Raw genomic sequence first — 53,797 nt, 5'->3', positions numbered from 1 at the left:
TTTTAAAGGAGAGATGAAAGTGAAATCATTAGAGTGTTCATCCAAAGGAGATAAGAGATTTTCCGCTTTGTTTGCAAAGGTAGAAGTCTATGGGAAATTCGATAGTATTGAAAACCATTACCAATTGAGTAAACGTATGAAACTGGAAAATGGAGAACTATTTGTCCCGAAGGATTGGAAAGAATTAAAGGGTAAAAAAGTAGATTGCTTTGAAGTGAATGGAATTGTCTTTCCAGAAGAGTATCTAACTCAATACTACAAATTGCTTTGGGTAAAATACTTAGATGCAAATCCATCGTTAGTAGCCTTCGCTTCTGGATTTGATGAATTTACAGACATGTTTAAAGGAAATAACAGTGTAAATTGTCAAGCGGATGTCATTAAACAATACGTGAAAGAAGGTAGAGCTTCTATCATGAAAGAATGTCAGCCACTTATTCAGGTTTTAAAACGTGGTGGTTTTGTCATTCAAGTAACTGGTGATTTATTGAAATCAAAAGAACATATCATTGGACATCAAACAAACTGTTTGGGAATTATGGGCGGTGGTATTGCACGTTTGATAAAAGAACTTTATCCTGAAATCTTTAAACCTTATCAAGATTTGTGTTTTGCTCATAAGAAGAGTAGAAGTCTGTTAGGAGAGTGTCAATTAGTTCAAACGAATACAGAAGGTAAATATGTAGCCAATTTATTTGGTCAACATGAGATATCACGTACTAACCAAGAGACAGAATATGATGAACTCGAAAAAGCTCTTTTCAAGTTAAAAGAAGTCGCAAAAGAAAAGAAACTTTCAGTTGGTCTACCTTGGCAGTTAGGTTCTGGTTTGGGTGGTGGAGACTGGAATGAAGTGAAAAGTCGAATTGAAAAAGTCTTTATTGATTATCCAGCAACCATTTATAAACTACCAGGAGCTAAATAAGGGAGGAAAATGAATATGGGTGAATTTCAAATTGGCATGAAAGTGAAACCACTAACAGGTTTTTGGAAAGGCTTTGAAGGAATTATTATTGCTATTTATCCTAACAATGATTATCCAATTGAAGTTGAATTTGAAGAAAACGAAACCAATTGTTATTATGAAGAACAATTAGAAATCGTTGCATAAAAAGAGAAGGGTATTATACCCTTCTTTTTTTTTCACCATATATATAGTATAAACTCAAACTTCTTTCGACCATTGATTCGTTATGTTTATTAAATGGTTTCACTATCATATAAAAACGAAAAAATGAGGAGGAAGATGTATGTCTGAACAAAAGAAATTACGTGTAGAGTTGGATAAATCCCATGTTGGATACACCGTTGCAGAAAACATTTATAAAGAAAAAGAAATAAAACTACTTAGTGAGGGTATGGTTTTAACTGAACGATTTTATGAACTATTAAAGGTGCATGAAATCAAAAACATTTACGTATATGAAAAAACTGAAGAACCAGAACCAGAAGAAGTATAGAAAATAGAGAGGCTTAAATAGCCTCTTTTTTGTTATAAAAAAGACTACTTATTATGAAACCATTAACCCTTTTATATAATAAAAGGATTTTAATAGAAAGTAAGGAGGAAAATGTATGAAAAAGAAAAACAAGGTTTTATTGATTGTTTTGGCTGTTGTTTCAAGTGTGTTCTTGGGATTAACGGCATTTGGTAGCATCAAAGAAGGAAATGCTTTTGAATTTTTTGGGAAGCTGATACAAGGAGATGGCTACCGATATGATTTAGGGGTAACATATGCTGACTTCAAAAAAGAGTATAACCGTTCGCTTATTGACTTAGAACAAAAGTATGGTCTGAATAATGTGAAAAAGACAATGGATGAAGAAACTGGTTTGACAGCATACGAAGACACACATATCACTGTGTTAGTAGATAAGAAAGACAAGGTTATTGGTGTAGGAGTTTATGATGAAATTAAAAATGAAAAAGAACTACATCGTGTGATTGAAACGATTTTAGATGAATTAAAACCAAATGACAAAGAAATGGTTGTTAAAATGTTTTATGATTCCTTAGAATCAAAAGATACTGAAAAAATCATGGAACAAGATAAATATGGATACCGTTTTACTCATAATGAAGAATACACTGGTTTTGCCATTGGGAGTAAATAGAAAAAGTGATTTGACTTATTTTATATGAAAATTTTTTGTTTCTTTATTAATTATTTATTTTGTGATATAATACAAGTATTATCTTGTAAATTATTATTTACAAATGAAGAAATAAATCAAAAATGAATAAAAAGGAGAAAAAATGAATGAAAGTATTAGTCAAAAACTTTATAAATGGAATCTTAACAATTGTCCCTGTTATTCTTGTTGTATATGTCATTTATAAAGCCTTTATGTTCTTGGATGGACTTCTTGGGAATTTATTAAAGAATTATTTAGAAGATTCCTATGTACCAGGTATTGGATTATTGCTCACGTTGGTATTAATTACTCTGCTTGGATGGTTGTCAACGAAGTTTGTTACAGGTAAGCTCTATCGAATGATAGATAATTTATTAGAAAGAATCCCATTAGTAAAAACACTGTACTCTGTCACAAAGGATACAATCAATTCTTTCCTTGGAGATAAAAAGTCATTTTCAACAGTAGTGTTAATATCTCAACCAAATTCAAATATGAAGAGTATTGGATTCTTAACATCAGATAGTTTAGGAGATTTTTACAAGCCTCTAAGTGATTCTGTTGCTGTTTATATTCCACAAACATTTCAAGTTGCAGGGTTTACGGTACTTGTTCCAAAGTCAAGTTTAGAAATTATCGATGTTAAACCAGAAGATGCCATGAAATTTGTATTATCGGGTGGAATGGGTATGACAAGTAAATAATGAAATGGAAGATGGGAGTTAAAACCCATCTTTTTTATTTTGTTACTCTGTTATTTAATCCATTTTTTATATTGTAAATTATACATTACAAAATAACGAAAACATGATATAATAGTTGTTAGAAAAGAGAAGAAAAGGAGCTAAAAAATTCATGAACATTCAAGAAGAAATCCTAAAAAAGTATGAAGAGTTCGCTAACTTTTTACAAAGTATTCATATAGAAGAGTTAAAAAAACAGTTTACACGAAAAGAGCTAATGGAGTTTCAAACCAAACTTGATGAAATCAAAATCCCAAGTTTCTCTTATAAAATTAGCAAACTGATTGATGAAATGAAGAAGGAAGAATTCCCTCAACTATCAGGTGTTCATCATTTTCCTTCTCTTCAAGAAATTGATTTTATGTCAGAAAAGAAAAAGATTGAGTTGGATAAATTTCTGCTTATGATTCGTAATGGAGAATACGTTTTTAACCTCTTCCGATTTACTCAAGATACAAAGAAGCTAACAGACTTCTTGATTGAAAAAGGAATCGTAGAAAAGCGATACAGCTTGGTTTGTCCACATCATTACAATGAAAAAATGAAAGTAGGCTTATCATTAGAAGAATTAAATGTAATCAAAGAGGCTATTCAAACACAAGACCATGATTTCTTAGAAGGTTTTTATGATGACCTACATTTCTGTGATAGCTGTGATGACAGAGTGGAGTATCCTGAATGGAGAGACAATCTCGTTAAAGAGGATATTGTGAAGGTAAAAGACCGAGATACTTCTTTAGATAATGTTTAATATTTATAAAAAAAGGAGCTTATATGAAAACCTATATTATCACTGGAGACCCTTCCTGCTTTGGAGAGGGAGCAATTTATGTAAACTGTCCTGAATCATTTATTTCTTCCTTTTTAGAAGAGTGTGGATATGGATGTCAGGAATGCAGAAATTATCAAGAAGTTGAATCTATGAGTAGAGAACAGGTTCATTATTTTGTAACAGAACATGGAACAGTGTTTAATAAAGCGGATTATATGGTTCTTCATAAAGAGTTAAAAGGAGAGCAAGGGACATGAAATTCACCTATTTTAATGATACTGGCAGAATTGTAACCATTCATCCTGCAACTTTTTCACATGGTTGTACAGGAGAGGATAGCCCGATTAAACCTTTGGAAGAAAGAACTTTTATTCTTCCAGAAGGGGCAGTTCCTTGGGTAAAAATGTGGGATTATTCTTCGAGAGGGGGAGACCTTCAACTTTTAGTATCCCCTCAAGCAGAGAATGAAAAAACAAGAGAACAAATTGAATTTGAACGTGATAAAAATAGAGCCTATGAATTACTGAAACAGATTTATGAAAACAACTTTATTGTAACCAACCATTTAAAAGCAGAAGTTCATATGCTGTTAAAACCAAATGAAGAAGAGTAAAAGAGGAGAGCAAATAAGTTCTCCTTCTTTGTTTAAAGGAGGATTTTAAAGTGGCAAAAGCAAAAACACAATACAAATGTAATTCTTGTCAAACAACAAAATCAAAGTGGCAGGGACATTGTGATAATTGTGGAAAATGGAATACGTTTGAAGAAGTGGCGGTAGAATCTACTTCATCAAAATCGGCTTCTGCAGTTATGGGGAGCAGAAAAGGGATGACAAGCAGTAAAAAACCTGTGAAATTAAATACTGTACAAGTCGGTAAAAACAATCGAATTGTAACCAGTAACCCTGAATTAAATCGAGTATTAGGTGGTGGAATGGTAAGGGATAGCTTAAATGTTATTACTGCCCCACCAGGAGCAGGAAAATCAACTCTCTTGATGGCAATGTCCAATGACTTAGCGACACAAGGTTATACCGTTTTATACGCTTCGGGGGAAGAATCGGATACGCAAATCAAAGGAAGAGCTGATAGAGTTTGCAATGGAAACATATCGGACAACTTATATGTAGTATCAGAAACCTCTATGAACCGAATTGAACAATACATTGAGGAAATCAATCCAACCATTGTGATTGTTGATTCCATTCAAACGGTTTACCTTGAAGATATTGCTTCAAGACCTGGTACGCCTACTCAGGTCAATGAATGTACCTTTAAATTAATGGAAATCGGTAAAAATACAGCGAAACCAAGATGTATTTGGATTGTGGGGCAAATGACCAAAGAAGATGAATTAGCAGGGTCAAGAACCTTTGAGCACTCGGTAGATACGGTATTGGTTTTAGAAGGGGAACGAAATGAACCTCTAAGAACCTTAATCAGCCAAAAGAACCGATTTGGTGACACTTCCGAAGTAGGTCTGTTCTCTATGTCAGAAGAAGGCTTGATTCCTATTGTAAACCCTTCTGAATTTTTTATTACGCAACGTGATTATCCTGTAGCTGGTACTGCTTTGACCATGACAAAAGAAGGAACACGTAATATTGTAGTGGAAATTGAAAGTTTAGTGAGTAAATCGTACTATGGATTCCCTTCACGAATGGCAAATGGGATTAAAAAAGACTTGTTGCAAATCTTGGTTGAGATTTTAGAACAAAGAGGCGGTTTATCTTGTAATGATAAGAACGTCACTGTCATGGTAGCAGGGGGATTACGCCTTACTGAACCGTCTGTCAATCTTGGGATTATCATGTCCATTGTATCTTCGATTTACAATAAAGCACTTCCAGAAGGAACAGTATTTGTAGGGGAAGTGGGATTAACAGGGGAAATCAAAAAAGTTCCAAATATCGAAGGTCGAATCAAAGACGTTGACCGTATGGGCTTTAAAAAGATTTATATTCCGAAAGGGAGCCTGAAAAATAAAGTCGATACAGAAAATGTAGAAGTAGAAGAAGTTCGTTCTCTTCATGACACGATTACTGCTGTATATGGAGTAATTGAAAAGGGAAAAGGAAAGAAGAAAGAAACGGTGGAACAATAATTAACCATAATATCATTATGTAAACTATTTAGGTAATAGAAAGGAGGTAGTTAAGATTAATATAAACAAAGAAAGTATTGTGTATCCATTGCCACTGGAAGCGGATATTGAAAAGTTAGAAAAGGCTTTTCATGTGGTGTTTCCTGAAAAATATAAAGAGTTCTTAAAAACCTACAATAGCTGTAAATTATATGATGATGATATATTAACACATATAGATAATAAATATGCAATTGAAAGGTTTTTAGGTATTATCAAAGACTACAAAGAACACGATTATGGAGAATATGACATAGGTGTAAGTGAAACAAGTCTTTCGTTGCAAGAGAGGAATATATTTGACGAAGATATATATGGCTCAGAATTGATTCCTATTGCAAAATTAGCCTATGGCGACTATTTATGTTTGAACTATCATAAGGATAAAAAGAATCCATCTGTTGATTTTTTAGATTATGAAGAATCTTATACTTGTAATCCTGTTACAACAAAAATTTCAGACAGTTTTACTGATTTTGTAAAATTAATAGAGAATTAGGGATAATCATCTCTTTTTAAAATAAATTATGTAAAGAGACCATAGAAAATTCTATGGTCTTATTTTTTTTGAAGCATCACAATACCTTTTCCTGCACTACTTTGTCGGACTTGCTAACCCTGATAATGTATAGATACACTTCTTTTTATTTTTTATACTTAATTCATAGACAATAGTCAATGAACGAAAGTTGAAAAATGAAAGGAGCGAAATACAGTGTTATATAATTTTGATAAAAATACGTTAATTAACGGTGATAATATACATGGATTAAGTTTGATTGAAGGGTTGGTGACATATGATTTTATACTAATTGACCCCCCATATCGAACTGAAAACAAAACATTTATTTACAATGACAGATTACAAAAGTTACAGTGGATTAAACATATTAAAGAACGCATGGTAAAGGCACATGGTTTATTAAAAGAAGATGGAGCAATTGCTATTCATATAGACGATAAAGAATATGCTTCCTTGCGAATGATTATGGATGAAGTCTTTGGAGAGGAAAACTATGTAAATACCTTTATTTTGAAGAGAGCAACAAAAAACTTAAACAATCAATTTAGTAAAGTAGCTTCTCTGAATCGTGCTTTTGAATTTTTAGTGGTTTACAAGAAGAGCGACCAATTTTATTACAAGAACCCTTACAAAGATTCTTCTGATAAGAGAAAAGAGGGATACTGGACTTCCTTTAAGTCCAATGCAGATAGACCTACTATGAGATACCCGATTGATGGACTGATGATACACGAAGGACAATGGAAATGGTCAAAAGAACGTGGTCTTAGAGCCTTAGAAAACTATAAAGAGTATGAATCTCAACACGAAGAATTATACAGCTTAAAAGATTATTGGGAAGCATATAAACAGGTTTACCAATCTAAGACAGGGAATGAATTAGAGTTTGTGCGAAGACATAAAAACTCTGCACAATATTGGGTAACACCTTCTGATAGAGTATTGATGGATACAAATATGATGGAATATTATATCAATGATAATTCAGGAAAAAAGAAATACGGATTTGATACAGTAAAAAACTTAGATACGATTAAGAAGATTATTTCAATCTTTACAGAGAAAGATTCTAAGATTTTAGATTTTTACGCAGGAAGCGGAACAACAGGACATGCAGTAATGGAATTAAATGCGGAAGACAGTGGGAATCGTCAATTTACGTTAATGACAAACAATGAAAACCAAATTTGCTCCAATATTTGCAAACCACGATTAGATGAAGTAGCAAAAAAACACAATGAAACATTCCAATACATTGTGATTGGGTAGTGAAAAAGAATGAAGTATAAGAAAGTTTTAACCTTTGATATTAAAAGAACAAACCATGAAGAATTTAACAGTGGAAATTATTTCAATTATATAAATTGGGAACACCATGTAGATAAAGGGAAGTATCCTTGCTACAACAAATTGGAATCAGTGATTTATTTTGATTGTAAACCTGATAGCAAAATTCGTTTAACACGTAGTATGGCAAATGAAATGTTACTTGATGAAGAAGTTCAGACTTTTTTATATCAAGAAATCTACGATTTTTTAAAAAAGGAAAAGAACGATAAGCCTTTAGGATTTGCTTATCCGTATCCAAATCATGAACAGGTAGAGCTAACCATTGAAAATTCAGTTGATGGCAATATGATACGATTTCATATTCACGCCAAACACTTTAATAATAGAGAAGAATTAATAGACGCTTATATTCAAAAGGTAAAAGAAAAAGGAATCATTCTTTCATAATAAAAAGGGGCTAAGTCTAAATAGGATTTAGCTCCTTTCTTTTTTCACTATAAGAAAAGAGAAGGAAATCAGAAAGAGGAGGATAGATAAATGTTAGACAAAAATAAAACCTATAAAGATGAAGAAGGGAACGATGTAATACTGATTGCTTCCTTTTCTAAAGAAGAAATAGAAAAACAAAACGGAAAACACAGAGAAAGAATAAAAAAAAGCATTGAATCTGCACAAAGAGTTTTAGATACCTTGAATCAAATAGAGATAGAAAGACAACGACATTGGCTGGAAGAAGAAAATAAATATAGAAACAGGAAAAACGAAAGGAACGATGGTTAAATCCTTTGATTTTGTCCTTTTTATATCTACAGATTTTATATAAGAATTTCTACGATTTTCTATTTTAGATATTTAATGGTTGAAATGAATAATATGCAAAAAATATAAAAAAAGAAAGGTGGTACAACAGTTGAAAATTGCTAATTATATATTTCAAGAAGTGAAATATTTCAATAAACCACTCCAAGTTAATTTTGTTTATGAAGTGATACGCCCCGAAGAAAATTCTAATGAAATTCATGTTACCTCTTACTCCAAGGAAATGAGAGTCAAAGAGAAAACATTTAAATTTATAACGGAAAAAACAGATGAAGAGATTAAAAGTTATTTTGATAACAAATTTAAAGAATATGAAGAAAAATTATCAAAGCAAAACTTTATAGGCTCTGGTAAAACCCTTGCAAAGTTTGGAAGAGAATTTCAACTATTTTTCAAATAAAGCAAATATCTATGAAACTATGACAAAAGAAAGAGGGGATAAAAATATGTTGAAAAAATATGTGTTTACAATGAAGCGAAATAACCAAATTATATCAGAAGATACCTTTGAAATTATTCGTTCTAAGAAAAATCGAAATAAAATCCATGTAATTGAAAAAACTACTTCCATGTCAGGTGGGAGAAAAGAAATGATTTACCAAACAGATAAGAGTGATAAAGAAATCATTGACCACTTTAATCAAAAGTACAGCGAATATGACAAGAAAATGAAGGAAACAAAATCATTTTTTAAACAAAATGCACTTCCAAAAAAATTCGATTATGAGTTTGATTTGTACTTTGGAAAACCAATAGGAGAAGATATTCACTTCGCTGGAAAGAAACGTAATAATGCAAGAGACTCTGAAGAACAATTAAGTGACAACCACTATACACCAATCCCTAAACGAAGTCCTTTTTCTAAAAGTTTATCATCATCAATAGGCTTTACTATGATGCTCTATATACTGCACTTCTTTAATGTGGAATTTGTCGAGAAGGTTTATGAACCCTTACTCTATGGATTTGTCTATTTTGTAGGAATGTTTATTGGTAGATTAATTGGCTCATGGATTTTTGGAATCAAACAAGATAAAAAAACATCATAATTAGATTAATTACCTTAACCATTGTTAAGGTTTTCTTTTTGTCCTTTCATTCTATTTTTGTATTCGATAAATTCCGTTCATAGTCCATATAATATAGAAGTTTATATAAATTGGAGTTTCTTTTGAAACAGTATTAAAGGGGGATGACAATGAAAAAATGTCATAAATGTAATGGAAGGGGTTTTCTTCTTGAAAGATTAACAACCATAAAGACTTCTGGAAAATTAGGATTTGGTCTTTATGAAAATGGTATAAAAGTACCTTGTACTAAGTGTTTTGGAAAAGGTCACAAGTAAATCTTTAAAAGAGACAGGGAGAGAACATATTATGGCAAAAGTACATCTTGAAGAAGGACAAATTGTTTATGTAACAGAAACAGGTTTTTACGAATCAAAGCCGAACCTTACAGAATATAGAGTAACAAGAGTAAATGGTTCAAGTTTCTATGCTTATCGAGCAGATTTAGAATCTAAACATGAATCACGATTTGACAGAAAAACAATGATTTGCAAAACAGGATATGGTTATACAAAGACAGCTTTCTTAACTGCACAAGAGTATTGGGATTTAGTAGCTTTAAGAAATGAAGCAAAAGAATTACGAGCAAATATTCAAGAAGCAGTAAAGATTATGGATTTGAAAACCTTGCGAAAAATCAATGAATTAATTGAAACATCAGCTTAAGCCTCAACCTTTGTTGAGGTTTTTTCTTTTGTAACTTTTATCTTACATTTAATTTTTCCAGAATAGAATAATGGGTTTTATTTTCTTAAAAATCGTCAATTATAATTTACTTTAGTCAATAAATATGATAAATTGAATATAGTATAAAACTTTTGAATAAAGGGTGATAAATGTGGCAGTCGTAAAAGTTTCTCAACAACCATTAATGAAATATGGAGAAGAATGGGTAGGAATTGTTCCGAAACCAGAAAAATACCAACGAAGAATACAAGTCATTGTTTCAGATGAAGCAGTGAAAAATAAAGAGGTACAACCAGTATTAGATGCCTATGCTGTTGCAGTTAAAAAGCCTGAATGGGTTGGAAAAGATTTAGACTGGTACAAAGAAGAAGAACAATTGCAATTAGGCTTTCATATTGTTTCTTTTGACGATGGAACACCTGTTGGTATAGAGGATAAATAAATGAAAAAGAGCGGGATTTTATTTCTTTTTATCGTAGTGTTGCTTACTGGTTGCGGTTTTCAGGATACAGAGAAAATTGCACCAGCAAAAGAACCTGTTGAAGCTGTTCAGACTTTAACAAAAGAACAACAAGAGGAACAAGAAAAGCGTTGGCAAGAAGAACAAGAAATGCAACAAAAAATGAATCAAGATGCAGTTAATACAATGACTATGATGATTCCAGCGATTATGTAAATAAAGCATATACAGACTTAGTGACAACGACAATAGTATAAAAGAAAGGTGTTGCAAGTGGAGAGGGAACTTATTCAGTATCATATTGTAAACATGGATTTAATCAAAGAACACCAAGTTCCAGCCAGTAAAATAGGGGTTCAAATCGCTCATGGAGCAACCATTATAGCGGTAGAGTTCGGGCATACACCTGTTTTTATAGAGTGGTATGGAGAAAAGGGAAATAAACAAAAAAAGATTGTTCTTCGTGGGAAAGAAAAAGAATTGAAAAAGTTAATCGAATTAGGAGCTTTCCCTGTCATAGACAATGGACATAATTACGTTCCACCAGGTTCAATGACAGAAGTTGTTTTTCCTCCTATGCTTCGAGAAGAAGCACCAAAGTTAATTAAGAGGTTGCAAGTCTATACAGGAATAGAGAATCTATCTCACACTTAATTATGTTGCTAACCAATCTCTATTTACGAAAAAAGAAGGGTGAACGATTGTGGAATATGATTTAAAAATCAGACAATCCTATCATGGTACTGGTGGCAAAGAAGGATATAAATTCAAACTATATAACAATAACGGTAAGAAATTAGGAGAACTAAAAGATGTTCCTTCTAAATGCAATGTAGGAAATACGGTTGTTATTAATGGAGAACTTTATATCATTAGTCATATATACGACTCTCCAAATCCACGACATGAACGAAGCGAAGTCATGTTTTATGAATTGAAGAAATATCAATATAAACCAGACTTTGAATTAGGAGATGTCATTTAATAAATGATACAAAATGCACCTTTTTTTATTTTAAAGGTGTGTTTTTTGTGTAAAAAATAATTTACAAATTACTATATAAATGATATAATGGATATATGAAAAGCGGTTAATCAAGTACATAAAAAGAGGGGTCTATCATGAAAATTACATACAAACAATTTCAAGATTGCGTAAAAGAGCTTCGACTTATGTTTTCAAGTCATCAAAATAGAGGCAGTGTAGAAGTAACGGAAATACAGGAAACAAAAAAAGCATTGGTGACGATTACCACAAAAGACATGCTATTGGAAACACATAAGGAAGCAAAGTATTTTCATGGAGCTATCTTAAAATGTGATAATTACAGCTTGAAAGCAGAAGAAGGAAACTTGGTAATTGTGTTCGGATTTGTTTGGGCATAATCGAAAAAAGGAGGAAAGGCAATGCGTATGCGATTTCAAAAAGAAGTATGGGGTTACTTTATTCGTTTTGTTGATGAAAAACGTGTAGTGGAATATAAAAAGCAAAAGGGTAGAGATAACGTACTTGCCTTTTACGATATGCCTGACGATAAATTTTATCGAATGTTAAATACTCTTTGTTGGATTCAAAAATTTCAAAGCTACACAACTCGTTTTAGTTTTGATATAAATTTAGAAAAACCAACAAATGAAGATATTTTAGAAGTAATGAATCATATAGAAGAAGATGCAACTGGTTTATTGGCTTATGCTAAACAATATGTAGACAAAGAAATGCGTAATTCCCTAAGAAAAAAAGCACGAAGGGAATTAGATTGTGTAGCGTATTATCGTCAATTAATAAATGAAGATTATTTTAAAGATAAAGAGTTACGTGATTGGACACCCATTGACATTGAAAATGAAGAACCTTTAGAAATACCAAAATGATAGAAATAGGAGTGAAAACAGCATGAGAACAGGAATTGTCATGTTATCAGATATTGCAAAGAATGGAATGAATTTATCAGCAAAAGATATGCTGGACTATAAAGAAAAGCAAGAAAAAACGAACAACCAAAAGAAGAAATAAAAAGATAAGGGGGAGAAATCCCCTTTATTTCATGGAGAGGAGATGGGATTTATGCCACATATGAAGTATTTTCAAGCAATAGCCGATATTGAACGTCATTATGAAGATATTCTTTACAACATTGATAACCCAAGTCCCATTTCTGGACATTTACTTTTAGAAACTTGGGATATTGACCCAAAAGATAAAGAACTACTAACAGAGGAAAAAGAAGTATTACGATATTTAATTGGTTGCCAATTAAGCATTGTTCGTGATACTAACGCTAAGAAGCCATCTCTTGATGTCGTAAAGCGTTGCTTTGAACGCCAACTACATTTCTTAGAAAAAATCCATAAATGCCATGCGTATAACGTAAATAAATTATCATATGCTCATGCTAAATTGATACAAAAACAATACAAAGCGTGTCGTCACTATTTGTTTAAATTTTCTTTACCAGCTTGGTATGAAAAGATGCCAAATGAGATTTTGACGTTTGAAAACAAACATCCTGATTTTTATAAAAAAATGCAAGAACGGAGGCAAGAACGATGAATATTACTTTTGTAAAAGATGGAAATGCAGAAGACTTCTTTAAAAGTATTGCAAGAGGAATGATTGCACAAGACACTGGTGGATATTATTATCGCTTGGATACAGGAAAGTTGGTAGAAAGCCAAGACTTGAAAAACTGGTCAGAAACCAATGAATTTGAATTTGGAACAATTAATGCAACATGGAAGATTTACAAAGTGGAAAAGGAAGCAAAAGAGCAAAAAGAAAGTCTTCGTGAACATGTATTAAAATTAGCCAATAGCTCTGTCATAAAAAGTTTCTATTCTACTGGCGTGGCAAAGCGATTAAATGTGCCTTTAGCTGAAGTAGAAAAAGAATTAAACATAATGGTTCAAGAAGGGATAATTCAAAAGAAGTTTGAATTACTATGCTCGAATGACAACTGTCTTCGTGTATTAGACACAAAATCCGATAAAAGTGAATTCAAGAATGAATATGAGTGTTCTTTCTGTGGAGAAGAAGAAATTGAAGCAGATTATATTAAAGAGACTTATACAGGAATCAATAAATAGGAGGAAGTAGAAACGTATGTTGGATAAAAAGACATTATTGCTACGAAAAGCAGAATTGGAAAAGGAATTGCAAGAAGTAGAACATAATCTATGGCTTTTAAACAATTTAGAAAAGCCTTTTGTTGCGAATGTATCTGCTTATAGTGGTCATTACTCTTCGCAGTTTAAAACAGAACAACAAGCACGTAAGAAACTAAAGGAATATGCAAGTAAAAAGTATTTTAAAAATGGATTAAATCATGGTGTGTATCTATATAAGTGGAATGAAGACGGAACAAAAGAACTATTAGAGGTTATTCCATTAGGTAGAAAGGATTTTACACCTAATCTTTAAATGTGGAGAAAGGGGAGAAAAAATTGAAAGTTTTTTTAGGCGGTACAACATCAGATAGTAAATGGAGAGAGAAATTGATTCCTTTGCTGAAAATAGACCATTTTAATCCAGTTGTAAAAAAATGGACTAAAGAAGCTAAGATAGAAGAAGAAAAACAAAAAGAAATATCCGATTATCGCCTATATGTCATAACAAGAACTTATAGTATGTACAGCATAGCGGAAGTCGTTGATGACAGCAATAAATTTCCAGAAAAGGCGATTTTATGTGTGATAAATGAACAATTATCAAATGGAAAAATGGCTTTCACAAAATCAAATCTCAATCGCTTAGAAGCAGTTGGCAATATTGTAAAAAGTAATGGTGGGAAATATTTCACATCCATAGAGGATGTAGCAAATCACTTAAACCAATCAGCTTAATAAAACGCAGGAGTTTCCTGTGTTTTTTGTTTCTTTTCTACTTGCATATGATAAAGAAATGCACAAAAAAGGAAATAGATTATTACTTATTAAAGGAGAGAATAAGGATGGATAAAAAACAACGTAATAAAGCGAAAAGAGCATTGAAAAAGGAAATTAATCGTTTAATTGGTCAAGATGTATGTGGTAGTGCTGTTTTTAAATCTGAAAGTCAATCCTGGGAAGTTTGGATGTCAGTAGATTTTGATATTCCTGTTGGATTAGACGTAGTAAAGGAAGGCATGGATATAGATATTCGACAACAAGAAGTGCTTTCACACATGAAAGAACAAGAGCAACGGATTGTGTCTCTCATGAAAGAACAGTTTTCAGCAATCTATAAACCCGAAAAGCCATTTGACTTTAATTACACTATTCCATTCCCACCAATGTTTAGTACCAAACGTGATAATGGTGTACTTAGATTGAAAACAAAAGAGGAACAAGAAAAAGCTAAGGTAGAATTCCCTTCGTTAGTAGATATGATTGAAACTGACGAAAAGCTCTTAGAAGCTGGTTTTCATGAGTTTAAAGGGGAAGAGGCTAATCCTGATTTAGAAGGCTTTGTATTAGTCAAATATGCTGGTTTACGTGCCAGATATACATTTATTCTTCCACATCAAGAAAAGGCAGAGGCGGTCTAATACAGACTGTCTTTTTCTATCTTTAATTGGAAAGTGGAGTTTCATTCAAAACTCTATTACAGATAATGAACCATATAGGAATTAATAAAAATCGAAATGAGGAAAGATAATGGCACTTTGGGTATCTGTTCAACGTATTAAACGAGAACCATTTTTAACAATTTCGGACTTTCATGTTGCGAATTATCATGAAATTAAAGAGAATTTCATCTTTGAATACAAAGGAATTGACGAGTTATCCGATTATCCTTCCATGTCAGAAGTGCGAAGATACATTGAACGTAAGGAAAACGAAAGTAAAGAAGAGTATTATGATAGAGCCATTCAAGAATTGCCTAAGTTGAAAGAAATGTATTCACGTTATTGTGATATTTTAAATATTTCAACGAAAGAGCAAGAATATCTGGAGGACTATCAACAATATGAAGAATTATTCTTCTGGAAAAGATGTTATGACCTTGCGAAACAATTGAAAGATGTGTTCAAGGATGAATTTGTTCAGTCTGATGACTACCCAATTTTATTAGATAAAGAAAAAATGGAAGAGTTTAATAGATTAACAGAACAGACTATTTGTTTTGATTCAGGATATATTTACAAACTTTCTGTAGGGTAAATCTATATTAACGGAGGGACATTTATGGAGTTATATTGCGAAAAAAACAGGAAATCAGGAGAATATCGAAACTTCTACAAAAATAAAGTGGCTGTTTCTATGTGTGGAGCAGAACGTGAAGATATTGTAAAAGTAAAGATTCAGGAAATTGAAACAGAAAATCCTACTCATTGGGGATATTTCGATATAGAGGATAAGGTCTATCATTTTATTTTTAAAACGAAGACAGCAGTTCAAATGTGTTCACCAGACTTTTTCAAAAGAGATATTGCAGAAGGAAAAGGGAGAATCGTAAAAATTCAGGTAGAAGAACTAATATAAGCCAAAACAAGAAGCAGGGGAAATCCTCTGCTTCTTTTATTCGTTAGTAGGATAAGGATAAATAACGTGGTCTTTTACTTGTTTTGTAGGGAATTTATAATACTCATAGAGTTTTCCTTCTTCTTTATTTAAATAAATAGCAAAAACCTGTTCAACTACTTCTTTATCGGTTAAACGAATCACTATCATATCGCCTCTTTGTTGTTTATATATCCCCTCAATATCTACTTCATCTTCAAATGCAGTTTCAAATACATATCCTTTTACCAATGCACCTGTTGAATAATCAAGATTTATACGCGGAACAGGTGTTCTAAGAGAATATCCACCTTCACCAGTAAACATAAAAGATGTTTCTTTATAACTTTCACCCATTAATCGAATAACTTCTTCTTTTTTCATTCCAATTTCTATCTTTTTTAGTGCTTTTATTAATGGAAGTTTTTCTTCTTTTTGATGAGTTTCTTTTGTTTTAGGATTTTCAATTGATAATTGAACTGGTTTTTCAGTTGGTGTTTTACTTTCTATACTTACCGTCTCTGCAGAACAAGCAGAAAGTAACAATAAGAGTGTGGAACAGGCAATTACTTTTGTTTTCATCAAATATAGATAATCTCCTTTCATAATGGATTTCTTTATATAGTAATTCAAAAAACCAGCATTCATTCCTGCATAATTAACTTTTAAAATTGTAAAAAATAATTTACAAAAACGTAAATAAATGCTATAATTATTATATAAACAGGGAGAGAAAATAAAGGAAAGAAGGGTTTTTGTATGAGCTATACGATTGAATATAACAAGCAAGTTTTTTACATAGAAGAAGGAAATGAAAAGCTCTATTTCTTATTTATTCGTCAGGGAGATAACAATGTAAGAGAAGCGGATACAAACCTTCGTTCAAAAGATTGGTATTTAGTTGAAAAAGGAACAGAAAAAGACCTTTGGAAATATATCGGAAAAAGAATGGGGTCAGTTGTAGGTGGAGGTATCCAAAAATCAAAGGGTTGGGAAGAAACGGAATACTTTACACCTGAAGATTATATTAAGCAATACCGTAGCAAAATCAAAAATGCAAAGCCACTGGATACAATGCTTGATAGTTTTACAATGGAAGCATACATTTATCTTCGAGATGAATTTACAAACGACAAAGATAAGAAAGTAGAAGCCACTTTACGTAAATTCATTCAGGCTTATGAAATGAGTTCTTACGGAACGTATTATTACGATAAAACAAAGATTGGATATAGTGTATCTATTAAAGATACAGAGACACTGAAAGACTTCCTAATGAATATGCCAAAAGGATGGCAAGAAGATTATCAATCAGGATTTAAGATTGAAAAACATACTACACGAAGAAGCAGAAGATGGTGGTAAAAGGGGAAGGGTACGCCTTCTCCACCACACAATTCACTAAAGGGAGAGATAAGTATGAATCCAGTAATAGAATTAGAACGGTTGGTTTATTTCTTTAAGAATAAAGAAGACAGAGACGAAAACAAGTTGTTTTTAGTACAAGAAAAAAAAGAAGGGAAAGTTTGTTGGATTCCACTTACAAAAGGTTGGGATTATCAATTGTGGTATCACATTGGAGAACGTGGTGGATTAGCAGAAGCCGAAGAGCTTTTCTTACATGAGAATGGAGAAGCGAAAAAGGTGACAATTGAGGAATATGTGAAATCATGTCGGGAAACATTGAATAAAGCTATTCCTGCTGAAACCATTTTTAATCGTTTTGATATTCAGGTTACTGCTTCGAGAAAGAAAGACCTAAAAAGAGACTATATCATTCAAACAATCGAAAAAGAATATGGCTTAGAAAAGGTAAAAGAAGACGAAGAGCGGATTTATTATGAAAAGACGATTACAACTTCAGAAGAGTTAGAAAAAATCACTATCAATTGGATAGATAAAGAACATGAAGTTTATATGAGCATTACGGAAAAGCAATAAGGAGGAATTAGAATGGATTGGAGTAAAGTAAAAAATATTCAAGAATCGCTAAATCGTTTAAAAGAATCAAATGTTACGGAAGATTCAACCGTCACAATGCTTTTAGATAAGAAAGAAGTTCATTTCCTTTCTATGGGAACATACGGAAATGGAGATGTGGTCATTCATTTAGACCAGGATGAACAGGAGAATCCTTACCTTCAAGCATTAAGAGAAATTGACACACATATACGGTCAACTAAAGACCCACTGCCTTATATTATCGAAACCTTAAAAAAGACATTGCCTGAACACAAAGAATAAGGATAAAGAAACAAAAATAGAAAAAAGGAATGAATTAGGTGAAGAGTTGGAGTTTACTCCTTCTCTTTTTTGTTTGATTCAAAACAGCATTTGATATAGGAAGAAAAAAAGAGAAATTTTTATGAAAAAACCTTAGAAAAACTCATTGACTTTAGTCTATACACTCGATATAATTGACTATGTAATAACATACAATATAAATTGCAAGACAAAATTGGTCTTAGCATACATTACTTAATTAGGAGGTTTTACATTTATGGGAATTGAATTAGGCGGTACACAGCAACCAGCAACACAATTGGGTGGAGGTATTCAACTTGGTAGACAACCACAAGCTCCTGCACCAACACCAGCACCAGCAGTAGGGGGAGGTCTTTCTCTACAAAAAGGAGCTAAAATGGATTTAACGAAAGGAAATCCTGGTCTTGATAATATTCTTGTCGCACTTGGTTGGGATGTAAATGCTTCTGGTGGTCAACAATTTGACCTTGACGTTGAAGTATTCCAGCTTGGAGCAGACGGACAGGTTATCAATAAAACGCTTGAAAATGTAATTTTCTACAATAACCCAATTTCTAAAGATGGGGCTATTAAGCACAATGGAGATAACCGAACTGGTCAAGGCGAAGGTGACGATGAAACTATTTCTATTAAATTGTCTCAACTATCACCAGAAGTTCAAAAACTTGTGTTTGCAGTTTCGATTGACCAAGCGTTCGCAAGACAACAAAACTTCGGTCAAGTAAACAATGCTTATATCCGTATTGTGAACGAAGCAACTGGTCAAGAACTTTACCGTTATGACCTAACAGAAGATTATTCTACTTCTATTTCCGTAGAAGCAGGGGAAGTATATCGTCACAGTGGCGAATTTAAATTTGGAGCAACTGGTAACGGTTCTACAAGTGACCTTGCTGGTCTATGCGGAAAATTTGGAATCAATCTTTAATATTCCAATATTGACTATAAACAAAAAATAAAATAAATTGACTATAATTATCAAGAGGGTAAAAAAACCCTCTTGGTAGCTTATAAACAAGGAGGAACTCATACATGCTTGGATTTGAAAGACCACAAGAAACATTGTTGATGAAAAAAGACGAAAGATTACAGCTTACAAAGAAATTTAAAAACCTTGACGATATTCATGTCGGTTTAGGTTGGGATGTAAATACAAGCGGTAGACAAACTTTCGATTTGGATGTAATTGCTTTTATGTTGCAAGGCAACGGTAAAGTATCACGCCCAAAACATACTGTTTATTGGGGTAATCCACAAAGTCCAGAGGGAGCAGTCAGCATTTCTCCTGACAACTTAGATGGTGAAGGTGAAGGGGATGACGAATATCTAAAAATCAAACTCTCTCAAATTCCACAAGAAGTTGAAGAAGTAGCGATTGCAGTTTATATCTATGACGGTTATGCGAAACGTCAAAACTTTGGTCTTGTAAACAATTCCTTTATTCGTATTGAAGACGAACGAAACGGAAAAGAACTTGTTCGTTATAACTTGCAAGATGAATATTTCACTGATACAGCCATTGTATGTGCAAAATTCATCCGTACACAAGACGGTTGGGACTTCCAAACAATCGGACAAGGATACAAAGAAGAGCTTGAAGGTCTTTGCAGAATGTACGGTGCTGTTTAATTAGTACCGTAAACATTCCTTTCAATAAAAACAAAAACAAAACCACATTAAGAGGAGGAAAATATTAGTGCCATTTCAACTAAGTGTAGAAAGAGAACTATTTTTAAAAGCAGAAGGAAACGGAATTTTCTTCGCAAAGAAAGGCTCAATGGTTGCAGACCAAGCCTATCAAGGGAAGTTTAAATACTCCAAACGACTACTTGGAACAAACGGTGGAAATATCGTTGGTCAAGTAATGAATCAAATGTCACGTAAACTAACTGGCGAAAACATGGAAATCATGGAAGTAAAGGGTTCTGGTGTTGTGTACCTTGCTGAACAAGAAGCACACGTAACCATTATCAATTTAGAGCATGGTGGCGTATGGGAAAACATTAGCGTAGAAGCAGAAGACTTACTTGCTTTCACTGAAACGTGTAAATACGGTGTAACACCAGTTGGAGTAGGGGTACTTAGCCAAAAAGGTCTATTTACTTCTAAACTATCTTACAACGGACAAGGTGCTCAAGTTGCGATTAAAACAAAAGGGAATCCATTGGTGCTACAAGCTCCATGTCGTGTTGACCCTGATGCTATTGTTGCTTGGACAGGCAAAGCTCCAAAACCTGTATTAGATGTGAACTGGAAAACATTCATTGGTCAAACTTCTGGTGAATCTTATATGTTTGAATTCACTGAACCAGGTCAAATCGTAATCATTCAACCATACGAGCGTGAAGGCGGTATTCAAATCGGTATTGACAATGATGAAAGCAAAAACTACAGCCAAGATTCTTACGGACAAGCTCCACAACAAGGTCTGTTTGGAGACCGAGGAAATCAAGGTCAACATGGTGGTCAAGGACAATTTGGACAACCATCACATGGCGGTCAACAACAAGGTGGACTTGGCGGTATTCTTGGAAATATTCTTCGTTAATCTATCTATTATAGTTTTATAGTCTATAGGGGAGAGGAATCTCCCTTGTAGATTACATAAATAAGAGAGAGGAGGGAACGGATGAATAGTAAATATCGTGAATTTATGCAACGTCAACAAATGGGTAACAGGTCAGAAGGAACGGATTCAGGCGAGGAGTCTATGAGACAAATGTTTGGAGATTCGCCTGATAATCAGAAGTTTATACTCCAACAGCCAAAAAAGAAGAAAGATAGAAACGTAGAGGACATTCCCATTCCAGTCAAAGAAGGAATGATTAAAAAAGGTTATATTATTTTTGGTATTATCTTAATCATTGAATCTATTTTCCTTGCAGGATTATATGAGTTCATGAGCTTCATAGGTGGAGCAATTATGGCAGTATTATCATTCCTATTTGCATGGAAAGTTAAATATAGATATACAAAAGAAAGTAATTTTTACTTTTATAATTTAAGTGTCACCTTAAAAGGTGTTTTGAACCACTATCGAGCAACTGCTATTTTGTTTGAACAATCAGAGAAAATATTCATTTATAGTATTGCTCTAATGGCAATTCAGCATTTCTTACTATCATGGTTCTCTATCACCTCTGTCTTGTATTCAATCGGTTATTATGGAATGTTGTTAGGAATTGTTTTGAACCTTGCTAAAAAGAAGACGACACTTCTTTATAAAGGGTTATTCCTATACTCCATTTTCTTATTACTAATGACTGTACAGAATGCTTTTGGTGGATTCCATTATGTGAACTACCATACAGTTATTTCATTATTTATCTTCTGGTATTTAGCAGGGTTGTTCCAATCGTTAAAAATAGCAGAAGCTCACATAGATGAAAGAGACGAAGACCTTGAAATAGATATTGACGCACAAGATGAAGAAAATGATTCTTTAATTTAAAAAAAAACTATATGAAAAGCATTGACTATAGTCTTATGTAAGTATATAATGACTATATACTCAATTAAAGGGAGAGAAATTCATTGGAAATTTTAAAACTTATAGTAGATACTTATGCACAATTCTTTGATTGGCATATGTGGGTTGACCTCTTTACAAACCCTGTTGCTTGGGGTCTAATCGGAACACTGGTTGTTATGGAAGGACTATTATCTGCTGATAATGCGATTGCGTTAGCAGTTCAAGTAAAACACTTACCAGAAAAACAACGTAAAAAGGCTCTAATGTACGGACTATGGGGAGCATACTTCTTCCGTTTCCTTGCAATTGGTATTGGTACAGCCCTTGTAAAACTATGGTGGGTAAAACTTGTTGGTGGTCTATATCTTCTTTGGATGGCATTCAAATTCTTCAAAGAACACTTTGCGAAGAAGCGTCAAGCAGATAATGAAGAAGAAGACGGTGAAGAATCAGACAAGCCTAAGATTAGCGGTTTAGCACGTTATATCGGTATCTTCTGGGCAACAGTAGTATCGGTTGAAATGATGGACATTGCGTTCTCTGTTGACTCAGTATTAGCGGCCTTCGGTATTTCTGACCATGTTGGTATCCTGTTACTTGGTGGTATGCTTGGTATCCTTATGATGCGTGGTGTAGCACAACTATTTACAAAGCTAATGGAAAAAGTTCCAGAATTAGAAGCGACAGCTTATATCCTAATCGGATTTATTGGTGTTAAAATGCTTCTAACACTTGTACACATTCACATTAGTCACCCTGTATTCTTTGTTTTCGTTATCGGTTGTATCGTTGGTACATTCGTACTTAACAAAATGAAACAAAAGAAACACGCTTAATCAAACTTATCACAATATATTGACTATAAACAATAATGGTTAATTTATTGACTAAAAAAAGCTCCTACTTGGTAGGGGCTTTCTTAATGACCATATTTATCAATGTTACAGATTCTACATAAGATAAAGAAATAATAAAAAACAGGAAAAAATTACTTTTATATAAAAAGGAGAAAGAACCATATGATACCTAAAGTACATCCAGTTCAAAGCATGATGCACTTTCCAAAACCTATTCAACCTAATGTGCAAAAGAAAAAGGAATTGAATACAGAGGAAACAAAGAGTTTTAGCGAAGTATTAAAGGAAATAAGGAAAAAAAGAGGGGATTTCCCTTCATAAAGTTTCAAACCAAACTCTGTTCTAATGAACAGGGTTTTTCATATGGTACAGGGGGAGAAATAGTGATTATATAAGGGATATATAAGATACTTATGATTAATATTTTGTATAACAGTGTATATAATATAAGAAGGTAAATTTAAAAAGTAGTATTGCTTAATACACTATTTTGTTTAAGTTTTAGGTGTCTTAGGACACAACCCTCTCCTATGCTGTTACTTTATACAGCATTTTATATATTGGTAGTGGATTTACCCCTCTTTCCATGCTTGAAAAAGCAGTTGACATACCGAAATCAGAGATTGGACAATTCCAGTCTCTTTTTTCATACAAAAAAAGAACCCTGCCATTACGACAGGATTCACTTATTGAACGATTAGGTTATCGATGTATATGCTCTTTACCTCTGCATTTTCTTTTTCCATAATCGGATTTAAATTCTCGATTAAAATTCCTTTTGTTCCTTCAATGTGTTTAACATTCATTTGGTCAGGTTTTAATTTCATCATTTCAAAAATGATTTTATCACGAAGAATGGGCTTTAATTCTTTCACTTTTTCTTCTTTTCCTACAAATCCAAGATTGACTGATAATTTTGCAAAGCTCCCATCAGATAGTTTTACCGTAAATTCATCTAAGGGGAAAAGTATTTCTTTCTCTTCTTTGTGAAAAATGGAACTAATCGCATTGTCTGCGTTTTTTCCCATTGCTTCCGATGTGAAGATTTGATAAAACAAATACCCCACAACAATAATAAGTAAGGTTAGTAAAAAGAACATGAATTTCACTAATCCACTCGATGCTGGTTTTGATTCTTTTGATTCTTTTGATGCCAAAATCATTACTCCTTTTCTTTATGTATTATTTCGTTTACTATATACAATATATTATAACTCGTTGACTATAAAATGTAAACATTTAGTGCTAAAAACCATGTATTTAAATTTAACGAATAAGGGTTGGAAAGGGAGGGAGATTTGATTTTTCGTTCTTTTTTCATAGTCTTTTTTTAAAAGAATAGGTCATTCTTTCATTATCTATAATGATAAAGAATTTGAATAAAGAAGGAGTTTTTATATATGGAACAGGTTATATATTTGGTTGGGATTTTTTTATTTTTAGTAGGTGGATTTGCAGGAATGTTAATCATTTGGATACCAGTAGAGATAGTCGTAATGGATAAATACGATTTTCGTAAAGGTTGGATAATTTCAATCTATGCGTTATATGTATGTATCTATTTCTTATTCGTTCATCATTTAACCATTTCACTTTTAGGTGAATCGTTTATTACACCCATCATGGGAGGAATATATGGGGCTTCCGTTGGTAGTAAATTAAAGGAATTGAAAAAGAAGAAAAGACGTTATTCTTACTAAAGAATAGCGTTTTTTTATACATAAAAAAGAGACGAATTAATCGCCTCCACCACCTCCGTCTCCTCCTCCACTATCACCGCCACTGTCACCGCTACTATCACCACCAAAATCCCAATCCCAAAAGCCACCACTATCATCGGAAGAATGTTGGCGTTTTCGATTGCGTTTCTTTGAAAACAATTTTAGAAATAAGAATAGATTTAAGATAATAAAGGTAATTTCCATTTTGTCAGCAAAGAACAGACATAAGACCACAAACAAGGGAAATGTCGCAAGGATAATCCCACCATTTCGCTTAAAAACGTGTAAAATAATCAAGATAAAAAAAATCAAAAGCAAGATACTTCCAAACATCTAATTCCTCCTTTCTTATAGTTTAAAAAATCCCCTTACCTAATTGTATTGGTAAGAGGATTGCTTTATAAAGAAAATTATTTAGTTTCTGTTTTGTCGTCTTTTAAAAACGCTTGGATTTGTTTAGAATCAAGTGTATAATGACCGCCACTTCCATTTACTTCATACACTTTAAACTTTGCTCCTGCTTTCTTTCCAACAACGACTTCCACGATTCTCTCTTTGGTTTCAAGGTATCCTGTATCGCCTTCTGTCCAGTCGGGCTTCATAAATTCGTGTCGTTTGCTACGTGATTCATCAAAGGTAGCAGAAGACTTTTTAAACGCTTGTGGTGCTCCTTGAACTGCTCTATGACCAGTCAGTGTGACATTAATCGTTTTCTTGTTAAGGGAAGTGACGATTCCCTTTTCACCTGATTTATTCTCAACAACCATTCCGACCTTTACAGTATCAAAAGTCAATACATCTGCTTCATTAACAGAATACGAAAAGTGTGGGAACTGTTTTTCCAGTTGTTCAATATATGCTTTTTTCGCATTTTCAAGTAGTTCTTTATCTGTTTTTCCCTCAACGATAATTGTTACAGGGTCTAAAATTAATGTAACTGCTTTTTCCATTATAACCTCTCCTTTTATAAGTAAAAATAACCTGTTATCTATTATTATCATATCAAAACATTCTTTTATTGTCAATTATTTTTTACAAAAATACAAATTCATTATATTTTATAAAAGAAAGAAGAACTATCTATAATAGAGAGATTTCATTAAAAAAGGATAAAGAATATCTTTATTCGTGAAAACAGGTTTTGACTTTAAATAGGGGAGAGATTTATTTATGAATTTTGTGTAGAGGTAAAGTAAGTAAGTATAAACAGAAGAGTCTTATGACTTTTTTTGTTATTTTGTAAAAATAAAGTGACAAAATTAAAAATGGAACATTTACTCTGTAAAAGGGAAATGGTATGATAGCCTTAACTAATACATAGTGAGGCGTTTAATTAGAAAGGGTGGAATATTAATGGGTACATGTAATGCTTTAGGTTGTGGTTTTGGAGTAGAAGAAATATTGGTTAAAATAGATAATGGACAAAGTAAAGTTACTTTATGTCCAAACCATATTCTAATGCTTAAAAATAACCTGTTTAATATCGAGAGGGTTTATACTGAACCAAGTGAAAGACATGACAAAAATCCATGTGAATGTTGTAATGAACAAGACAGCATTGAATATAAAGACCATGATGCTACTATGTATTTATGTGCTAAACATTTAGGGGATTTGATTGACCGCAATCTTTCTCCAAGAGATTTTAAGACATTGTATCATAAATATGGTAACATCTATATTCTTCATGATGATTTTTACCATCCAGAAACAGGAGAAGCCTTTCAACCAGTAGAGCGTTAATTTGTATAGTAGGGGAGATATATCATGGGGAGAACCACTGAAGGATATTTAACAAAACTGGAAAAGAAAAATCCATTAGGGAAATGGATGACCGAAGCCTATTCAGATAACAAAATCGTAGAGGAATTAAAGAAAAAAGATTTTTTAACTGACGATTTAAAATTAACCCGAAGAGGACAAGAATATGTAATGGGTGTTCTTCAGGAAATGGATAGCGTTCAACGAATTATGGTGGAGCGATTCATCCTGGAACATCATCAATTAAATGTAAATATTTCATATAATGAAAAGTGAGGCACAAGGAGTTTCCTTGTGTCTTTTTATTAAAAGAGCAATTAACAAAAGAGAGGTAGAAATCATGAAGTTATTTATAAAAAATGAAAATCAATTTATGTTAGAAGGAAGTGGAAAAGACTTCAAACTATTAGGTTATTCTATAATGCGTCAACAGTCTTCATTGCCTACTATATTGAAAGAACCTTCTATTATAGATTTTTACCAATCTCTATTGCGATTATCAACTAAAGACAATCATGAAAGTCTTTCTTTATTAACTTCAAGGTCTTCATTAGACTGGTTATTTCAGGTGGTGAAACTATTACCGAAAACCAAAAAAGAATTAGATACTTTTATATCTGATTTACATAAACAATATATGGTGCTTCAACAAGACGAACAAACAGAAAGCCACTCATTGAAAGATAGTTTAATCAAGGATTATCAAGATATTTTAGGATTAGAGAACATTAAGAAAATGACAGCATTTATTCAGTCCTTTGAACTAACTGAAGATGAACTTCAATCGATGATTATTCAGAAGTTCTTAGATTCCTTTCCTTCCATAAAACCAGAAGATATTCGGATAGACATGTTGGAGAGAATGTACGACCATTTCTTCTCTGTTTATCAATCATTGCTAATTGAAACCCATTTAATCTACCCATTTCCTTTGTTCCAGAATCAATTGGCTGGTCTTAATCTGTTTTCAGAAGGTAAAGAATCATGGACATGGATATACCTTCTTTACTTTGATATGTTTTTAAAGGGAGTGAATGACGGAATCGTTTATGAAGCAGAAGATAGTGATATGTTATTTGATTGGTTCAAACCATTTTTTATAAAGATAGCAGAAAAACAGAAGGAAAAGAGTGTTCAAATAAAGGAGCAAATACAAGCACGTAAAGAGAAAGATATGATAGAATTTCGGAATATTTATATTCAGGAATTATCTAAGTGTTTTCAAGATATAGAAAGAATAGAAGAAGATAAAGAAATTCCTTATAACGTGGTCTTTATATTAAAAGACAATCGCAAAATCGTCTGCAATACGTTGAAGCATTATCAAGTATATAGAGAAGAAATAAAAAGCCTGGGAAAAGAACAAGTAAAAAGTATGAAGGAGTTTATCCAGAAGGTTGCACCTATATCAAATCAAGGAGCAGAAACTTGGATAGATAAAGGTTTTGATGAAGTAAAAAAGGACATTTATCCAATGATACGATTAATAGAGTCAACTCCTGAAAAGGCTATTTATTCTCCTTTGACAAAAGATATGGGTATTTACTATGGAATCCGATTAGAAATAAAGGGAAAGGTTCAATACGCCATTATTATGAGAAAAACTTTAGACAAGTGGGGAATCACTGTTGAAGTTTTAAATCAAACTGCATTAAGTAATTTACAGAAAAAAAGACCAACATTTGTAAGTTATCAAGAGGTTATTCAAAAACAATTAACAAAAGAAGAGTTAAATAAATTGCCAAGTGCATATAAGAATCTTTATATGTATGCAGGAAAAAGTTCGATTGACTCTTCCAATTTATTAAACAAAATAGCCATAGATAAATTAAAGGAATCATTGAATACAGAAGAGTTGATTTTTTCCGTACCAGTCCGAGACTGTTTGCTTGTAACAAAAAAAGAGGAACTTTCCTTCTTAAAACAAATCACAGAACACTTTTATCAGTCCCATTCTGCAAGACTATCTCGGAATATTTTAGAATGGTCAGAAGGCGAATGGAAATCACTAACTTAAATCATGAAAAATACAAAACGAGGGATAAAAATGATAACAATGACAGCTATTAAAAAGGGAGTCCATTCCTGCTTTGATGAAGCATTAGATGAATCCCATGAATTAAAAGAGAATGAGCATACCATTGGATATATCCGTTTTCATGAAAGGGAAGAAGGAAAGGGAGCATGGATAGAATTTATTTTAGCAAAGGAAAGAAGTAAGCGATATGGAGATAAAATCATTCAGTATGTATTTGACCACTTTCCTTTTGAGTATGTAGAGGGTACTTCCATTTATGAACCACATTTCTTCTGGAAGAGAATTGGAGCAACCTTTGATGATGAAGTAGACGAAGATGCTTGTGACGGAACATATTTTATTCTTTATCGGGAAAATTTTTATCAAGCAATACAAAACTAACGCCACTGGATAATTTCAATGGTGTTTTTTTCTTTTCTCTTTTAATTTTGTAAAAAATAAATGACAAAATAATTATTGAGATATATAACAAAATGTGGTATAATATAGGTATAAATATAGAGCGGAATCATGAAGGAGTTAATATGTTATGAAAATACGTTTAGTTAGTGAAGGCTTTGGAATCAATGAACTTGTAGAAATAGATAAATGGTTTGCAGGAGACCTTATGCTCAAACGAAAAACTCCAAGACGATTTGAATTTATTAATGGTTGGGAAAAAGAAGATTTCCAATATAAAACAAAAAAGCGATTTGAAGGATATTTGAAAGGTTCTAAAACCTATCAGATGGCTTATCTCACAATAGAAGAAGACACAGAAAAAGGAGAGAGTGTCCAATGAAATATTTACACACACTATATGACCATTCCCTTGAAAGAAATTATAAATTATATCAAATGAATGCCAAAGAGCTAAGTGAACGATTAAAAAAGCATTATAACTTGCCACCTATGATGCTTCAACTCTTCAATTCAGAATCGAAGTTAGCAAGAAATGTAAAGGATATTAAAGAATTAAAAGCTCATGGACACATCCTACGAAAAGACGATATGCGTGTTCAAGATGTAAGAAAAATGGTAGGCAAAATCAAAAACAATGAACACGTTCAACCGATGACAAAGCAAGGAATCCATTTTGGCTATGAAGTGATGCCAGTCGCTCTTTCAGTAAAAGGAGACGTGGAGAATTCAGAGACACCGATAGAACTAATGGATGGATTTAAACGCCTCTTGGTTATGGATACAAGTGATATTCCTGATATAGATATTATGGTGAAAGTCTACGATTCTTTAGATGATAGAGAATGGATTAACGCTATGTTACTTTATAATAGTTGGAAATATGCTGATTCTGAAGGTGCAGATAAGTACATGGACAGAGGATTTCAATTAGGTCTTTATTATCGTTACCGTCTCATGTTTGTAAATATGATTCTTCCACATTGGGATATGTTTAGAGCGATAAACATCTATACAACAGGAAGAGATTTAGAAAGCTATTGGAGAGAAGGTTCAAGCACTGCAGGAGTATATAAGACCTTCTGGAATAACATTGTTTTCTACGATGATATTCAAGCAATCTATGACATTCTCACGTCTAAACCGATTTTCAAAGTCAAGAAAAAGGGACAAATTGTAGAACACGACATGAAACAATATAAATACAATAATAGTGGATTGAATCGGATTCTCGAAGTATTTGTATCTCTTCTTGGTGAAGTTAGAAGAATGGAATTTAACAAAGGTCTAACAGAACGTAAAAAGTTTGACCGTTCCATTTTAGAAAATTATTTAAATGATGAAAGTCTGCAGAAACAGTTTGTCAAAGTGATAGAAATGTCCGTAGATGGATTCATAATGAATCATATCAGAGGTCATATGAGAGAAGATATGAAAAAGCGTATGTATGAAGGAATGGGACATGAATATAAAGCTCCTGAACCGATAATCAAAGCTCCACAAAAACCATTCAACTTATCAGATATTAAGTTTTGAAAAGAGAGAGCGAATTGATAAAAAGAAAAATAATTGGTTCGGATAACGGAAAAGGGTTGCAAATGATTTGCACTCTTTTTTGTTTTTATAAGAGTATTTTTTAACCACTATAATATAAAAAGTAAACAAAACAGGAAGCAGAGCTATTGTATAGAAAGGTGGATACACATGAGTACAGTCATTACGAATGGATACAAATTAAAGAGAAAATTGTCCTTAGATGAATTACAAAACTTCTCAATGGAGTTGCGAAACAAAATGGATGAAACCTCTATCCGTATTTGTGAAAGATTAGTAGCGGAGAGAATAGCAGATATTCTGGATACGTTTATGGTAAGAGGCGAATCAGAAATCAAGAATAAGTATGGGGAAAAAAGAATAGACCTTACTTCCTCTTTGTTTTCGGAAGCCTATTGGGATTTGTGGAAAGAACATCAGAAGTTTAAAAAGGGAGAAATCTGTAGCGACCCTGATGCAAACTTTGATTGTAAAGTGGTTTTCTTTCCTGCCAAATACAAATTGTTGGCGATGTTTTTTTGCTATCATGAAGAATATGAAAAGGAATGGGAATCTATTGAATCTGTTTGTAAATATGAGTATTACAACCATACAGATAGACCCAAAAAGCTCTCAAAGAAACAATGGGATAAACGGAAAGAAATTTGGAAGCAAGTTTTACCAGGTTTCGGTTCACCAGCCCTAAATGGAATGGAAGTAAATTGTGTTATCCATATGCCAACAGCTCAAGCATTAAGAAAAGAAGAAATTCTAAAGTACCTTCCTTCTTTTGATAAAAGAGTTGAAGCACAAGCGAAAGCCCTTTTATTACAAGAAAAATGGGATGAATGGAACACCAAAGAGGAAAATAAAGACCAGATTCGATTAATCATGAAAATAGAAAGATGGATTCGTTCTGAAGAAGGACAGGCAGAATTGGAAAAACAAAAAGAAATGGTAGCCAAAATAGTAAAACCTACAATTGAGGTTGCTGACCTTCAACAAACGATTGAGCTTTTTTCTAACATCATAATTGATTAATTCATCAACCATAGGCACTCTGCATAAGGGTGTCTTTATTTTTTTCTTTTGCAGAAAATTATGGTAATAAATGAAAACGTAATCATCTATAATGCAATATCTAACGAAACATTAGGTGTTCAAATTGAACAAATATGCCTTATAAGTAGACATTGGAATTCATGTGAATGAACCTCTCCTAACATTTCATTCAGTGAAAATGTCTATGAGGAAGGAGTATCAGAGGAGCAATCCTCTGTTTTTTGTTTTTATAAGACAAATAAATCCCAAAAAAATTGACTATAGTCTATGATATTTGTGGTAAAATAGAGTAAGAGAATACATAAAGGAGGTTGCGGTTTGGAAAAGAAATTTATTTGGTCAATTGGCGATGCTTCAATGGAGTTTAGTAATGGAAGTATGCAGTATTTTAAAGAGTTAGAACCAGCTAAAGATATAGAGGATGTTCTTTATTTTTACTATGATGTTCTGATTAAGATTGGAAGAAGAAGATTAAAATTATCCACTTATGATTTTCCTAAAGTACAAAATCTTCATTTGTTCATTCAGGAAATGATAAATCACAAAACCAAAGAAGAAGGGTATTTGTTAGAAGACTTTCAAGATGGTGGTTTTTCTCGAAAGATACGTTATCACCAATTAGAACTCGAAGATACATTCTGGATAGAGTATTTTGTTCGTTTGGAAAAGTATTGCTATGAAGTGAAACAGTGGGATGAAGAAACACCAAATGAATTTACAACTTATAAAATGACCATTGGTGAAATTGGAAACCGCTCTAATGGAGAATCTTGTGTCGCTTGGTTCATAAATGACCTGAGTGAAGAAAAGCTACTGGAATTAGCTCAAATCGCACAAGACTTTGTTCAATACAGTATAGAACAAAACAATATCCAAGTAGAGGAATGGATAAAAGAAGCGGAAGAAGAGAAACAAAGGGGGGATAAGGAGAATGAGGAGACTGAATGAAGAAGAAATTAATGCTCTTTCATTAGATATGAAAATTTGTTATATGCTACAAGGTTGGAACAATGTCATTTCTCCTAAAAACCCTAAAGAATGGGCTGAACAAGTAGGTTTTTTTAATTTTAAAAAACAAGGAGAGTCCAACAATAACCCTGTTGCGATTGAAAAAGCATTACATTTTGCAGAATACCATATTGATTTTATAAAAAAACACATTGTAAAGGAATGAGCATATGAAAAGCAGACAGAAAAAACACTTACAAAAAATCATAAAAAGAAGCCCTATCGTTTCTTTTTCTCAAGACGATAAGTTTCAAATAGGGGATATTGTTTCCAAACAAGATTTTTCACAGGCTTGTGGTTTGGATGATGAATTTATTACGACTACCAGCTTTAAAATAGCAAAAGAAGATATGTATTCCGATTTAATTATGTTCGTAGATAATTACTTGGTTTCTGGTGGACACCAATTTGTTTATCTTTTACTTCCAACAACGGAAGGTAAATATCGTATCGTTGAAAAAGAACGCAAAGCAGAATGGCAGGATAAATACTGGAAAAAAGAAGACCCCGACAACCAACGTGACTGGTGTTATTTCGATGAAGATATTAATGATTTGTTTGACTATATTATGAAGAAATTCGATAAATATAATAAATAAAATAGGCAAATCAATTTGTTAGAGGAAGAGGGAAAAGCAAAGTTGCAAAATGAACAAAATCAAGTTGAAAAATTAGGTGTTACAGGTTGGATATGTTTAGTTCTTTTTGGAGCTTTAGTGCTTCATTTCTTTTATTTCTGGACATTCGGACTTTATTTTGGAATTAAAGAAGATAAAGCAGAACATGAAGCCTATTTAGAACAGCGACAAGAAGGAATTGAAACATTCGCCCTGGTCATCGATAAAAAATTTGTAGGTGGCAAAAACCCTTATCATGAGATTACTCTTTACGTAAAGAGCTTAAATGAAGAACATAAAGTAAAAGTTCAAAAAGAAATATACGACCCTGTTCAATCAGGTGATTTTATTGAAGTAGTTGTGAAGGACAATAATCTTTATTTCGGCAACAAATCAGACGAAGACCATACCATTCGATTTGAAGATAATGAAATAGTCAATCAAGAAGAAAAGATAAAAAAATAGAGAGTAGGAGGGGTATTAGTGAAATTAGTTTGTGATTGTGGAAATGAAATGGAGTTTATTCCAGACAAAGACAGGACAGAAGACGAGAGAGGTCAATATGTCAAAAAAGATACAAATAAGTTTGGCTTTTGGGCTGAACACGATGAAACAGGTATTACCTGTGAACAATGTAAAAAAGCGATTTGGTATTTTGCGTAGATAATAGAAGAACAACATTGGTTGGGAAAACAAATATAAAAAGAGAGGAGAATAGCGGTTGGCATTTAAGAAAGCAGACTTTGAAAAATTGTCACAAAAAGCAAAATACTTTGATGAATTAGGAGCGGTTTTTGACGAAGAAAACACCAAAAACTGCTTTGTGATGCCATTTTTCTTAGCGTTAGGATATGACGTATTTAACCCCTTAGAATTTATGGCAGAGCTTAATCTTGATACAAGGCACAATGGAGCAGAGAAGGTTGATTACGCCATTTGTGTAGATATGACACCACGTATTATTATTGAGGTAAAGAAAAAAGGAACTGCTCTAAAGAAAAGTATTGGTCAGTTAAAAAGATATTTTAATTCAGACGTTCGTGTGAGATATGGTGTTCTAACGAACGGAATAGATTATTATTTCTTTACGGATACGGTTAATCAAAACATCATGGATGACCATCCTCATTATATGCTTAATATCTTGCAACTAAAAAAAGATGATATTGAATTTTTAAAACAATTAACAAGAGAAAATGTATGGACTGTATTTTCTCAAAATAGAGAGGGGCAAAAATGAAGATATTCCTGTTGAGAAGTATTTATTCTTTAGGATTAGCTTTGCCAGTGTGGGGAATAGAACACTTTTATTTTGGTAATAGTAATCTCCCAATTGCATTGGTTTCCTTTTTATTGATATGGATAGTTTCATTATTTATGATTTTCAATGATGAAATTGGTTCAATGGAACAGACTGTTGGGTTAGCCATGATGGTATTCTTGTACGCTATTTATGGCGTTCACCATTGGTTTGCGTATGCCATTGTCGTAGGTCTTCTTGTGCTTATATCTCTTATTTGTATGTTCATTGTCTTTGGAGAAGACATAAGAAATAGAAAAAGAGACAAAATACTAAAAGAAATCTATCCGTTAAAAGGGAGAGAATTGAATGAGGAAGAGAAGGAAGTTCTTTGCTCCTTATATGGGGAAAACGGACATTATTACAAAGTCATTCAAAGCGGAGCATTATCAGAAAGAGATGCAGAAGCGATTAACGCAAAAATTAGAAGGGTCATTAATATAAAACAGCCATAAGAGTAGATTCTCTCAGGCTGTTTTTATTTTGTCTTATTTCATATTGTCTTTAAGCCGAATTAATTCTTCTTTACCCCTGTTTACATATTCATCAATAGCAGAAACTACTTGATTAGCAGTTGACTCTCTTAACAAAATATCGTGATAGGCTTTTTCTAACACTGATTCATAGTGCTTTAGTTCATATTTTTTAGCTGGTAGCATATTTATCTTAATAATATGAGCTAATCTTTCTACTTGTTCTTGTGTGAGGATTTCAGGTTTCTTCATAATATGATGATAGATTTGTGAAATTCTCATAATTGGTAAATCGGTATCATTTTGAATCCGAATCGTGTCATTCGCAATTACAAAAATCGGTTCAAAAAAGAACGGAGAGGATGTTTTGCCATATGATTTTTCCCACTCTTGATTGATTAATAGTTGTTTAAAGGCAATATGACGATTCATTTGAGATGTTACATTGTTTGTAGGTTCTTCATTTCCATTTGGGAATACTTTTATCCATTGTCCATCTTTTGTTATTTTTAAGGCATAACTCCCTTTAGGAGAGTAGTTCTTAACTTCAATAGTGAAAATCCCTCTTGTAGAGACAATGATGTTGTCGGATTCTACCGATTGTCCATTTACTTCAAAACGGACATTGGGAATGTGCTTCCAAAAACCTTTGTACATGTCTAACTCTTCATTCACACGATTTTCTCCACCAATCCCTGCTCCCATTATAGCCACTTCTTTTTCTAAGTAAGCAAGAGCTTCTTGATAGATTCTTTGATATCTTTCTACATCCGTTGACATAGGTGATATAGAAGAGGGTGTAATTCCCATTTTTGAAAGAATTTCTTTTATTGGAGAAATAGGCACACCTTGTATAGCATCCCTTCCTAACATATCTCTTATATAGCTCATTCCATTTGAAAAGTGAGAAGGGCTATAAGATTGAATATGTGCGAATTCTTTCTCTACTAATTTTAAACGGTCATTATTATCGACTCTGCTTTCCAGGGGTTGTAAATTTATTTGTTTAGAAATAGATAAGGAAGAAAACTCGTTTTTATAATTACGAGATTCAAACACATCTTTTGCTATCCCTTTTAAAGCCTCCATAGATTGGATTGGCTGTAGCTGTAAGGCACGTTCCACTTTTGTAGTAGGTAAGGATTCGTGACGTTCTAATCTGATTCTTTCTTTCTCTAATTCGTTCTTCTCCTCTTTATAGTTGTCCCACACTTCTTTTTTAGCTTGAGGAATAAAGTAAAGAAGAAAAATAACCATACATACTTCATAGGGAGTCCAGCTAAAAATAACAGTAAATATAACCAAAGGAACAATGAACACTCTAAGAAAAACTAAAACAGAAATCATAAATGTTGATAGTAATAAACCAACATATTTTAGAATAAGTTTTTTATCATCTTTGTCCAAAAAAGATAACTCCTTTCCACGCTTTTCCTAAATTATACCGCTTTTTATTGATTATAGTCAATGGAATAGAGCGTTGATAAGGAAAATTTTTTAATCTTTCACACAAAAAACCATGAAGCATTATAACTTCATGGCTAACTGTATATCTTGGTCGTAAGATTCTCCAAACAAGAGGGTAGAGATAATTTGCATATAAGAATGTATTCCATGTCGGTTCATGTATCGGACTGGTTTCCGTTGAGCAATAACATAATTATGAATATGCTGTGGGGTTAAAAATTCAGGAAAAACCACTTCAAAGCTATGAACAAATTCCTTTTTACTGTTTCTCACTTCAACATAGAGCTTGATTTCACCAATCTTTTGACAAAATATATACTGTAATGCCCCCGACCCCTGCAGTTCAATGACGAAATCCTCTTTTGAAATATCTACATTAGTAAAAACATGCTCCTGAATGGGCGTTTCTTTCAAGTTTAAAGGAATGAGTTCATTTTCTTTGTAAATACGATATTCCTTGTTTGGATTCTCTCCGATTTCATTCCATGTTCGGTAATTGACGATATCGGCTATCGTGGTTCGACCTACATTATAATAGTCAGCTAATGCCTTTTGTGTGAAGTGTCTTAGAGCATATTCCTCACGAATTGTTCTCACAATAGAAGGGTTTAGGATAGTTTGAGGGTTATTTTGTCCTTTTTTCGTGGTAGAGAGTTTATCTGACCAGTTCTTTGAGTATCGGTTCTGCTTGATTCCCTTCATTAAATTTTCCCGACCTTGTTCGGACATATTTTTATATCCTTCACGCTTTTTTTGACGGAAAGATTCATCTGCCTCATAGGTATTCAAGGTTAGATTCAATTTTCGTAAATTGGTGTGGTCTTTGTCCCTAAAATAGACTTTATCTTCCTCACCAGCACCTAAAAGGAGTTTATGTAAATAAATAGATTTATCCTGGTTAGAAATAAAGTAAAAGTAACTTTTATCGGTGTCTTTATAAATCAATATCCAACGACCATGAATAGAACGAGCAATTGATAAGTCTTCTTTGTCAATCGTAAGTCGAACGATGGTGTCTTTGTAGGGAACGTCAATAATGGCAATGTCTCCATCAATTTGATAATAATTCTCCATTTCCCATCCTCCTATATTGACCGTCATAAATGATATATCCTTATTATATAGGGGCATAAGGAAATATTCAATTCCTTTCCAGCTAAGTTTACGGATTTTAGCTGGTGTAAAAAATAATTTACAAATATGGCAGTAAATGATACAATTGAATACAGGAAAGGTTTTATTTATAAGGAGGAAAAAGAAGCATGGTCAAGAAAATGAGAGAAGAATCCATTGAATATTTACGCAATCGTTGTTGGGAGCTATGTCATGAAGATGTATCTGTTCCAGAGGAAATAGATAAGTGGGCTGAAAAAGAAGGCTTCGGCAATGAAGAAGAAGGTTATTTGGTTCAATGTAATGGTCAATATGGGTACTTATATAATGAGGAATATTGGCACGATGAACAAACGGACACTTTAGCCAAAGATTTTGCGATAGAGCATCAGTTAAAAAGTGGCGAAGTATTGCAACGATTATATGAAATAGGCAATCAATTATCAAGCAAAGTAGAAGAATCTATTTTGGTTATCGTTGGAGAAAAAACAGGAGTTATGGAAGCACATGAATTGTGTATATTCTTTCCTTTTGGAGTAGATAATCCCACATATAAGGAAACGCTTAATTTGTTCATGCAAGTCGGAAAAACCGTAGCATAAGGGGAGATTTCTCTCTCCTTTTGCTTTTTACATATCGTCTCTATGATTCATTCCTAAAAGAAGGGGATTTTAACATGTCTGAAAACTTTTCAATTAATATTCGTTTATATGTAATAGTGGCACTTGGAGGAAATTCTTTTTTACATGAAGAAATTGATACGATTTATGAAGAAAAGAAATTAGACTATTATCATGCCTATAAATTAAGTGGCTTCTATGATGACATTACCTTTAAAACATACATGATTGATAAAGAAGCAAGAATGAAAAAAGTAGCAGGGATTGTGGAATGGTGTTATAAACATAACGATTTAACACTGATTTATCGTCTTCTCAAGAAAGGATTTAAGTTTTCATGGAACTTCATGAAAAATCAAAACTATATCTCGATTGATGAATTTGCTTTGTCTTTCCAAAAGAAAAGAGGCAAAGACTTTTCAGAGCAAGATATGTTCTTCCATTGTATAGCTTTAATGTATTTGTGCTATCAAGAAAAAATACATTTGGATTTACAATCAGAGTTTGGTCGTTATTTTCAGCAAATGTTTGTCAATCATGTTCAAGATATTTTTACAGGAAAGATTCTGTTTACGGAAGAAAACTTTAAGGAATCAAGAAATGAACTGGATGGCTTATATCAAGACTTTTATGTATCTCCCAAAACCAGTAATACTACGTTAGAATTGCTTTTTGATAACATCATTTCAGTGGAAGAAAAGAAAATCGGGACTACTCATAATATGTCTAAAGAAAAATATGGAGAAGTACGAAAATCTGTTTTTGAAAATGGAATATCCAAATACATTGGAGCTTATGCAGGATGGATTAAAGCGTTAGGCTTTAATGAGTCGGATTTAACTTCTTCGGTTCGTTTATCAAAAGAAGATTTAGATAGTGTCTTTTTTGAATATATCAATGCACAACATGGCAATAACATAGAAGAACAAGATAAACTTCCTTTTATTGTTGGTCTTTTCTTTATTCAAGCTCTTGTAACAGAGTACAAAAAATCAAAAGACGTTTATTTTAATCAATTACAGGATGACTTTTACTTTGAGTTGGGTGAATATGAGAAAGAATTAGCTGAAAAAGAAAAAGATTTAAAAGAAGCAAAAGAATCCTTTGAAGCAGAGAAGAAAAAAGTCCAGGAAGAAAATGATAAACTTTGGGAAGAGTTGAAGAGATTACAAAAAGAAAATGCTTCTTTAAAAGGAGAAGTGGATACTTTACATGACCATAGTAAAGAAGTTTTTGCTCTTCGTGAGTTCATTTATTCTTTGAAAAATGAAGAAGAGGAAGAAGTAGAAGGAAACCAAATGGAAATGATGATAGAGGAATTGCAAACTATCAAAATGGCTGTCATTGGTGGTTCACAATCATGGGTCAATAAAGTGAAGGAAGTCTTCCCGAATTTCATTATGGTCAATCAGGATAATAAAGGGATAGATTTACGCTTTTTAGATAATGTGGATGTTGTTTGTATCAATACCAAAACCTTTAATCATTCTTTTTATGAAAAAGCAATGAAACAAATGAGCAAAAATGATGTACCATTCTTCTATCTAAATGGAAATTACAACATAGACATAACGGTATCTAAGATTTATCGACAAGAAAAAGTTGTTACAAAAAGGAGAGAAAAATAATGCAAGATGCGTTGTTTTTGATAAAGGACTATATTAGGAGAGGGACTTTGCTCCCTTCTGTTCTTTTAAATAATAAGGAAGTTTATCAACTGATTAAGGATAGTGGTAAATACCAAGTTCCTTCTTTACAAGAATTAAAAAAGGTTGTTAAAAAGTTGGAAATAGAAGAGGATGACCTTTATCTTTCTGTAAATCCTTTCTCACCGTTTGTTTACATCCATCAATTAACGTATGTGGATATTCAGAATTTGAATGAATCATTTTTAGACATGTATCAAGTAAAAAAGACCATTCATTCTCTTAGAGAAGATATGGAGAAGTTTCGTGATGAAGGGGATTATGAATCCATTATTCACATAACGAGTAACAAATATGTATTAAATATCTTTCATGAGGTCTATAACGAGGTAGAACTGGAAAAGAGATATTCTCTGTTTCGAGAGACTTATACTCAAATGGAATATGGTTTTGAGGCATTTCAACCAGATATTTTAGAAGAAGTCTTAACCTTGAATATGGATACTTCTTTTAAAGAACAATTAAAGCCAGATAACAAGGGATATATCACGATTTATCGTGGGGAAGGCTCTAAATCCAGAGGGTTAGAAGAGGCATATAGTTGGACAATTAACCAAAAGATAGCACATTTCTTCGCTAAACGGTTTGACAAAGAAGGAAAAGTTTATCAAGGAAAAGTACATATCAATGATGTGATTGATTATATTGATGATAGAAATGAAGGCGAAATCTTGGTTATACCGACAAATGTAAAGGAAATTATCAAGTTATAAACAATGGTTGGGAAGCATAGGGATAGTTCTCTATGCTTTTTGATTGTTTAGCCTCTCTAACGCATAAAATATAGAAGTTTTATATAAAACAGGTTTTTCTATTAGAAAATGGATACATAGGGAGGATTTATTTATGGAAATGACAATGACAAAGAGAGAAACAGGATTTATTACATTTGGTAACTGGACAGAGTTTAGCCAAAAACTACAAGGACTTTCAGAAAAGGATTTAGAATCTGAACAAAGTTTATGTGAATCAATGGAGATTGATACTGAACTTTATCAAAAAATGATTCGTTCTGCAGTTTACGCTTGGAAAAACTCACCTTCAACATCTATCTTTCATTCCATTGGAAAAAATGGATTAAGTATGCCAAAAGAAGGAGAGACCGTATTCGATTCTCATATAGCACAAACACGTTTTTTACTTATGTTATGTGAATCCAGAATCATTAGTAAGCTATTACTGAAAACGGTAAGGGATGAAAATGGAGAAAAAGTAAAGGTTAGAAATGAATATGCTGTTACGCTTCCAGAAGGAGAAAGAGGAGAGGTAATGGCTAAAAAGGTAAATGAAGTTCTTCAGATAGTGTATCTTTATTTTTGGTACTGCAAAAAACAAGAAGAAAAAGCAGGGTTTAAAAAGCCGAAAAAAATCTATCGTGGTATTCGTTTACGTGACTTTTACCGACTACCAGCTATTCAAAAAGCTATCGAAAATGTACCACCAAGTACAGAAAGAGGCTTTGATAGAAAACGTAGAAAAGCAGAGTACGATTGCATAGTAGAGTATTTAATGAAAAACGGAATTAGAGAGATTTGTGAAAATGATTTAGTTTCTTTCACTTCTTCTAAAACCATTGCAAAGTATTTTGCGAATAAAGGTGGATTAATTATTGAAGTAAATGCAAATGACGTAGAAATCATGACTTCAGAGGTTCATGATGAACGATTTGCAGAAAAAGACTATGTTTCTAACAAATTGGAAAAAGAATATATTCTTAGATTGACTGATACTTCAATGGAAATCAGTAATATTGAAATCTATGACTTGGATTATTACATTGCTATCAATAGCCCTTTATCTGTAAGTATGTTTGACCATAGCGATAAGAGTGCTACGTATGAGTTAAATGGGGTTCATATTAAAGCCTATTACGTTTGGACAAGCAATACCACATCTGCTATCCATTATAAAAACTTGGATACAAATAGTTGGGGATATGGAAGCAGGGAATTTCAAAAGGAATTTGGTTTTTCACCTGTTATCAGCAATAAAAATCTAAAAGACATTAAGAACTTTCAAGTTCATATTGATTAAGGAAGGATGAATGAAAATGGCAGTAGATGTAGATGTAGTTATCGACATTAACGAAAGATGGGAAGAAGGTATTCCTCATGATAAAAGGTCAATTGAAATCTTTCAATTTGTAAAAGATTACGATTTTGAATTTTGTAATGATTTCTTCTGTTTTAAATCAGGAGGAGATGGGGATAACGGAGAGCACTTAATGTATCTCTTGGATGAATTTTTTGCCAACAAAGATAAAGAAGCAGAGAATGAAGGAAAGAACGATAAAGAGGAATAGATATTTTAAAAAGGAAGGAAGTTATTATATGAAATTTAGTCAGATACCAAGATTTACTCGTGATGGAAGTTGGGAATGTGATTATACGTTACAGGATTTTGTTCGTAAAATTAAGGAATGGGAACAAACAGAAGGCTTAGAAATGAATCCAGATTTTCAACGTGGTCACGGTGCGATACGTTCCTAACTGAAAAGGTTAGGCACTAAGATAAAGAACTTACACAGTTTAGAACTTAACTGTATAGAAATTTGAAAGGTTCAGAACTTAGGAGAACTAATAGTTTGAGAAGTCAAATGAAAGGGTAACGCCTTGAAGGGCTTCCACTAATACTCCGACTGGCATGGAAATAAGTAAGTATTGAAGTGTCAGAAGCTCGGTGAAGTCGGCTGAGAGTTACCGTAATCTACTAAACTATTAGTAGAACGAAAGCTGTCCAGAGGTGGATAGTGTAACCCATAGGTCGGGTGTCCGCAAAATGTTCATGGTTAGAATGTTGTTGAATACAAACACAACTGACGAAAGTTCCGAATGAAAGAGTCTAAACTCGTTATATGATAGAAATGTCGTAACTACAAAATGTAGGGTTCATGAGGGTGAGTAAGAATCGTGACTATGAAAATCCTTATACTGTTACAGGCAGTATCCAGTGAACAGGCTCAAAGGAACAACCTAAAAACATATAGATGGATAAAACTATTGGAACGTAGAAAACTTGGAACATGGAGAGCTTACACTCAATGAAATGGTAATGTGGAAAATCAATATGATATAACACATTTTTGTTCAAGTGAGAGTGATGGCATAGTACCGTTGAAGCTATGGAAACATAGTGGAGGGATAGCCATTAGTCATTGTTAAGTATTAAACGCAAAACCCTAAATTCATTAGGTTCGATTACGACTAACAGAAGTGAACTTTCCTTTCTAATAAAAGGAGGTAGTAGCTGACTAATGACAACTAACCGAAAAAGGCAACAGCTTAGAAATAATGAATATTACGACTTCCAAGAAACATTGGATGAACTTTATGAAATGAGTAAAAAAGGTCGTAAATTCACAAACTTGCTATCTATTATAACTTCAAAAGAGAATGTTCTCTTAGCCTACCGTAATATCAAGAAAAACAAAGGTAGTAAAACCAGAGGAACAAACAGGACAACAATAGTTGATATTGGAAAAATAAACCCTGAAGAGCTTGTTCTCTATGTTAAAAAGAGACTCAAAAACTTCAAACCTCACTCAGTTAGAAGGAAAATGATAGAGAAAGATGGAGGATTAGGTCAGAGACCATTAGGAATCCCAACTATCGAAGACCGTCTAATACAACAGTGTATCAAGCAAGTTCTTGACCCAATATGTGAAGCTAAATTCTATCAACACAGCTATGGCTTTCGTGCGAATAGAAGTACACATCACGCATTAGCAAGAACAGTTAATTTAATCAATAGAGGATTTCATTACGTGGTGGACATAGATATTAAAGGATTCTTTGACAATGTAAACCATGCTAAATTGCTAAAACAAATGTGGAACTTAGGCATAAGGGATAAAAACCTACTATGTATAATTTCCAAACTGTTGAAAGCAGAAATAGAGGGTGAGGGTAAACCAACAAAAGGTACACCTCAAGGTGGAGTTCTCTCACCTCTCTTATCAAATATTGTATTAAATGAGCTTGATTGGTGGGTTTGTTCTCAATGGGAAAACATGAAGACTGAACTCCAATATCACAATCAGAGCAACAAATATCGAGCACTAAACAAAAGTGATTTAAAGCAAATGTTTATCGTTCGATATGCAGACGATTTCAAGATATTATGTAAAGATTATAAATCCGCACAAAAAGCCTTTGTTGCTACAAAAATGTGGCTCAAAGAAAGGTTGAATCTTGAAGTTAGTCCTGATAAGTCAAAAGTTGTTAATCTGAGGAAAAACTACTCAAATTTTCTTGGTTTTAAACTAAAAGCAACACCAAAACGGTCAAAATATGTAATAAAATCACATATTACAGATAAGGCTCAAAAGAAAATTAAAAGAGTCCTTCGAGGGAAAATTAAAGAATTGCAGAAAAGTCCATCGCCCGAAATGGCAATGAAATACAATGCAACAGTATTGGGAATACAAAACTATTACCAAAAAGCAACGCATGTATATCTGGACATGAAGCAAATCTCTTATGAACTGTCGGAAACTCTTAAAAAGAGAACTTCTCGCATAAAAAGTAAAAATGGAAAGTTAAGCAAGACCTATCTCAAATATTATGGGAAATACAAACGGAAAATAATATTCATTGAAGGACATCCACTTTTTCCTATCAGTGGAGTGAACACCTCAAAACCAATTAACTTTACGCAAGAGATATGTATGTACACCAAGACAGGAAGAGCTTTAGTCCATGATAAGCTGAAGTCAATTAGTCCGAAAACTCTCAGATACCTTATGGAACATCCAGTTAAAGGTCAATCAACAGAGTTTAACGATAATCGCATATCATTATATGTAGGACAAAACGGATTATGTGCTATAACAAAACGCCCTCTTGTCAAAGGAAATATGGAAGTACATCATAAAATACCTCGTAAAGATGGTGGAAGTGATGAATATAGTAATTTACTCTTTGTATTAGGAGATATACACAAGCTAATACATGCAACAAAAGAGGAAACCGTTAAAAAGATATTAGAGATATTAAGTCTAAATGAAATAGAGAAGAAAAAGGTAAACAAACTTCGTTTGTTAGTTGGAAACAGGGAATTACTTGCGATATAGGCTTACAATGATGGAACGCTGTATGCGGTGAAAGTCGCACGTACAGTGTGAATGGGGGGAAAAGGTTAGCCGAATAAGGTTATTTGCGGAGGGTGAAATTCCCAAAGACTTACCTATCCATATTTTGGAATGAAGCACAACAAATTGCTTACTTAGAGTTTTTGTTGCGTGGAGGAAAAACAGCGAAGGTCATTTATTTGAACCATCCGAATTGGCAAACAACAGAAAGTGATACGTACAATGAGTTCGTTTGTGTAGACGGATTGCAACGTGCGACTTCGATTATCCGATTTGTTAATAATGAGATAAAAGTATTTGGTCATTATTATAGCGAATATGAAGATAGCCCAAGAATCAACCAAGGAGTTAAAATCAATATCAATCAATTAGCAACTCGAAAAGAAGTGTTGCAATGGTATTTAGAATTCAATGCAGGTGGAACAGTTCATACGGAAGACGAATTGAATCGTGTACGTGAACTATTAACACAAGAACAATAATCAATAAAAAAGCCACAGGAATTAAATCCTGTGGTTCTTTTTTGTTAATACAAGGCAATTAGAAGTGAACAATCTCGAACTCGTCTTCTGGATTTGGTTCACCTTTAAAGACTTCCCAAATCACAGTATGCAAGTCTTCCTCTGTATATCCAGGGATGCTACGAACTGCATTGATTACGTCTTGTAGAGAATCCTTATCTGTATATAGACGAACTACATCATACACATGAGCGTCACTTTTGTCTTCATCTAAAATGACGAACATTTGAAGTTTATCTGTGTGTTCAATATTTAATTCTGTTACTTCAAAACCTTCTGCGATTTCAGTTGGATTTTCACGAAGAATAGAGTATTCTCCTGAATTGTTTTCTTCATCATTTACCTCTGTTTGTACCAATAAATAAATTTTTTCGTTTGCCATATTAAAACGCCTCCTGTGAATTAAAAGAAATGTATTCTTTCCTGTTTTTTAATGTACATAATATCTTATGTGTTTTTATCCAGTTTAATAAATTATTGTCATATTTATTGTACTAAAAAACACAGCAAAGTCAGCAATGTTAAAGAATATTACGTTCCTGTTTTTCTATAATAGGATATATTCTAAAAAAGAAAGGAGGATTATTGTGAATAAAAAAATGTCAAAAAGTGCTTTAACTTTAATGGCTGTAGCTTTACCAGTCGTAGCAGTGGTAGGAGGTACTGTAACTCAACCAATTGAAGCAGAGGCTAAGACTACTTATTATGACTTACATGGTAAATTTGTTAAAAAGAGCGGAAAAATCTATTTCCAATCAAAAGTAATGGGCTTACAACGTGTGGCTCATGGTAAAGGTGGATTAAATGATGACCATTGGTTCTGGTCAGCATCAAACACTGGTAAAACGTTCCACGTTAAAGGGTATGGAAGTCCTTCTTCAATGGTTATCACAAAAGTTTATTAATCTAATTAAGATTGATACAAAGAGGCAAGAACAATTCTTGCCTTTTTTTACTGCGTAAAAACGTATTTTCTATGCTCTCTTGTTGAGATTTGGTCATCATAAATAAAAGAAACAGCCTTTGCAGACTGTTCCTCACATTATTTTAGTTTAGAAGCGACAAATTCATCAATAGCTTCTTTCGGCATATATCCAGATACTCTACCAAGAATTTTCCCATCTTGGAAAAGCATAAGAGTAGGGACACTCATAATACCATGCTCTGAAGTTGCTTCTTGTAATTGGTCAATATCTACTTTTACAACATTGACCGTTTCTACTTTCTCTAATTCAGGAGCTAACATTCGGCAAGGTCCACACCAGGTAGCGAAAAAGTCTACCAATACCGTTCCTTCCCCTGTTACTTGTTTAAATTCTGCTTCTGTTGATAATTGTTTCAATATAATTCCTCCAATCTAATCTTTGTTGAATAAAAAGTTCTTTGTATCATACGCAAGTTTTGCCAATTTATAAGGAGTTTTGCTCCCAAGCCTTTATGAGCTTTTCGCTCATTTTAACCGTACTAATACGAGTGTTTTTCACAAACTCTTCTTCTGTAAATAGTGTTTCATTCTTAACTGTACCTTGTGGAAAACCATCTCCATCCATAATAAACGTATCAAAGTGCGTTTCCCATTCTTGAATCGTTTTTCTTTCCAAGCACTTATTCACTCCTTTGTTCGTTAATTTGGGTGTATTTGTCGTATTCTTTATTCAAAAATTGGCTCAATGTCTCCAAAAGGCTATCCTGAAAAGAATCTCTATTTCCTTGATTATAAAAATAAAAAACATGACCATTTATTCTTTTCAGTTTAATTACTTGTTCGTTGCTTAAATGAGTCATCCCTTGTAAGGGTAGGGGGACTAAAGTTTCAACTAATATAGCTCCTGTTGTACTCAACATAGTTTCTTTAATAGAAGTGTTTGCCTCCAATACTCTATTGGGCTTTAAAAATGTTCCTTTATTAATCTCTTGAAAATCATATTCCAAGAGTAGTTTCTTCTCTTTTAAAAGATTTTGAATTCTCTTCTTGAAAATCATATCGTGGTACTGAATAGTAACCTTTGTATAATACGGTTTTTGTTTCGTAGCATCCGTTCCTTTTTCCAGTAAGACTTCAAAAGGCGAAGAAGCACTGTTTGTCTTGCTAAAGAGAGACGTTACTCCTAATACCGTTTTCGTTAATGGATTCATGTTTGTTATCAAACTCCTTTCTTATCTATTCGTATTTAAAGTTGCCAAACCAATTGTTTTTGTGTGCTGTTGAAAATGCAATTCCTTATCTAAGGAATAGAAGGTATGCTGGTCTCCGTCTATGGCTACAGCGTGTAATTGACCACCAAACACTGCCCCACCGTCAATCCCTATTTTTGATTGGCATGGAGAAATCCATACGTCTGTACTTTGACCACCAGGATTTAGATGATTCGTAATGGTATGACCAAAAACAAAGATTTTGCCTGTATGATTAGGCTTATAATGAAAATCTCTGCGTATCCAGCAGAAGTCACTTGTTTCTGTATCTTTCCAATTAGGAAGCATTAAATCAACACCAGCATGAACAAATACATGGTTATTCCATTCGTAATAGTAAGGAAGGTCTTTCAAAAAAGAAACTTCGTCAACAAACTGTGTTTTTACCATATCCGCAATACTATCTGGCATATGAGTAAAGGTGATATTGCTTCCAAAGAAAGAACGAAGGGTTTCTCTACCACCTTGAGGGTAATACAAATCCATTTCACTAAAAGGACTATCCAACCAACTTAAAAATAACTCTTCGTGATTTCCTTTTAATACGATTGCCCCATATTTGTCATGAAGCTGTTTGGCTAAATGAACGACACCATAAGCATCTTCGCCTCTATCAACTAAATCCCCAAGAAGGATTAATTGTTGGTTATCAGGATTCCATTTAGTTAGCATTTTTTGAAATCGGTTATTCTCTCCATGTATATCGCCAATAGCAAAGACCTTATCCATGATTATTCACTCCTTTTCTTATTCACTATCTCCATATGTGCTATAAATGTTCATTTTCTATCTTTATTTAGATTTTCCCTTTACTTTTATATAACTTTATTATATCATGTATTAATGTTTTAGTAAATTTATTTTTACAAAATGAAAAATAATAAATTAGGTAAAGCAATCTATAATATAGAGATTTTAGAAAAAAGGAAAATATTTTTTATATAACATAGGAGGAAACAGATATGGCAAAGACAATGAAATCAACGAGTTTGAAAACATCAAACCCAATGAGAGTTTCGTTTCAACTGAATCCAGTGAAAGGAAGAAAGTTTACGACTTCTGAAATTGGAAGAGGGATTGGCGTTCACAAAACGGATAAAGGGAAAGGCTCTTACTCACGTAAAGGGCGTAATGCACAAAAGGAACGAGCAGATTGGAGTTAATCTGCTTTTTCTTTGTATATAAGGAACTTTTAAAGGAAAGAGGTTAAATACAATGGCAAGTAAACCAAAATCAAGAACTTTTATCGTTCATCATAGAGGTCAAGCCAATCATGGTGGATATACGGTATTAGGTCGATATAAGGTTGGGGCAAGAAATGAAAAAGAAGCGGAAGAGCTTTTAAGAGGCGAAGTGGGAAAACACGCTAAAACCAAAGTCTATTATGAGGATGAAAAGAGTTTTATGCCTCATGGAGTGGTTATTAGAGAATGTTGAGTAAAACCCATACATAAGGGAGTGTAAAAAAGTGAAAAAGTTAGAAGAAATGATTAATAGGCATGGTGCGATTATCGACAAAATTGAGAAATTAGAAGATGAAAAGCACGAACTTGATAAAAAAATCTTGGAAGAAACAAAGAATTTAAATAAAGAAGAGTTATTGAAAATATATCCCCAAATAAAAAGTAGTGAGGTCAAGTATCAGCTATTTTTGAGAATCAAAAACGGATAAACCAGAGTTAGGGGTATAGGAAATGAGGCTAAAATCATGTTGAGTATTAAACCTGTTTTTATGACTGACATTGAAAATACAGAATATGAACAAAAAAGTAATCTGGATGCCTATATGATATTGAAAAGTAATAAGCCTGTTGCTTATGTATGGTTTGATATAAAAGACAACACAATGGATTTAGGTATGATTGAGGTCATTGAAAAAGGAAAAGGATTAGGAACTGAAATTATTTATTTTCTTTTTGAGTATTTTTCATTAGAAAAGATAACAGGCTTTGTTTTATGTGAAGAAAGAGCTTATCGTTTTTGGGATAAATTAGGGGCTACATTCTACTATGTAGAAGAAGAAGGTTATATAGATATATATGAACTGCTGGATGCTGAATTACAATCTGCATTTACCCTAATCTTAAATGTAAAAAATAGTTAAGTTAAAGCAAGGTAAGATATTTTCCATAGGGAGTGTTAAATATGAGTGCTCTTGATGATGCATATGAAGGAATGATGATTGAAAACTATATGATTTCGGAAGCTATAGATAAATATGTGAAAATCTATTCTCCTCAACAAGTTGTTAATGATGCAATTAGTAGCTTTCGTGAAGAATCGGTAGACGAAGAGGATAGCATTGAAGCATTTTCTAAAGAAATCTTAAAGACCATTGCACGAATAAAGCGTGTGAGTGATAAGCAGAAGCGTTGTTTAATTAAAATGCTGGTCTTACGTGGTGAAGATGGATATGAATATGGATATTAAAGGAGAGAAATAAATATGGCACACATTAGTCTTGTACAAGGTGATTTTGTTGTTGGATATAAAGAAGAAGATTACAAAAAGTATGAGGAAAAGAAAAAGGAATTAATCGAAGAAGGATATGTGTTATTCGATACAGATTATGCCCTTTCAGGAGATAAGATAGAGGTTTTTACAAAAGAAGATAAAACCTTTACGTTTACTCATTTAGCCATCTAAGGTTAATAAAAATGACAATACAGGTGATGAAAAAGCAACAAGCTATAGCATTACGTAAAAGATAATAAATACAGAACTATTCCTTATAAGGGGATAGTTCTTTTTGTTTTTAAGAATGTAAATAACCAATATTTTCAGTATAGATTCTAAAAAACTATTATGTTAGGATAAAATTCGTGTTTTTTATATAATCTCCATTCATAAACAACAACCAGAAAAAGATTAGACAGAAGGTGAACATATGGCGAATGTATGGAGTTGTGAAGAGAATGAATTTTTACTTGAACATGTTGGGGTATTAAAAGTCGAAACCATAGCCAAAAAATTAAATAGACCTGTTGGTGGCGTATTAAAACAAATGAGACTATTAAACATTTCTATCACAAGAAAGCAGACAGGACTATTAACAATGGGTGAATTGGCAAAGCTCTTAGGGGTTGACCGAAAAACAGTTGAAAATTGGTGTCATAATCATGACTTGTCATTTACAAAGAAAAAAACCAGACAAATTAAGACTTATTATTTTATAGATAGCTTACAGTTTTGGCAATGGGCTTACGAGCATCAAGAACGTGTTGATTTTACCAAAATTGAGCCTAATTCCATTCCTCCTGAACCTGAATGGGTTGATACGTTAAGGTTTAAGAAAAAGAAAATAAAAGGAAATTATTATCGACCTTGGACAACAAAAGAGGAAGAATTAGTCATTCAATTAAGAGAAAAAGGAACAAATTATCAAGAGATTGCAAAGAAGATAAATAGAACCTCCATGAGTGTTGAGAAGAAATACAAACGCTTAGTAAATGAAACCATCCAAAATATTTCATAAAGATTTTTTCTTTATATAAAAAAGAGGGTCTAATTAGCCCTCTTTTTGTTTTGATATATATTCTAAAGAATCGACCATACATGTTAGACCCTGCAATTTATGTTCCAAAACCCATTCTTTTTCGTTCATTTTTCGATAATCAGCGAACATTTTTACATATTTTTGTACCGTTTTGTGATTTTCCTTAAAGCCAACCATTTTCATACCTTCTGGTATATCTCCAACGAGATAATCTTTCTCTCCAAGCTGGATATTTTCTCTTTCTTGACCTATGCTGAAATCCAATACACTATCCTTGTAAGAAAGCCAAGCGTGGAAATTTAACATGGTTGTATCTGAAGAAACCAATTTCCAAAAAGGATTTTGAGATTGATAAGTCGTAAAGCCTTGGATATATCGCAATTCGTTCCGATTAGCCACTTTATCCTCTAATAAGAGAGAATACATAAGAACCGATAAATAGATACAAAGACCACCTTTATTATCCCAATGAGCGACTTCGTTCAAAACCTCTTCATTTTTTATGAGACTGTCCTTTTTTGTAAGGGAGCGGAAGAGCATGTTGAGATATAAGGCATGTACACGAAACATTTCTTTGTTTAGTAGCTTTTCAGGGTGTTTAGAAACAAACTCTATTGCATTTTCGGTACTATATGGATACGAATGTAACCATCTATCTTTAACCGTTTTTATAACATGGCTAACTTGTTCTTCGATAGAAAGTTTTTGGTGAGATACCTGAAAATCATCCATAACAAAACCTCTTTTCTTTGATATAGTTAGTGTAAATCAAAAAGAGAAAGCGTTCAATATTATATTTTTTTGTAAAAAATAATTTACAAATTAAGTATAATGAAGTATAATAAAAGCAGGGAAAGAAATCCTGTTATAAAAGGGGAAAGAGATAATGAGAGAACTCAATGAAGGAATGGAAAAGGTTAAGAATCAGATTGAAAAAGCCCATAATCCTACACCGATACATAAACAAGTTATAACTGCTCATGATTTAAAAGAATTAGGAGATAATGAGCAAATTGTCATTCATCATCCTTTGATTACAGGGATTATCTTAAAAATCCGAAAAGAATTTAAAGTAGAAACGATGTTGAATATACCAGTCGTCTTTTACGGTGAGAAATATGTTATTGAAGATAGTGGAGACAAGGTGTTTCCGCAACACGAAGTTCTTTTCAATGAAGAAGAAATGGTCGCTTATGTAGAAAAGCTATTATCTTGTAAAAACAAAGAGTTACTGTACTATCTCCGCTCTTTAGCAAGAAAAGAATTAGAAGTAGGAAATGTCATTGAATTTGAAGACGGTAAAAAAGGCGTTATTGTGATTCCAGAAGGATTTATCGGAAGAAACCCTATGTTTGTCCCATTGAAGAAAGATGGTACAAAAAGTAACCATAAACCAAGATATATTTATGCAAATGATAGTTTCAAAAAGATAAATGAAGAATTAGAAGGATAAAAAGGAGAGAAGAAACGTATGAAACGAGTAGAAGTGGTAGTAGAAAGTTATAATGTAGATGCTTTAGAAACAGGATTAGGTGTTAAATTATCAGCGTTAAGCCAGGAGCAATTATCAAAAATTCTATCACATGCCCTTGGTTATGTAGATTATACGGATGAACGTATTGCTAATGAACTAAAAGAAGTAGCAGGGATAAAATCCGAACAGACTTTTTATTCCCTATACAAATCAGGTGGAATTCACCTTGAAAAAATTGATGACTATATCGAAGAGTGGCACAATGGGGATTCGGATAAAGAATTACACGAATTTCTTGGACTGACATGGGAACAATATTCTATTTATGTAAAAGACGGAGTTCTTTAAAATAGAGAGGGATTCTTGAAAGGGGAAAATGAATATGATGAAACGATTTTTTAAAGATATGCCAAAAGACTTGAACACTGTAGGTACTTGGAAAATGGAAGTATATGCTCTTTTTCCCTTCAAAGACTCTCTTGTATATACAGAAACTTATTCAGGAAAGAAATGGGTAGCTTATGTAAAAGTACGGATAAAAGCCTTGTTAAAAGATTGGTCAACAAGTGGTGAAGATTATGGTATTGCATGGTCTTTGAAGGTAGCAGAATAAATAATAAATAGTAAGGAGTACGCTCTAATGTTTAAAAAGGTAAAAGAGTATGAAGGGTCTCGAAATATAGTCGTAGAAGATGAAGCCTATGGGACAGACGAAGTAACACTTAAATGGGATGGGTGCATTGATTATCGAATGGGTTCAAATGGTGTGAAGCCAAGTGAAGATGAAACAGGTGAAAATACAGACTATATTCATATTTGTGATATAGATGAAATGATTGAAAAACTACAAGCATTGAAGGAAATGGGAATAAAACATTTTAACAATGAATATTGGAAAGAGGAAGAGAAGGAGTAATAATGGAAAAGAGTAAACATGGCGTACACGCCCACCATTGCTGTATTATTCATGGTTGTAAATATGGAAACGATGATTGCCCTGTTACGAACAAAGAAGTACAACAAGTATATACTTGTGAATATTGTAGCGAAGAGGGATTTAAAACTGTTCAAGAGATTAAAGAATACATACTTCTTAAAGAAGATGTGAAAGATGCTAAAGAGTGTGGCTGTAAAAACATCAGTGTAAGTGTAGAGTTACTGGATAAAATCTTAAACAAACAATCTTATATGTAAGCAAATAATGTTTTTCGTAACAAGATTAGAAAAAGGGAGGGGGAATGACAAACCACTCCTTTTTATTGTGTTTATGTAAATCCTTTAATTTTTCAGTCCTATAAAGAAAGGTCTCTATTTTTCTTAATGGATGAATATGTTCTAATAATAAAAAAGAGAGGGCATTTGCCCTCTTTATTACTTAACGATTCGTAAGTGCTTACTGTAACGTCTCCAATCCAATTGTGCGTGTTCGTCAGATTCCTTGTTCCAATAAGCAGTGACAATCTCCCAAGTATCTAATGAAACAACGAAA

Annotated in this window: 88 protein-coding genes (1 of these 88 running past the window's edge); 75 read left to right on the top strand and 13 right to left on the bottom strand. The window is 32.9% G+C overall.

The features are described 5' to 3' along the window. Positions 1-19 precede the first annotated feature (19 nt). From CVD28_RS03520 to CVD28_RS03385, 30 genes are all read left to right on the top strand, one after another. Positions 20-925, top strand: coding sequence for a DarT1-associated NADAR antitoxin family protein (locus CVD28_RS03520; protein ID WP_180953897.1), 906 nt, complete (start codon positions 20-22; stop codon positions 923-925). 15 nt (positions 926-940) lie between these two features. Next, positions 941-1,111, top strand: coding sequence for a hypothetical protein (locus CVD28_RS27830; RefSeq protein WP_180953896.1), 171 nt, complete (start codon positions 941-943; stop codon positions 1,109-1,111). A 139-nt stretch (positions 1,112-1,250) separates the two neighbouring features. Beyond that, positions 1,251-1,460, top strand: a complete 210-nt coding sequence (locus CVD28_RS03515) for a hypothetical protein (RefSeq protein ID WP_101590975.1) — start codon at positions 1,251-1,253, stop codon at positions 1,458-1,460. 115 nt (positions 1,461-1,575) lie between these two features. Next, positions 1,576-2,115, top strand: a complete 540-nt coding sequence (locus CVD28_RS03510; RefSeq protein WP_101590974.1) for a hypothetical protein — start codon at positions 1,576-1,578, stop codon at positions 2,113-2,115. Positions 2,116-2,261: 146 nt separating this feature from the next. Then, positions 2,262-2,840: a DUF502 domain-containing protein gene (locus CVD28_RS03505; protein WP_101590973.1), complete on the top strand. Its 579-nt coding sequence runs from the start codon at positions 2,262-2,264 to the stop codon at positions 2,838-2,840. A 151-nt stretch (positions 2,841-2,991) separates the two neighbouring features. Next, entirely contained in the window at positions 2,992-3,630 is a 639-nt protein-coding gene (locus tag CVD28_RS03500; RefSeq protein WP_101590972.1) for a hypothetical protein, read from the top strand. Between the two features lie 23 nt (positions 3,631-3,653). Then, positions 3,654-3,908, top strand: coding sequence for a hypothetical protein (locus tag CVD28_RS03495; RefSeq protein ID WP_101590971.1), 255 nt, complete (start codon positions 3,654-3,656; stop codon positions 3,906-3,908). Then, a complete protein-coding gene (locus CVD28_RS27825) occupies positions 3,905-4,264 on the top strand; it encodes a hypothetical protein (RefSeq protein ID WP_180953894.1) in 360 nt (119 codons plus the stop codon). The genes CVD28_RS03495 and CVD28_RS27825 overlap by 4 nt, the downstream gene beginning before the upstream one ends. 50 nt (positions 4,265-4,314) lie before the next feature. Next, entirely contained in the window at positions 4,315-5,754 is a 1,440-nt protein-coding gene (gene radA / locus CVD28_RS03485) for a DNA repair protein RadA (RefSeq protein ID WP_101590970.1), read from the top strand. A gap of 79 nt (positions 5,755-5,833) precedes the next feature. Further along, positions 5,834-6,292, top strand: coding sequence for an SMI1/KNR4 family protein (locus CVD28_RS03480; protein WP_180953891.1), 459 nt, complete (start codon positions 5,834-5,836; stop codon positions 6,290-6,292). Between the two features lie 216 nt (positions 6,293-6,508). After that, positions 6,509-7,585, top strand: coding sequence for a site-specific DNA-methyltransferase (locus tag CVD28_RS03475; RefSeq protein ID WP_101590968.1), 1,077 nt, complete (start codon positions 6,509-6,511; stop codon positions 7,583-7,585). A gap of 9 nt (positions 7,586-7,594) precedes the next feature. Beyond that, positions 7,595-8,053 carry a hypothetical protein gene (locus CVD28_RS03470; protein WP_101590967.1) on the top strand — a complete coding sequence of 153 codons (459 nt, stop codon included), beginning with the start codon at positions 7,595-7,597 and terminating at the stop codon, positions 8,051-8,053. A 90-nt stretch (positions 8,054-8,143) separates the two neighbouring features. Then, positions 8,144-8,386, top strand: coding sequence for a hypothetical protein (locus tag CVD28_RS03465; protein ID WP_101590966.1), 243 nt, complete (start codon positions 8,144-8,146; stop codon positions 8,384-8,386). A 130-nt stretch (positions 8,387-8,516) separates the two neighbouring features. After that, positions 8,517-8,825, top strand: a complete 309-nt coding sequence (locus CVD28_RS03460; protein ID WP_101590965.1) for a hypothetical protein — start codon at positions 8,517-8,519, stop codon at positions 8,823-8,825. A 46-nt stretch (positions 8,826-8,871) separates the two neighbouring features. Further along, the gene (locus tag CVD28_RS03455; RefSeq protein ID WP_101590964.1) at positions 8,872-9,474 is read left to right on the top strand and encodes a hypothetical protein; all 603 of its coding nucleotides are present in this window, start codon (positions 8,872-8,874) and stop codon (positions 9,472-9,474) included. A gap of 149 nt (positions 9,475-9,623) precedes the next feature. Next, entirely contained in the window at positions 9,624-9,770 is a 147-nt protein-coding gene (locus tag CVD28_RS27820; protein ID WP_180953945.1) for a hypothetical protein, read from the top strand. Positions 9,771-9,801: 31 nt separating this feature from the next. After that, complete coding sequence (locus CVD28_RS03450; RefSeq protein WP_101590963.1) at positions 9,802-10,158, top strand: beta barrel domain-containing protein; 357 nt, start codon at positions 9,802-9,804, stop codon at positions 10,156-10,158. A gap of 172 nt (positions 10,159-10,330) precedes the next feature. After that, positions 10,331-10,621 (top strand): hypothetical protein, encoded by a 291-nt coding sequence (locus CVD28_RS03445; protein WP_101590962.1) that lies wholly within the window; start codon positions 10,331-10,333, stop codon positions 10,619-10,621. After that, positions 10,622-10,855 (top strand): lipoprotein, encoded by a 234-nt coding sequence (locus tag CVD28_RS03440; protein ID WP_101590961.1) that lies wholly within the window; start codon positions 10,622-10,624, stop codon positions 10,853-10,855. It abuts the gene before it with no gap. A 57-nt stretch (positions 10,856-10,912) separates the two neighbouring features. Then, complete coding sequence (locus tag CVD28_RS03435; protein WP_101590960.1) at positions 10,913-11,293, top strand: peptidyl-tRNA hydrolase; 381 nt, start codon at positions 10,913-10,915, stop codon at positions 11,291-11,293. 49 nt (positions 11,294-11,342) lie between these two features. Beyond that, a complete protein-coding gene (locus tag CVD28_RS03430; RefSeq protein WP_101590959.1) occupies positions 11,343-11,624 on the top strand; it encodes a hypothetical protein in 282 nt (93 codons plus the stop codon). Between the two features lie 137 nt (positions 11,625-11,761). After that, positions 11,762-12,025: a hypothetical protein gene (locus CVD28_RS03425; protein WP_101590958.1), complete on the top strand. Its 264-nt coding sequence runs from the start codon at positions 11,762-11,764 to the stop codon at positions 12,023-12,025. 21 nt (positions 12,026-12,046) lie between these two features. Further along, on the top strand, positions 12,047-12,514 hold the full coding sequence (locus CVD28_RS03420) for a hypothetical protein (RefSeq protein ID WP_101590957.1): 468 nt from the start codon (positions 12,047-12,049) through the stop codon (positions 12,512-12,514). A gap of 193 nt (positions 12,515-12,707) precedes the next feature. Further along, positions 12,708-13,193 (top strand): hypothetical protein, encoded by a 486-nt coding sequence (locus CVD28_RS03415; RefSeq protein WP_101590956.1) that lies wholly within the window; start codon positions 12,708-12,710, stop codon positions 13,191-13,193. Continuing rightward, complete coding sequence (locus tag CVD28_RS03410; RefSeq protein ID WP_101590955.1) at positions 13,190-13,726, top strand: hypothetical protein; 537 nt, start codon at positions 13,190-13,192, stop codon at positions 13,724-13,726. Before CVD28_RS03415 ends, CVD28_RS03410 begins: the two co-directional genes overlap by 4 nt. 16 nt (positions 13,727-13,742) lie before the next feature. After that, positions 13,743-14,060, top strand: coding sequence for a hypothetical protein (locus CVD28_RS03405; protein WP_101590954.1), 318 nt, complete (start codon positions 13,743-13,745; stop codon positions 14,058-14,060). Between the two features lie 23 nt (positions 14,061-14,083). After that, complete coding sequence (locus CVD28_RS03400; protein WP_101590953.1) at positions 14,084-14,482, top strand: nucleoside 2-deoxyribosyltransferase domain-containing protein; 399 nt, start codon at positions 14,084-14,086, stop codon at positions 14,480-14,482. Positions 14,483-14,589: 107 nt separating this feature from the next. Further along, positions 14,590-15,165 (top strand): hypothetical protein, encoded by a 576-nt coding sequence (locus CVD28_RS03395; RefSeq protein ID WP_101590952.1) that lies wholly within the window; start codon positions 14,590-14,592, stop codon positions 15,163-15,165. Positions 15,166-15,274: 109 nt separating this feature from the next. After that, positions 15,275-15,781, top strand: a complete 507-nt coding sequence (locus CVD28_RS03390; RefSeq protein ID WP_101590951.1) for a hypothetical protein — start codon at positions 15,275-15,277, stop codon at positions 15,779-15,781. Between the two features lie 24 nt (positions 15,782-15,805). Next, positions 15,806-16,102, top strand: coding sequence for a hypothetical protein (locus CVD28_RS03385; protein ID WP_101590950.1), 297 nt, complete (start codon positions 15,806-15,808; stop codon positions 16,100-16,102). Between the two features lie 36 nt (positions 16,103-16,138). On the opposite strand, the gene CVD28_RS03380 is transcribed toward CVD28_RS03385, so the two are convergent. Next, a complete protein-coding gene (locus CVD28_RS03380; protein ID WP_101590949.1) occupies positions 16,139-16,705 on the bottom strand; it encodes a hypothetical protein in 567 nt (188 codons plus the stop codon). A gap of 174 nt (positions 16,706-16,879) precedes the next feature. Between CVD28_RS03380 and CVD28_RS03375 the strand changes: the two genes are divergently transcribed. The 9 genes from CVD28_RS03375 (at position 16,880) to CVD28_RS27815 (ending at position 23,035) form a co-directional block, all read left to right on the top strand. Next, entirely contained in the window at positions 16,880-17,485 is a 606-nt protein-coding gene (locus CVD28_RS03375; protein WP_101590948.1) for a hypothetical protein, read from the top strand. A 54-nt stretch (positions 17,486-17,539) separates the two neighbouring features. After that, positions 17,540-18,061: a hypothetical protein gene (locus CVD28_RS03370; protein WP_101590947.1), complete on the top strand. Its 522-nt coding sequence runs from the start codon at positions 17,540-17,542 to the stop codon at positions 18,059-18,061. Between the two features lie 12 nt (positions 18,062-18,073). Next, entirely contained in the window at positions 18,074-18,364 is a 291-nt protein-coding gene (locus tag CVD28_RS03365; protein WP_101590946.1) for a hypothetical protein, read from the top strand. A gap of 256 nt (positions 18,365-18,620) precedes the next feature. Beyond that, the gene (locus tag CVD28_RS03360) at positions 18,621-19,313 is read left to right on the top strand and encodes a TerD family protein (protein WP_101590945.1); all 693 of its coding nucleotides are present in this window, start codon (positions 18,621-18,623) and stop codon (positions 19,311-19,313) included. A 104-nt stretch (positions 19,314-19,417) separates the two neighbouring features. Then, on the top strand, positions 19,418-20,014 hold the full coding sequence (locus CVD28_RS03355; RefSeq protein ID WP_101590944.1) for a TerD family protein: 597 nt from the start codon (positions 19,418-19,420) through the stop codon (positions 20,012-20,014). Between the two features lie 67 nt (positions 20,015-20,081). Next, positions 20,082-20,933 (top strand): AIM24 family protein, encoded by an 852-nt coding sequence (locus tag CVD28_RS03350; protein WP_257985732.1) that lies wholly within the window; start codon positions 20,082-20,084, stop codon positions 20,931-20,933. Positions 20,934-21,014: 81 nt separating this feature from the next. Continuing rightward, complete coding sequence (locus tag CVD28_RS03345) at positions 21,015-21,836, top strand: hypothetical protein (RefSeq protein ID WP_101590943.1); 822 nt, start codon at positions 21,015-21,017, stop codon at positions 21,834-21,836. An 83-nt stretch (positions 21,837-21,919) separates the two neighbouring features. Then, entirely contained in the window at positions 21,920-22,693 is a 774-nt protein-coding gene (locus CVD28_RS03340; protein ID WP_101590942.1) for a TerC family protein, read from the top strand. Positions 22,694-22,876: 183 nt separating this feature from the next. Further along, positions 22,877-23,035, top strand: a complete 159-nt coding sequence (locus CVD28_RS27815; RefSeq protein WP_180953888.1) for a hypothetical protein — start codon at positions 22,877-22,879, stop codon at positions 23,033-23,035. A 365-nt stretch (positions 23,036-23,400) separates the two neighbouring features. On the opposite strand, the gene CVD28_RS03335 is transcribed toward CVD28_RS27815, so the two are convergent. Further along, on the bottom strand, positions 23,401-23,871 hold the full coding sequence (locus CVD28_RS03335; protein ID WP_180953886.1) for a flagellar basal body-associated FliL family protein: 471 nt from the start codon (positions 23,869-23,871) through the stop codon (positions 23,401-23,403). A gap of 243 nt (positions 23,872-24,114) precedes the next feature. On the opposite strand from CVD28_RS03335, the gene CVD28_RS03330 reads away from it, so the two are divergent. Next, positions 24,115-24,414, top strand: coding sequence for a hypothetical protein (locus CVD28_RS03330; RefSeq protein WP_101590940.1), 300 nt, complete (start codon positions 24,115-24,117; stop codon positions 24,412-24,414). A 36-nt stretch (positions 24,415-24,450) separates the two neighbouring features. Here the strand turns inward: CVD28_RS03330 and CVD28_RS03325 are convergent, their stop codons facing one another. Next, a complete protein-coding gene (locus CVD28_RS03325) occupies positions 24,451-24,768 on the bottom strand; it encodes a hypothetical protein (protein WP_101590939.1) in 318 nt (105 codons plus the stop codon). Between the two features lie 77 nt (positions 24,769-24,845). Next, positions 24,846-25,385 (bottom strand): hypothetical protein, encoded by a 540-nt coding sequence (locus CVD28_RS03320; protein ID WP_101590938.1) that lies wholly within the window; start codon positions 25,383-25,385, stop codon positions 24,846-24,848. A gap of 403 nt (positions 25,386-25,788) precedes the next feature. On the opposite strand from CVD28_RS03320, the gene CVD28_RS03315 reads away from it, so the two are divergent. From CVD28_RS03315 to CVD28_RS03250, 14 genes are all read left to right on the top strand, one after another. Further along, positions 25,789-26,178 carry a hypothetical protein gene (locus CVD28_RS03315; RefSeq protein ID WP_101590937.1) on the top strand — a complete coding sequence of 130 codons (390 nt, stop codon included), beginning with the start codon at positions 25,789-25,791 and terminating at the stop codon, positions 26,176-26,178. Between the two features lie 24 nt (positions 26,179-26,202). After that, entirely contained in the window at positions 26,203-26,472 is a 270-nt protein-coding gene (locus tag CVD28_RS03310) for a hypothetical protein (RefSeq protein ID WP_101590936.1), read from the top strand. A gap of 64 nt (positions 26,473-26,536) precedes the next feature. Then, positions 26,537-28,213 (top strand): hypothetical protein, encoded by a 1,677-nt coding sequence (locus CVD28_RS03305; protein WP_142384722.1) that lies wholly within the window; start codon positions 26,537-26,539, stop codon positions 28,211-28,213. A gap of 30 nt (positions 28,214-28,243) precedes the next feature. After that, positions 28,244-28,615 carry a hypothetical protein gene (locus tag CVD28_RS03300; protein WP_101590934.1) on the top strand — a complete coding sequence of 124 codons (372 nt, stop codon included), beginning with the start codon at positions 28,244-28,246 and terminating at the stop codon, positions 28,613-28,615. Between the two features lie 148 nt (positions 28,616-28,763). Further along, positions 28,764-29,015: a hypothetical protein gene (locus tag CVD28_RS03295; protein WP_101590933.1), complete on the top strand. Its 252-nt coding sequence runs from the start codon at positions 28,764-28,766 to the stop codon at positions 29,013-29,015. After that, positions 29,012-30,169: a hypothetical protein gene (locus CVD28_RS03290; RefSeq protein ID WP_101590932.1), complete on the top strand. Its 1,158-nt coding sequence runs from the start codon at positions 29,012-29,014 to the stop codon at positions 30,167-30,169. Before CVD28_RS03295 ends, CVD28_RS03290 begins: the two co-directional genes overlap by 4 nt. A 168-nt stretch (positions 30,170-30,337) precedes the next feature. Beyond that, positions 30,338-31,207, top strand: a complete 870-nt coding sequence (locus CVD28_RS03285) for a hypothetical protein (protein ID WP_101590931.1) — start codon at positions 30,338-30,340, stop codon at positions 31,205-31,207. Positions 31,208-31,546: 339 nt separating this feature from the next. Beyond that, positions 31,547-32,176: a hypothetical protein gene (locus tag CVD28_RS03280; protein WP_101590930.1), complete on the top strand. Its 630-nt coding sequence runs from the start codon at positions 31,547-31,549 to the stop codon at positions 32,174-32,176. Then, positions 32,160-32,402, top strand: coding sequence for a hypothetical protein (locus CVD28_RS03275; protein ID WP_101590929.1), 243 nt, complete (start codon positions 32,160-32,162; stop codon positions 32,400-32,402). The genes CVD28_RS03280 and CVD28_RS03275 overlap by 17 nt, the downstream gene beginning before the upstream one ends. A gap of 4 nt (positions 32,403-32,406) precedes the next feature. After that, positions 32,407-32,835, top strand: a complete 429-nt coding sequence (locus CVD28_RS03270) for a hypothetical protein (RefSeq protein ID WP_101590928.1) — start codon at positions 32,407-32,409, stop codon at positions 32,833-32,835. 42 nt (positions 32,836-32,877) lie between these two features. Then, positions 32,878-33,318, top strand: a complete 441-nt coding sequence (locus tag CVD28_RS03265; protein WP_142384721.1) for a hypothetical protein — start codon at positions 32,878-32,880, stop codon at positions 33,316-33,318. A gap of 18 nt (positions 33,319-33,336) precedes the next feature. After that, complete coding sequence (locus CVD28_RS03260; RefSeq protein WP_101590926.1) at positions 33,337-33,516, top strand: hypothetical protein; 180 nt, start codon at positions 33,337-33,339, stop codon at positions 33,514-33,516. 58 nt (positions 33,517-33,574) lie between these two features. Beyond that, on the top strand, positions 33,575-34,093 hold the full coding sequence (locus tag CVD28_RS03255; protein ID WP_101590925.1) for a type I restriction endonuclease: 519 nt from the start codon (positions 33,575-33,577) through the stop codon (positions 34,091-34,093). After that, entirely contained in the window at positions 34,090-34,608 is a 519-nt protein-coding gene (locus tag CVD28_RS03250) for a hypothetical protein (protein WP_101590924.1), read from the top strand. The genes CVD28_RS03255 and CVD28_RS03250 overlap by 4 nt, the downstream gene beginning before the upstream one ends. 33 nt (positions 34,609-34,641) lie before the next feature. Here CVD28_RS03250 and CVD28_RS03245 read toward each other — a convergent pair whose 3' ends face one another. Both CVD28_RS03245 and CVD28_RS03240 read right to left on the bottom strand, forming a co-directional pair. Beyond that, positions 34,642-36,033 carry a nuclease-related domain-containing protein gene (locus CVD28_RS03245; RefSeq protein WP_101590923.1) on the bottom strand — a complete coding sequence of 464 codons (1,392 nt, stop codon included), beginning with the start codon at positions 36,031-36,033 and terminating at the stop codon, positions 34,642-34,644. A gap of 120 nt (positions 36,034-36,153) precedes the next feature. Further along, positions 36,154-37,167: a hypothetical protein gene (locus CVD28_RS03240; protein WP_101590922.1), complete on the bottom strand. Its 1,014-nt coding sequence runs from the start codon at positions 37,165-37,167 to the stop codon at positions 36,154-36,156. Positions 37,168-37,355: 188 nt separating this feature from the next. Between CVD28_RS03240 and CVD28_RS03235 the strand changes: the two genes are divergently transcribed. From CVD28_RS03235 to CVD28_RS03205, 8 genes are all read left to right on the top strand, one after another. Continuing rightward, on the top strand, positions 37,356-37,808 hold the full coding sequence (locus CVD28_RS03235) for a hypothetical protein (protein ID WP_101590921.1): 453 nt from the start codon (positions 37,356-37,358) through the stop codon (positions 37,806-37,808). Positions 37,809-37,882: 74 nt separating this feature from the next. Further along, positions 37,883-39,454 (top strand): hypothetical protein, encoded by a 1,572-nt coding sequence (locus tag CVD28_RS27810; protein WP_180953885.1) that lies wholly within the window; start codon positions 37,883-37,885, stop codon positions 39,452-39,454. Beyond that, the gene (locus tag CVD28_RS03225) at positions 39,454-40,245 is read left to right on the top strand and encodes a hypothetical protein (protein WP_101590920.1); all 792 of its coding nucleotides are present in this window, start codon (positions 39,454-39,456) and stop codon (positions 40,243-40,245) included. The genes CVD28_RS27810 and CVD28_RS03225 overlap by 1 nt, the downstream gene beginning before the upstream one ends. Positions 40,246-40,378: 133 nt before the next feature. Continuing rightward, the gene (locus CVD28_RS03220) at positions 40,379-41,566 is read left to right on the top strand and encodes a hypothetical protein (protein WP_101590919.1); all 1,188 of its coding nucleotides are present in this window, start codon (positions 40,379-40,381) and stop codon (positions 41,564-41,566) included. Between the two features lie 16 nt (positions 41,567-41,582). After that, the gene (locus tag CVD28_RS03215) at positions 41,583-41,834 is read left to right on the top strand and encodes a hypothetical protein (RefSeq protein ID WP_142384720.1); all 252 of its coding nucleotides are present in this window, start codon (positions 41,583-41,585) and stop codon (positions 41,832-41,834) included. Positions 41,835-41,862: 28 nt separating this feature from the next. Beyond that, positions 41,863-42,021: a hypothetical protein gene (locus CVD28_RS27805; RefSeq protein WP_180953883.1), complete on the top strand. Its 159-nt coding sequence runs from the start codon at positions 41,863-41,865 to the stop codon at positions 42,019-42,021. A gap of 764 nt (positions 42,022-42,785) precedes the next feature. Next, complete coding sequence (ltrA, locus tag CVD28_RS03210) at positions 42,786-44,603, top strand: group II intron reverse transcriptase/maturase (protein ID WP_101590917.1); 1,818 nt, start codon at positions 42,786-42,788, stop codon at positions 44,601-44,603. Between the two features lie 83 nt (positions 44,604-44,686). Then, a complete protein-coding gene (locus CVD28_RS03205; protein WP_142384719.1) occupies positions 44,687-45,103 on the top strand; it encodes a hypothetical protein in 417 nt (138 codons plus the stop codon). A gap of 58 nt (positions 45,104-45,161) precedes the next feature. On the opposite strand, the gene CVD28_RS03200 is transcribed toward CVD28_RS03205, so the two are convergent. Beyond that, a complete protein-coding gene (locus CVD28_RS03200; protein ID WP_101590915.1) occupies positions 45,162-45,524 on the bottom strand; it encodes a hypothetical protein in 363 nt (120 codons plus the stop codon). 205 nt (positions 45,525-45,729) lie between these two features. On the opposite strand from CVD28_RS03200, the gene CVD28_RS03195 reads away from it, so the two are divergent. Next, positions 45,730-46,047 carry a hypothetical protein gene (locus tag CVD28_RS03195; protein ID WP_101590914.1) on the top strand — a complete coding sequence of 106 codons (318 nt, stop codon included), beginning with the start codon at positions 45,730-45,732 and terminating at the stop codon, positions 46,045-46,047. 137 nt (positions 46,048-46,184) lie between these two features. Here CVD28_RS03195 and trxA read toward each other — a convergent pair whose 3' ends face one another. From trxA to CVD28_RS03175, 4 genes are all read right to left on the bottom strand, one after another. After that, the gene (trxA, locus tag CVD28_RS03190; protein ID WP_308315058.1) at positions 46,185-46,484 is read right to left on the bottom strand and encodes a thioredoxin; all 300 of its coding nucleotides are present in this window, start codon (positions 46,482-46,484) and stop codon (positions 46,185-46,187) included. Between the two features lie 67 nt (positions 46,485-46,551). Then, a complete protein-coding gene (locus CVD28_RS03185) occupies positions 46,552-46,743 on the bottom strand; it encodes a hypothetical protein (protein WP_101590912.1) in 192 nt (63 codons plus the stop codon). 4 nt (positions 46,744-46,747) lie between these two features. Continuing rightward, positions 46,748-47,278 (bottom strand): hypothetical protein, encoded by a 531-nt coding sequence (locus tag CVD28_RS03180; protein ID WP_101590911.1) that lies wholly within the window; start codon positions 47,276-47,278, stop codon positions 46,748-46,750. Between the two features lie 21 nt (positions 47,279-47,299). Continuing rightward, complete coding sequence (locus CVD28_RS03175; protein WP_101590910.1) at positions 47,300-48,067, bottom strand: metallophosphoesterase; 768 nt, start codon at positions 48,065-48,067, stop codon at positions 47,300-47,302. A gap of 233 nt (positions 48,068-48,300) precedes the next feature. Here CVD28_RS03175 and CVD28_RS03170 point away from each other — a divergent pair, with 233 nt between their 5' ends. The 7 genes from CVD28_RS03170 to CVD28_RS03140 all read left to right on the top strand — a co-directional run bounded on the left by CVD28_RS03170 (position 48,301) and on the right by CVD28_RS03140 (position 50,813). Next, entirely contained in the window at positions 48,301-48,501 is a 201-nt protein-coding gene (locus CVD28_RS03170) for a hypothetical protein (protein ID WP_101590909.1), read from the top strand. Positions 48,502-48,553: 52 nt separating this feature from the next. Next, positions 48,554-48,775, top strand: coding sequence for a hypothetical protein (locus tag CVD28_RS03165; RefSeq protein WP_101590908.1), 222 nt, complete (start codon positions 48,554-48,556; stop codon positions 48,773-48,775). A gap of 31 nt (positions 48,776-48,806) precedes the next feature. Beyond that, complete coding sequence (locus CVD28_RS03160; RefSeq protein ID WP_101590907.1) at positions 48,807-49,010, top strand: hypothetical protein; 204 nt, start codon at positions 48,807-48,809, stop codon at positions 49,008-49,010. A gap of 36 nt (positions 49,011-49,046) precedes the next feature. Beyond that, positions 49,047-49,442, top strand: coding sequence for a GNAT family N-acetyltransferase (locus tag CVD28_RS03155; RefSeq protein WP_101590906.1), 396 nt, complete (start codon positions 49,047-49,049; stop codon positions 49,440-49,442). 41 nt (positions 49,443-49,483) lie between these two features. After that, on the top strand, positions 49,484-49,768 hold the full coding sequence (locus tag CVD28_RS03150; protein ID WP_101590905.1) for a hypothetical protein: 285 nt from the start codon (positions 49,484-49,486) through the stop codon (positions 49,766-49,768). 15 nt (positions 49,769-49,783) lie between these two features. Further along, positions 49,784-49,984: a hypothetical protein gene (locus CVD28_RS03145; protein WP_101590904.1), complete on the top strand. Its 201-nt coding sequence runs from the start codon at positions 49,784-49,786 to the stop codon at positions 49,982-49,984. Positions 49,985-50,225: 241 nt separating this feature from the next. Beyond that, positions 50,226-50,813: a helix-turn-helix domain-containing protein gene (locus CVD28_RS03140; protein ID WP_101590903.1), complete on the top strand. Its 588-nt coding sequence runs from the start codon at positions 50,226-50,228 to the stop codon at positions 50,811-50,813. 33 nt (positions 50,814-50,846) lie between these two features. On the opposite strand, the gene CVD28_RS03135 is transcribed toward CVD28_RS03140, so the two are convergent. Next, on the bottom strand, positions 50,847-51,566 hold the full coding sequence (locus CVD28_RS03135; protein ID WP_101590902.1) for a hypothetical protein: 720 nt from the start codon (positions 51,564-51,566) through the stop codon (positions 50,847-50,849). A gap of 154 nt (positions 51,567-51,720) precedes the next feature. Between CVD28_RS03135 and CVD28_RS03130 the strand changes: the two genes are divergently transcribed. From CVD28_RS03130 to CVD28_RS03110, 5 genes are read left to right on the top strand one after another with little or no spacing between them, the layout of a single operon-like run. After that, complete coding sequence (locus tag CVD28_RS03130) at positions 51,721-52,287, top strand: hypothetical protein (protein WP_101590901.1); 567 nt, start codon at positions 51,721-51,723, stop codon at positions 52,285-52,287. Between the two features lie 18 nt (positions 52,288-52,305). Beyond that, complete coding sequence (locus CVD28_RS03125) at positions 52,306-52,656, top strand: hypothetical protein (protein ID WP_101590900.1); 351 nt, start codon at positions 52,306-52,308, stop codon at positions 52,654-52,656. A 34-nt stretch (positions 52,657-52,690) separates the two neighbouring features. Beyond that, a complete protein-coding gene (locus CVD28_RS03120; RefSeq protein ID WP_101590899.1) occupies positions 52,691-52,921 on the top strand; it encodes a hypothetical protein in 231 nt (76 codons plus the stop codon). 27 nt (positions 52,922-52,948) lie between these two features. Continuing rightward, complete coding sequence (locus CVD28_RS03115; RefSeq protein ID WP_101590898.1) at positions 52,949-53,224, top strand: hypothetical protein; 276 nt, start codon at positions 52,949-52,951, stop codon at positions 53,222-53,224. A gap of 2 nt (positions 53,225-53,226) precedes the next feature. Continuing rightward, positions 53,227-53,502 (top strand): hypothetical protein, encoded by a 276-nt coding sequence (locus tag CVD28_RS03110; protein WP_101590897.1) that lies wholly within the window; start codon positions 53,227-53,229, stop codon positions 53,500-53,502. 177 nt (positions 53,503-53,679) lie between these two features. On the opposite strand, the gene CVD28_RS03105 is transcribed toward CVD28_RS03110, so the two are convergent. After that, positions 53,680-53,797, bottom strand: partial view of a hypothetical protein gene (locus CVD28_RS03105; protein WP_101590896.1) — the 3' end only. Its footprint extends 368 nt past the window's final position; only the last 118 of its 486 coding nucleotides appear in the window; its start codon lies off the right edge, out of view; it ends in the stop codon at positions 53,680-53,682.

The sequence above is a fragment of the Bacillus sp. M6-12 genome (genome assembly GCF_002860285.1).
In the GTDB taxonomy this organism is placed as follows: domain Bacteria; phylum Bacillota; class Bacilli; order Bacillales; family DSM-1321; genus Peribacillus.
The sequence above is the reverse complement of the archived record's forward strand: the minus strand, read 5'-3'. Positions and strand labels throughout refer to the sequence as shown.

Coding starts and splice junctions, on each gene's coding strand:
- CVD28_RS27830 (WP_180953896.1), top strand. CDS start 941: ATGGGTGAATTTCAAATTGGCATGAAAGTGAAACCACTAACAGGTTTT.
- CVD28_RS03515 (WP_101590975.1), top strand. CDS start 1,251: ATGTCTGAACAAAAGAAATTACGTGTAGAGTTGGATAAATCCCATGTT.
- CVD28_RS03510 (WP_101590974.1), top strand. CDS start 1,576: ATGAAAAAGAAAAACAAGGTTTTATTGATTGTTTTGGCTGTTGTTTCA.
- CVD28_RS03505 (WP_101590973.1), top strand. CDS start 2,262: ATGAAAGTATTAGTCAAAAACTTTATAAATGGAATCTTAACAATTGTC.
- CVD28_RS03500 (WP_101590972.1), top strand. CDS start 2,992: ATGAACATTCAAGAAGAAATCCTAAAAAAGTATGAAGAGTTCGCTAAC.
- CVD28_RS03495 (WP_101590971.1), top strand. CDS start 3,654: ATGAAAACCTATATTATCACTGGAGACCCTTCCTGCTTTGGAGAGGGA.
- CVD28_RS27825 (WP_180953894.1), top strand. CDS start 3,905: ATGAAATTCACCTATTTTAATGATACTGGCAGAATTGTAACCATTCAT.
- CVD28_RS03470 (WP_101590967.1), top strand. CDS start 7,595: ATGAAGTATAAGAAAGTTTTAACCTTTGATATTAAAAGAACAAACCAT.
- CVD28_RS03465 (WP_101590966.1), top strand. CDS start 8,144: ATGTTAGACAAAAATAAAACCTATAAAGATGAAGAAGGGAACGATGTA.
- CVD28_RS03455 (WP_101590964.1), top strand. CDS start 8,872: ATGTTGAAAAAATATGTGTTTACAATGAAGCGAAATAACCAAATTATA.
- CVD28_RS27820 (WP_180953945.1), top strand. CDS start 9,624: ATGAAAAAATGTCATAAATGTAATGGAAGGGGTTTTCTTCTTGAAAGA.
- CVD28_RS03450 (WP_101590963.1), top strand. CDS start 9,802: ATGGCAAAAGTACATCTTGAAGAAGGACAAATTGTTTATGTAACAGAA.
- CVD28_RS03440 (WP_101590961.1), top strand. CDS start 10,622: ATGAAAAAGAGCGGGATTTTATTTCTTTTTATCGTAGTGTTGCTTACT.
- CVD28_RS03425 (WP_101590958.1), top strand. CDS start 11,762: ATGAAAATTACATACAAACAATTTCAAGATTGCGTAAAAGAGCTTCGA.
- CVD28_RS03420 (WP_101590957.1), top strand. CDS start 12,047: ATGCGTATGCGATTTCAAAAAGAAGTATGGGGTTACTTTATTCGTTTT.
- CVD28_RS03415 (WP_101590956.1), top strand. CDS start 12,708: ATGCCACATATGAAGTATTTTCAAGCAATAGCCGATATTGAACGTCAT.
- CVD28_RS03410 (WP_101590955.1), top strand. CDS start 13,190: ATGAATATTACTTTTGTAAAAGATGGAAATGCAGAAGACTTCTTTAAA.
- CVD28_RS03405 (WP_101590954.1), top strand. CDS start 13,743: ATGTTGGATAAAAAGACATTATTGCTACGAAAAGCAGAATTGGAAAAG.
- CVD28_RS03395 (WP_101590952.1), top strand. CDS start 14,590: ATGGATAAAAAACAACGTAATAAAGCGAAAAGAGCATTGAAAAAGGAA.
- CVD28_RS03390 (WP_101590951.1), top strand. CDS start 15,275: ATGGCACTTTGGGTATCTGTTCAACGTATTAAACGAGAACCATTTTTA.
- CVD28_RS03385 (WP_101590950.1), top strand. CDS start 15,806: ATGGAGTTATATTGCGAAAAAAACAGGAAATCAGGAGAATATCGAAAC.
- CVD28_RS03375 (WP_101590948.1), top strand. CDS start 16,880: ATGAGCTATACGATTGAATATAACAAGCAAGTTTTTTACATAGAAGAA.
- CVD28_RS03370 (WP_101590947.1), top strand. CDS start 17,540: ATGAATCCAGTAATAGAATTAGAACGGTTGGTTTATTTCTTTAAGAAT.
- CVD28_RS03365 (WP_101590946.1), top strand. CDS start 18,074: ATGGATTGGAGTAAAGTAAAAAATATTCAAGAATCGCTAAATCGTTTA.
- CVD28_RS03360 (WP_101590945.1), top strand. CDS start 18,621: ATGGGAATTGAATTAGGCGGTACACAGCAACCAGCAACACAATTGGGT.
- CVD28_RS03355 (WP_101590944.1), top strand. CDS start 19,418: ATGCTTGGATTTGAAAGACCACAAGAAACATTGTTGATGAAAAAAGAC.
- CVD28_RS03345 (WP_101590943.1), top strand. CDS start 21,015: ATGAATAGTAAATATCGTGAATTTATGCAACGTCAACAAATGGGTAAC.
- CVD28_RS27815 (WP_180953888.1), top strand. CDS start 22,877: ATGATACCTAAAGTACATCCAGTTCAAAGCATGATGCACTTTCCAAAA.
- CVD28_RS03330 (WP_101590940.1), top strand. CDS start 24,115: ATGGAACAGGTTATATATTTGGTTGGGATTTTTTTATTTTTAGTAGGT.
- CVD28_RS03325 (WP_101590939.1), bottom strand. CDS start 24,768: ATGTTTGGAAGTATCTTGCTTTTGATTTTTTTTATCTTGATTATTTTA.
- CVD28_RS03320 (WP_101590938.1), bottom strand. CDS start 25,385: ATGGAAAAAGCAGTTACATTAATTTTAGACCCTGTAACAATTATCGTT.
- CVD28_RS03315 (WP_101590937.1), top strand. CDS start 25,789: ATGGGTACATGTAATGCTTTAGGTTGTGGTTTTGGAGTAGAAGAAATA.
- CVD28_RS03310 (WP_101590936.1), top strand. CDS start 26,203: ATGGGGAGAACCACTGAAGGATATTTAACAAAACTGGAAAAGAAAAAT.
- CVD28_RS03305 (WP_142384722.1), top strand. CDS start 26,537: ATGAAGTTATTTATAAAAAATGAAAATCAATTTATGTTAGAAGGAAGT.
- CVD28_RS03300 (WP_101590934.1), top strand. CDS start 28,244: ATGATAACAATGACAGCTATTAAAAAGGGAGTCCATTCCTGCTTTGAT.
- CVD28_RS03295 (WP_101590933.1), top strand. CDS start 28,764: ATGAAAATACGTTTAGTTAGTGAAGGCTTTGGAATCAATGAACTTGTA.
- CVD28_RS03290 (WP_101590932.1), top strand. CDS start 29,012: ATGAAATATTTACACACACTATATGACCATTCCCTTGAAAGAAATTAT.
- CVD28_RS03285 (WP_101590931.1), top strand. CDS start 30,338: ATGAGTACAGTCATTACGAATGGATACAAATTAAAGAGAAAATTGTCC.
- CVD28_RS03275 (WP_101590929.1), top strand. CDS start 32,160: ATGAGGAGACTGAATGAAGAAGAAATTAATGCTCTTTCATTAGATATG.
- CVD28_RS03270 (WP_101590928.1), top strand. CDS start 32,407: ATGAAAAGCAGACAGAAAAAACACTTACAAAAAATCATAAAAAGAAGC.
- CVD28_RS03250 (WP_101590924.1), top strand. CDS start 34,090: ATGAAGATATTCCTGTTGAGAAGTATTTATTCTTTAGGATTAGCTTTG.
- CVD28_RS03240 (WP_101590922.1), bottom strand. CDS start 37,167: ATGGAGAATTATTATCAAATTGATGGAGACATTGCCATTATTGACGTT.
- CVD28_RS03235 (WP_101590921.1), top strand. CDS start 37,356: ATGGTCAAGAAAATGAGAGAAGAATCCATTGAATATTTACGCAATCGT.
- CVD28_RS27810 (WP_180953885.1), top strand. CDS start 37,883: ATGTCTGAAAACTTTTCAATTAATATTCGTTTATATGTAATAGTGGCA.
- CVD28_RS03225 (WP_101590920.1), top strand. CDS start 39,454: ATGCAAGATGCGTTGTTTTTGATAAAGGACTATATTAGGAGAGGGACT.
- CVD28_RS03220 (WP_101590919.1), top strand. CDS start 40,379: ATGGAAATGACAATGACAAAGAGAGAAACAGGATTTATTACATTTGGT.
- CVD28_RS03215 (WP_142384720.1), top strand. CDS start 41,583: ATGGCAGTAGATGTAGATGTAGTTATCGACATTAACGAAAGATGGGAA.
- CVD28_RS27805 (WP_180953883.1), top strand. CDS start 41,863: ATGAAATTTAGTCAGATACCAAGATTTACTCGTGATGGAAGTTGGGAA.
- ltrA (WP_101590917.1), top strand. CDS start 42,786: ATGACAACTAACCGAAAAAGGCAACAGCTTAGAAATAATGAATATTAC.
- CVD28_RS03200 (WP_101590915.1), bottom strand. CDS start 45,524: ATGGCAAACGAAAAAATTTATTTATTGGTACAAACAGAGGTAAATGAT.
- CVD28_RS03180 (WP_101590911.1), bottom strand. CDS start 47,278: ATGAATCCATTAACGAAAACGGTATTAGGAGTAACGTCTCTCTTTAGC.
- CVD28_RS03175 (WP_101590910.1), bottom strand. CDS start 48,067: ATGGATAAGGTCTTTGCTATTGGCGATATACATGGAGAGAATAACCGA.
- CVD28_RS03170 (WP_101590909.1), top strand. CDS start 48,301: ATGGCAAAGACAATGAAATCAACGAGTTTGAAAACATCAAACCCAATG.
- CVD28_RS03165 (WP_101590908.1), top strand. CDS start 48,554: ATGGCAAGTAAACCAAAATCAAGAACTTTTATCGTTCATCATAGAGGT.
- CVD28_RS03155 (WP_101590906.1), top strand. CDS start 49,047: ATGTTGAGTATTAAACCTGTTTTTATGACTGACATTGAAAATACAGAA.
- CVD28_RS03150 (WP_101590905.1), top strand. CDS start 49,484: ATGAGTGCTCTTGATGATGCATATGAAGGAATGATGATTGAAAACTAT.
- CVD28_RS03145 (WP_101590904.1), top strand. CDS start 49,784: ATGGCACACATTAGTCTTGTACAAGGTGATTTTGTTGTTGGATATAAA.
- CVD28_RS03140 (WP_101590903.1), top strand. CDS start 50,226: ATGGCGAATGTATGGAGTTGTGAAGAGAATGAATTTTTACTTGAACAT.
- CVD28_RS03135 (WP_101590902.1), bottom strand. CDS start 51,566: ATGGATGATTTTCAGGTATCTCACCAAAAACTTTCTATCGAAGAACAA.
- CVD28_RS03130 (WP_101590901.1), top strand. CDS start 51,721: ATGAGAGAACTCAATGAAGGAATGGAAAAGGTTAAGAATCAGATTGAA.
- CVD28_RS03125 (WP_101590900.1), top strand. CDS start 52,306: ATGAAACGAGTAGAAGTGGTAGTAGAAAGTTATAATGTAGATGCTTTA.
- CVD28_RS03120 (WP_101590899.1), top strand. CDS start 52,691: ATGATGAAACGATTTTTTAAAGATATGCCAAAAGACTTGAACACTGTA.
- CVD28_RS03115 (WP_101590898.1), top strand. CDS start 52,949: ATGTTTAAAAAGGTAAAAGAGTATGAAGGGTCTCGAAATATAGTCGTA.
- CVD28_RS03110 (WP_101590897.1), top strand. CDS start 53,227: ATGGAAAAGAGTAAACATGGCGTACACGCCCACCATTGCTGTATTATT.